Origin of the sequence: Bacillus cereus group sp. N11, from assembly GCF_016483605.1 — a bacterium.
Taxonomy (GTDB): Bacteria; Bacillota; Bacilli; order Bacillales; family Bacillaceae_G; genus Bacillus_A; species Bacillus_A toyonensis.
The window spans coordinates 518,433-576,103 of sequence record NZ_JAEHBN010000001.1; the positions used below are offsets into that span (position 1 = coordinate 518,433).

Genomic DNA, 57,671 nt, shown 5'->3' on the forward strand with positions numbered 1-57,671 from the left:
TGGGATTTAACATTAACTGCGACGAAGCGTGGTGTGTTTCAAATTGAACAGTTCGAATGTGTATTAAAAGATCCATTTCATCAATTGAATGTACATTTACCTGTTTTTGATAAATTAAAGACCGAAATTATTGTGTATCCTTCTCCTAAAGAAGTAGCAGGCTTGCAAGAACTTCAGCAACTATTAAATGGTTCATATCGAACAAATTTTTCTTTTTACAATGATGAAACATCTATTACCGGTGTGAAACGATATGAACGTGAATCATTCCGCTCTATTCATTGGAAAGCATCTGCTAAAATGCAGGAATTACAAGCAAAGCAATATGAACCAGTAAAAAATTATAGCTGGACGATTTGTCTATCTTTAGCTGCTAATCGCGGGTTTGGTTGGAGAGATGATGTAGAAGAACTTATTTCATATGCAACATATATTTGCCAGTACGCAACGAATCAGCAAATTCCGTTTGAATTGTTTATTAGTGTATTAGCAGAAGGTGGCCCTCTGCACTTACCATTAAACGAAGGACAAATGCATTATGGGAAGGCATTAGAGGAATTGGCACGTATTTCAGATGATAGTACACTTCTTCCGAAACAAGGATTTCTTCACTATGTAACGAGAAAAAGAGAACGCTCGTCTACGATGATTTACATCGGTATACAGAAGAATGAGCTCCCTCTTCTAACGCAACCTACATTTCTCATAAATAATGAAGGGATGGTGGACACAGTTGAAAACTTGGCTCTATCACGTTAATGACTTTATTCTGCTTCTCCTCCTTTCGTTATTAACAGAAAGAGATGAATTTGTTGCTATTGCTCTATTTTTAGCAACAGGCTATATTGGAGTACTTCTTATTCATAAATTCATGAAGAAACGAACGACAGGGTTTGTAATACTATTAATTATTCAAATCATCGGTTGCTCTTTCACTCTACCTTTTTCTCTTTTTGGCACAATTATGTTACCACTTTTCTTCTTTATCGTACATGCAATCGGACCTGGGTATCCGGTGCAAAAGTCGTTAGGCGGTATTTTATGGTTTGTCTTTACAGCTATATTTCATGCCCCTTTTCCACCGTTATGGAAATTATTATTATTAGTTTTACACATTATGATTACATTTTGGCAAACAGGTTCAAATCGTAATCAACAGCTATTACGTTTTACTTCTATTATTGCTATTGGAACAATTAGTGCTTTACTTATTCCGGTATTCCCTTATATTCGTCTTGTTTTTTCTTATATCGTTCAAGTTGTTGCGTTAGGATTCGGATACGCTATCAATCCGTTATTTTCGGCAGCTGCATTAAAAGAAACAGATGATTTTTGGTCGAATAAAGGGAATCTAAAAGATCCTACTATTAAAGATGACTTGGAGCCCCTTCCTTTTGATCCAACTCTTATAAATAGCATTACCATAATAGTCTGTACCGCCATCGCCATTTACATCGTTTGGAAAATAATAAAACATCGAAAACATTTAAGTTTACCAAATATACCTGTCTTTGAATCTACAATTATTACTGATAAAGAAGGAATAGGCCAAAAACGAATGAAGCGATACAAACCACCACATAATGAAATTCGAAAAGAAATTTTCAAGCTGGAAAGTAAATTATCCCCTCCTTTAAACCGGGAACGAGGAGAAACAGTTGAAGTATGGTTAGAAAGAATTCATGATGATGAAGGTATACATATTCAGAGGCATATTATTATAGATGCGTATAATGCAGTACGTTATTCAAATGGTGAAAACATTGTACTTCTGAATGAATTTAAAGAAGAGGTTCATAAGCTTTATGCGTATGAGAAGAGTTTGAAGAAAAAGAAAAAATGATGTATACAAAAAGACTCCTATTAAACTAGGAGTCTTTTTGTAAAAGTCCACGTTGCTTTTCACAAATTATGCTTTTTTTCCTGCTTCAATTTCTAAAGATTCTTCATGCCACCAAAGTGTTTCTTCCGGATCCTCTTTAGCGATTTGGCGTGCTTCTTTTTTCGATTCTACTGTAGGATATGAACCTTTTAGCGCACGTCCTGATGTTGTAACGAATAGTACACTAAATACGACTAATCCAATTATACTTACACCTGCTAAATAAAATGCTGGTGCGAGCGGATTACCGGTTGCATGAACTAAGTATGAACATACGAGCGGTGTTGTTCCACCGAATATAGATACAGAAATATTAAAGGAGATCGAGAGTGCTCGATAACGTACATCGGTGAAAAAGAGTGATGGTAATAACGAAGGTAGTGTTCCTTCATACACACTTAGGAAGAAACCTAATACGAAAATACCTGCAAATATAGCTGCAATATGTCCGTTACCTATTAGTAAAAATGCTGGAATTGCAAATACGCTTAAACCAAGTAAACCAATTTGCACGACGCGTTTATTACCAATTTTATCACTTAATTTACCGAAATAAAGTGCCAATGGAATCATAAGTGCCATCGTAATCGAAATAATTAATAAGCCAGTTGTTTCTTTGACTTTAAGTACTTGAGTTAAATAAGAAGGAATATACGAAAGAATCATATAATTCGTAATATTAAAGAAGGCGACAATTACTGTGCTTAATAAGAAGTCTTTTTTGTGATATTTAATAATATCCATAAATGAAAATTGTTCATTGTCTTCAGATTCTTCTTGTGCTTTTTCCATCTCTTCAAAGATGGGAGATTCATCTAAATGACGGCGTAAATATAAACCGACCAAGCCTATTGGTGCAGCTATTAAGAAAGGAATACGCCAGCCCCAGCTGAGCATTTGCTCATCTGTTAACAATAACGTTAAAATGGTAACAATTACCGAAGCAGCAATGTAACCTGAGAGTGTTCCAATTTCAAGACCACTACCGAGTATACCACGCTTTTTATCTGGAGAAGATTCTGCGATATAAACCATTGCTCCTGAATATTCGCCGCCTGTAGAGAAGCCTTGAATCATTCGGGCAACTAAAAGTAGTATTGGTGCCCATACACCAATTTGTTCATAGGTTGGTAGTAATGCGATGAATAATGTAGAAAGTGCCATTAAAATAATAGTAGTACTTAATACGATTTTTCGGCCATACTTATCTCCTATTCTACCAAAGAATACACCTCCGATTGGTCGAACGAGAAAGGCCGCTGCAAATGTACCAAATGTAAGTACAAGCTGCAAACCACTATTATTAACACCTGAGAAGAATAATTGACTTAAAATTACCGCTAAATACGCGTATAATCCGAAGTCAAACCACTCCATTGCATTCCCTATACCAGTAGCAACCACTGCTTTCCTGGCTTGTTTAGGATTGACAATATTAACGTCTTGAGGTTCAAAATTTAAATCAGTATTTTGTTGCATATAATAAAACAGCTCCTTGTTTAATTTAACTTCTTTAAGCACACCTTCTCTTATTGAATAAAATTAATTCGAAGCACTTAAGGAAAATTAATGTCTCCTTATCTGTTATTATTGTTTCACATAATTAATTATTTGTCCAATGAGATGCTCTCTATGTTAAGTAATTTACTATTTTAAAAAGCTGAAGAAGGCGCTAAAATAGCGCCTTCTTCAGCTTTTTATATTTTTTTATATTTTTTTAAATACTTGCTGTAGCTGCTATGCTATGAACACAGGAAATAAACTCATAAGTGAATGCGTCAATTTCCTCTTTCGTAATAATATACGGCGGAAGTAATCGAATAATATTCCCTTGTGTTACATCGACTAACATTCCTTTATTCATTAACTCAATCTGTAATTTCTTCACATTTTCATTCGTGTCATTCACACTTATCCCAAACATCATCCCCGCATGACGCACTTCCTGAATATAATAAGAATTTTCTTTCTGAATGTCTTGCAGTTTATCATTCAAATATAGTGACGTTTCATAAGCTTCTTGCATTAACCCATCATCAAGTAATGTATTTAATACCGTTAAACCTAAAGCTGTTCCCATTGATGAATGAGCAAATGTTGTGCCATGATCTCCTGGTGAAAATACATCGCATAGCTTTTCACCTACAATAATTCCCCCTAGCGGTATCCCTCCTCCTGCGCCTTTACCAATTTGAATAATATCCGGTGTAATATTAGAATTTTGATAAGCGAACAATTTCCCCGTTCTACCCATACCACTTTGTACTTCATCAACGATAAGCAGCACATTATACTTATCACAAAGATGTTGAATACCATATAAATATTCACTTGATAAAGGATATATCCCGCCACTTCCTAATACAGGCTCTAACATAATTGCAATAGGCTTTTTATTTAAAATTGTTTCTTCTAATTGCTCTATATTCTCACGCTCTACTTCGTATACAGGAATAGATGTTTTAGGGAAACTTTGATATACATTTTCTTGTCTCGTAAAATGAAGTGCCCCTAACGTTCGCCCGTGGAAACTACCTTTGAGCACAACGACACCTTCTCGCTCTTCATTCGTAATAAATCTATATTTATCAATTAATTTCAACGTTGTTTCTGTCGCTTCCGTACCAGAGTTTGTAAAAAATACTTTGCCGTTTTTTAAAGAGTACTCAACTAATTTCTTTGCATATTCAATCGCAACTGGGTTTAAAAAGTGAAATGGAAGATGCAACGATTTCGTAACTTGCTCCATTGTCGTTTGCACAATTTTAGGATGATTGTATCCTAATACGTTTACTCCTACGCCAGAAAACATATCTAAATACTCTTTTCCATTCACATCATACAGTTGACAACCTTCTCCTCTTTCTATTGCAACCTCCGTACGGCAATACGTAGGCATCATATATTCTTTATCTAATTGAAACCAATCCGACATGTTCATTTCCTCCTAGTTATTTTTACCATTTTTTTAATGACCATTATCTATAAAGTTATTTATCAATTAATTTTTAAGATTAAAATTTTAATAGTGTGTTTTCTCTTTCCGATATTCATTTTTCCATAATTTCTTCTATTTCAACAGGTCCACTCTATATGCGTTTTTTTCATCTAGCGGTATGTTACTACTTTGAACTTTGTATGTAATACATAATCAAGGCTATAGAATCATATTTAGTAACAATCGAAGAAAAAATTTGGAGGCTATATCGATGAATGAAAAATATAATAAAAAGAGGCAACCCTTATTAGGAGAAGACCTTAATCAAAATCGAGAACTTAATGAACAAGCTACACTTCACTCTCAAACAGTCGGTTCACGTGGACCTGTTCTCAAGCAAGATAGTGTACTGCATGAAACGTTACAAGAATTTATACATGAAAAAATTGTAGAAAGACCTGTTCATGTAAAAGGTTTTGGGGCATTCGGTTATTTTCAAACGATCTATCCGATGTTTGAACATACAAAGCTAAGTTTTTTACAACATTCTAATGAGAAAGTTCCTGTTATGGTACGGTTTTCGTTAGCTGTTAGTACGAAAGGAACACCAGATACTTCTAGAAATGTACGCGGCTTTTCCACAAAATTTTATACAAAAGAAGGCGTTTTCGATCTTTTATGTAATCACATTCCTGTCTTTTCCGTTCGTGATCCGATGCATTTCCCTGAAACGATTAAAGCGTTGTTGCCTTCACCTAAAAATAACTTAATAGATCCGGATAGATTTTGGAATTTTGTCGCTAAAGCACCCGAATCCATTCATTTTGTTGTCCGTTTATACTCTAATGTCGGTACGGTAAAAAGTCTTCGTCACATCCCAGGACATAGTGTAAATACATACGTTTGGAGAAATGCTGAAGGCAATCGAAAGTACGTAAAGTATCATTGGTATCCTTTTGAAGGTGTACAATTCATTACTAGTAAGGAAGCTACTAAACTAGCTGCTGAAAATCCAGATTATAGTGGGAAAGATTTATATGATGCAATTGAGGCTGGTAAATCAGTGGAGTATGGTTTATATGTCCAGCTCATGGATCCAAAAGATGAAGTACATCTTTCTTATGATCCGCTAGATGATACAAAAGTATGGGATGAAAAGATGTACCCTCTTATACCAGTCGGTAAAATGGTATTAAATAAAAACCCTGAAAATTATATGGAACAAGTAGAAAAAGTCGCCTTCTCCCCTTCTAATTTACTAGATGGTGCAGAACTATCTGATGATAAAATGTTGCAAGGGCGTGCTAACATTTATAGCGATTCTCAAAGAAGAAGAATTGGACCCGAATTTCGAAAATTAGCGATTAACCAACAGCAAAATTGGACACCTGCTAATCAAATAACAAGCGGTGATGGAAGGTATGTTGAAGGTAAACTTGAAAGAGCTCCTATAACGAAACAGGATGACTTTACGCAGGCTGGTGAATTTTATACGAAGTTACAGCCGATAGAAAAAGAATATCTTGCTGAAAACTTAGCTAATGATTTGAAAGGTATATCTGATGATATTAAAAAGTTGGTTATGGGATATTTCGATAAGGTATCAACTAATTTGAAAGCAAGCATTGAGGCTAAAATGAAAGAGCATTAAGAAGATGAATTCATACATGGTTTACGAGCAGAAATTCAAATTTATATGCATTGTTTTCTTTTCAAAACCAAGTGAAGTTATGAAAATTAAAAAAATCTAAAATACATATACCCCCGTTCTCAAATTAAAACGGGGTATATGTAAAGTAGTTTAATATTACATGCTTTACTTCGCTAAAAAATACAACTAGCAGTCTCTTAAACTAGCTATAGTAAACTATTTTACTTCCACTGTATAATTCCCTGTTCCCCCGCCATATTTATATACACTTAAATAATATTTTCCTGGCTTCGCATTATAATTTCCAAGCAATTTGTTTCCATCACGTTTTGTTGCGTAAGTTACGTAATTGTTTAGATCTGATTCAGAATATAATACCCAGTTTAGTCCAATGTTTTGTTCGTTCGTAACAGAAATCTGTAAATCTTTTTGATCCTTTACATCGATAACAAATTTATCCCCCTGATCTTGATCACTTAAGTTTCCTCTTAATAACGTATTTAAAGATAGTGGATTAGCTGTTTCAAATGAATTATTCGGCTCTTTTTCTACAGCCGTACCTTCTTCCGTATTTACTCCGCTAAACACAACATCATATTCAAATTGTCCAGCATGATTAACACGGTAATTTATAAAATAAGCAGTCAATGTTTTATATCCAGTCCACTCTTTTCCTGAAATACGTTTCAACATATCATTTGTTGCTTCATTCATTACTTTCCAATCCTCAATCTCTCCTTTTGCTGAACTTCCAGTATATGTCCCCTGTAGTGTAAATGTATTAAAGAATTGTGATTTATTCTTTGTTACTTTCACATCTTTTAATTTCGCTTCATTCGTAATATCTGAAGTAATGTCCGAAAGCGATTTTGGATCATGCTGCGCTAAGTACTCATCTGATACTTGTGGGATTGTATACTTATCGCGATTATCTATAAGCATTTGCATATAAGATTGATATTCTTCATTTAAGTTATTATCTTTGCTTAATGCAGAACGGTATGCGTCGTAACTTGAAACATCATTTGCACGAATTAAATCATGCACTTTATCGAACATTTCAGGACGTTTATTATACATATATGATTGCAATGCAAACGAATAGTTATAAAAATCCCACGTTCCATATTTTGCATTTAATGTTTGTGATGCTGTATAACGTTTTGCAGGATCATTAGATAACCCACCAATTATACTTTTTCGCGGTACTACACTATTTAATCGCGTTGAACCTGCAAAGAACTCTGCATTTCCTTCTTCAAACCATGTTAAACGTTCATTTTGATACATTTCCCCTTGGCCCCATAATCCCTGAACCTCGTACCTTCCTTGTAAGTAGTGTGTAAATTCATGGCGGAACAATTCTTCCAAACTATAAATACTTTGCTCTGGTGTACGTTCATATGTAAAGAAAGTTCCCGTTCCTTCAATGTACATTCCACCATTATTCGTTTCATATCCGTACAGTTGACGATTAAATTGATACTCATCTGGACTATTATAAATAACCATCGTTAGCACATCATCCGCATGTCCATTTTCAAGTGGTTTATCGCTACCAACTGTACGATAAAATTGAGAACGTACTTCTTTCGCTGCCCAGTATAGTCGCTTAATTTTCTCTTCACTAACCTTATCCCCAGCTTTAAAGACAATTGCTCCATCATCAAACGTATATGTTTTCGGTAAATATTTCTTTTTACCATCGTCTCGAATTTGATCTAAATTTATTGTTTTTCCGTTCGCATCTACTCCTCCGTAATTTGTAGTAATTTGTTCTGCCGCAACAAAGTATTGCTCTCCTAAATATGGATAAATTCGCATTGCGTCTGTAACAACTTGCTGTCCTTTTGTCGGCGTACTATGAAGCTTGCCCAATCGGCCAGTATAGTAAATTCCGTTATTAATTAACCATCCATTTTTATCTGTTACAGTACCAATTAGTGCGAAACGACTTACTTCATTAATAAAGTTATCGATATTTCGATACCACATCGTATCTTTCGGCTCTTTTCCAGTCGTGTACATATCCGTCTGAATATCAAAATCAATTCCCTTCATCAACTCATATATTGCGTCTCCTTTTGTTCGGTCTTCAATGAAAGTTGCAAGATTATCGTTATATTGTTTAAAAATTTCACCTGCATATAAAACCGTTTCAACATCAGCCGATGCATTTCCAATTAATTTTCCATATGATGAAATAACTTTATTTTGTTCCGATGTACCAAGTTTGAAATTTGGATTTTTTGCAATTGTTTTTAAAGCCGGTAAACATTTATCATGGTAGCTACGCTCATTTAGTTTGCTTAATTCATCATGGTAAAAACCTAAATAAAATGCTGCACGTAGAGCTTCTACTAATGTTTCAATCCCTTTTGAATCATCTTTCGTATAAGCTTGTCCTTGTTCTGCTAGTTTATTAATAATCGCTTGCATTCGACTATCATCTTGATAGAATTTAAGACTATCACTATTAAACTGAAATAATTCTGGAATTTGATACCATTTAATTGTCACAAGAAGATCAGTTAATTGTTTGTTATTTAATTGATTTAACTCAGCCATCGAATACTTTTTTTCTTCAGCTAACGGTTTAATATTATCGGTTGGTGCTAGTGGACGCTGCGATAAATCCGCTAATTTTAACCGTTTTGTAAAAGATGCATTTTCTTGTACTTTTGAAGGATGCGCCAATTCATCAACAGATTTCTGTATTCCTACCGGCTCCATTTGTAATACGTTCTTCACATTTTTCTCTTTTGTCTCTGCTTGAATTTGCAAACCATTACATGTTATTGTCACTAGTCCAACACCAAGAATCCACTTGGAAATTTTCGAATATTTAACCATACCATTGCCCCCTAATAATTTAAAAGAAAATTCTGAATTTTAAAATCAAAAAAACCACTTATTTGTATGTATTTACAGTTCCGCTATAAATACAACTATGATCAATAATGCAATAGTAGCTTGTTTTATACTATTACGAGTACAGATTCCTTACATACAATCTCCCTTCCTTACATGTAATACATGCAAAAACTGTGCCAATCATATTTCTTATGAATAGCCAACATTCTTTTATAAATACTGTAGAATAAAATATACATAGGTGGTTCGACAATGTATAAATCATTTGACACAAAATCTAATTTTTATGAAGAACAAGTTCATTGAATGTTATAAGTTCATTAGCAAGTACATAATTTTCAACTAACAATATCGCAAATTTTTAAATCTCTCAAAAAAGGTAAACAAACATATTCCATAAAGCTAATATGTTTGTTTACCTTTTCCGATTTCAAATCAACAGCAAGATATCGTTGAATAAAAGCAGCATTAATACGTATTTTGTTATTCATTTCTCTTTTTCATATAATCTTTTTCACATTGTAACGGTTTGAATTTCACTTTTTTCCCTTTCTTCTTTTTCGTTTTTATAACGAGCCATTCCCCTTTTTCAACGTCTAGTTTTAGGCGTTTCATTACATTGATATTATCGTTTTCTTTATAAAGTAAAAATGCCTCTTGCGCCCTTACAAATAAGCTCGGCTGCTCGCTAAATCCACCACTATCATAAATTTTAGTTAGCGAATTATAATAAGAATCATTTTCCTTTCCACCATACATCAAATGGGCAGCCTCCAAATCTCTTTTACTTACTTCCCAAAAACTATGTTCATCAATATTTAAATTAAATGTGGATTTAATGTCCTGTATTATATTCTTCACATACTTTTCATCTCGAATTTTCCTTTCTTCGAGACAATCCGAAGATAACCTTGGTGTATCTGATTGGGAATGTACAACGTGTTGTATCGATACACACAGAATAAATATGCTTAAAATGTAAAATATTTTTTTCATATTTACATATCACCTCAAATGATTTAGATACTATATTATTTGAGGCTTACAATATTCTTATGCTAATAATAAGAAAGATCCTATAAAATAAAATTTTTATAGGATCTTTCCTTTTAATATTGCTTTATCAAATTCACGGGCTGGGCAACTACCTTACTACTTTTCACATCATATAATCCTATAGGTGTTACTCGTATAAACGGCAAGTGCGTCGCAGAAAAGAACAAAATGGTAAATGCTGGATCATCATACACGTAGCCACGCTCTTGTAGTAATTTCACCATCTTTTTCTCTTCCTGTATTAATTCACTCATTTTTAAATCGGACATAATCCCGAGCAACGGTAATGCAATTTCGTGTAACACTTCATTGTTTTCTGCTATGACCATTCCACCACCGAGCTCTTTTACTCTACGAAAAGCTGTAAGCATATCTTCTTTCCTTTTTCCGATAAGAATAATGTCACCTGTACCAGAATAAGAACTTGCAAGACCTCCTAATTCATTTACAAAACCTTTCACAACTGTATTCACTCGCCAAGTACCATCGCGGGCAATCATCATTAGGAAACATTCATCATGTTCCATGGAAAGTTCATCACAGTCTAAGTCGATTTCGCTAACATATGGTTTTGTTATAACATTGTTTAACAAGTGTATACCCGTTTTATTAGAAAAAATCATATGTTCTTTTTCTATAGACCAGTCTAATGATAATGGGGTTACTTTAAATTCACTCCAGTTTATATGTAATGATTTATTTTTGTTTACTCCGTCACGCTTCACCCATTTTCCCTTTGCAATTACACTAATTGGCACCGGATTTTCTTTACTTTCCAAAATATTAATATTGGCGATTCTCCCTGTCGCAATGGAGCCATGTAAATGCTCCATATTATAATAACGAGCAATGTTATAACTTGCCATATGGTAAGCATCTATTGCCGGAATTCCTTGCTCAATCGCTATTTCTATCAATCTATTCGTCATTCCGTTTTCATAAAATGACGGATGTGAACCATCTGTTGTAAAAATGAATCTATCAAATTGCTTAACACCTAATTCTAGTAATTCTTTCAATAAAACTTTTAAATCTGGACGAATCGAAGAATTTCTAAGAGAAACAGTGTAGCCTTGCAAAAGGCGCGTGAAAGCTTCCTGTCCTGTCATCGCTTCATGATCACAATCTGTACCTAACAGTTTTAACTTCGCTAAAGTCGTTTCAGATGCCCCCGGAAAATGTCCTTCTACTTTTTTCTGTAACCGCTTCGTTTCCTGCACCCAATTTAACATTTCATCATCGCCATGTAATAGTTTCGGCCATGCTGTTAACTCGCCGCCTTGAAGAACTGCGTCATGCTTTAGCCACTCTATTATTTCTTCACTATTAAATAAAGATTCCCCATTTTGCAGCTCAGTTTGCCCATCAAAACGACACCACCAATACATACTTGCCGGAACCTTTTTAAATTCATCTAATAAACGAAATGCTTCTTCACGTTGTAATGTGAAAAATAAAGTTAAATTATCATTAATAAAAGTTGTCGTCCCAAATTGCATCGCATGATTCGCTAACGTCTCTGGATTATACAATTGATATGGATGCACATGCGGTTCGATGTAACTAGGAACTATATGCTTTCCATCGCAATCAATCACTTCACATTCACTTAGTTGCTCTGGCAATTTTTCTCCTACATATACAATGCGGTCATCATAGATCCAAATATTCGCTTTCATCCACTCACGCATATACGAATTTAAATATGTTGCATTCCTTAATAAAATGTGTGGACTTCTTTTACTATCTAATACTTCAACATGTTCTCGTAATTGCTTGTTAGTCCATTTAAAATGATTTTGTTCCATTGTATTCAACTCCAAATCAACTCATAATTATTTTGATTAAAACGAGAAATATTTAACTAACTAAAGTATTTTCTATGCATAACTCCCCTATTGATGCCCCTATACCCTTCATTATATGGAATGATTCCAAAAATAACAATTTTCAGAATCATACACATATCTCTTTTATCCAAAATAAAAAGAATGTCATGTAACTGACATCCTTTTTATTTTTATCGTAAGCTATACGATTGATTTTCACTTTGAAATACACTTGATGCCCTATCATAAATGCTACTACTGTCCATAGTTGCGCATTTTACAAAGTACCTCTTTTATATACAACTATAACAAAATTCCATTCATTTTCTTTTCATTTATTTATTAAATTCAATTTGCATCATTTTATTAAACTGCGAAACAATATCGACCTCATCTAAAGAGTTAATACTGACAGCCAATGTATGTTTACCACCAATTACTCCGCCAGCAAAAGTTGTAAATCCGGGAATTCCTCCTCCGTGACCCCAAACTGAAACACTGTTTGGAAGTTTAGTCTCATAGATTCCAAGACCATACCCATCACCAACCGCTTTTCCTTCTACAGGAACTGTAGTAAGCATTTCTTTTAGCTCTCGTTCCTTCAATAACTTACCACTGAGTAAAGATGAAAAGAATTTATTTAAATCATCCGCATTAGAAATCATATCTCCAGCTGAATTAGCTAAACTCGGATTATAATACGTAATGTCTTTCAACTCGCTCGTTCCTTCGGTTTTCACATACCCACGAGCATGATTCTTTCCTGGGATGACAGGTGAATTACCTGGTAAAAACGTATTTGACAAGTCCAAAGGTTCAATAATTCGCTTTTCGATTTCTTCCGCATAACTATTACCAGTTATTTTTTCAATAAGCATTCCTAGTATTACGTATCCTGTGTTTGAATACGACCAGCCTTTACCTGGCGAAAAATCCGGAGGCAGCGCAAGTCCTATTTTCACTATTTCTTCTGCTGTATACGTTTTTTTCGAATTCATTATGTCAGCATCTTTTGACTTCAAATATTCAGCTATACCACTTGTATGATTCAAAAGTTGGCGTATCGTAATTTGATTACCATCATACCCATTTCCTTGAATGAGGCCCGGTAGCCACTTTTCAATTGAATCGTCAAGTTGTACGCGATTTTCTCCAACTAATTGCAGAACAGTCGTGGCAGTAAAAGTTTTCGTCACACTACCAATCCGAAAGCGATAATCTGATTTCACCGGTTTCTTTGTACTTAGATCTGCTACGCCAGCAGTATAACTACTCGTTTTTCCGTTGTTAGACGCCTTAGCTAATATTCCTACAGCACCAAGCTGTACTGTTTCCTGCATTACTTGTTTCCAGCCATTACGATTCTTTTGATCATGTACTTGTGACGAACTAGAAATATTTTGAGTTGACTCTGCAGTCACAGTAAAACCAGGTGTGAATAGAGCAGTACCCGCTAATAAAACTGCAAAACTTGCTAACTTAATTGAATTACATTTTTTCATAAGGCTTTCTCTCCTCCATTAATATCGGATTGATTCAAGCTATACTTTCATCCTATATGATAAATCTCTCTTTTTTCTTATCCATTCCTTACGAAATACTTACGTTTAAATTTAAATACGGTAAACTGAGGAAGAGTTATGCATGCAAATAAAAAGAGAACATGTTTTCATTTTTTATGTAAACATGTTCTCTTAAACATTTAAAATTCTATATCAACTTTTCATCCTATTCTTTACACAACTAATTTATATTCTTTTTACCAGCCCGCACTAGCATTCATACCATTTCCAATAATAGAAAGTAATAGCGGCCATAATACTGGTCCCAATGTAAGAAATACATTTAGAAGTATGAGCATTCTATATCCACCGGTGAAATTATGATTTTTACGATTAACAAATACGAGACTAACTAATGATATTATGGTCGTTAAAAATAACACTAACATTACCAACCAATACCACACCATTAAACTGAGACTCCACGGTGTTAATAGCTCGTGTATGATACAAAACGAGATTCCTAATACAGAAAAACTAAAACTAGTCACCGCTGTTTTTATAAGCCATTTATTTATTTTTTTATCGTATGTATTTTTACAATATAAATCTATTAAAGTATATAAAGATAAATATGCCATTAATACACCTATCCAAGACAATAACCAGTCTCCGTCCCCTTTGAATAATACGTACAGTAACCAACACATACCTACTGCAGAAAAAACAAAGGAAATAAGTATGCTTTTTAATACCGATTTCATTACATTTTCACACCCTTAAAAAACTTAAAAATTAATTATAATTTATAAAAATTAAATATAGGTTAACATGTAATGAAGTATAAGTAAATAAAGTTAATTTTGTTTACCTATTTGAATACGGTTTCATATAAGAAAATAATTCATATTAATCAAATTTCCATATAAAAAAGAAAAGGTGGATATTTATGTATCCACCTTCCCATCTCCCTCTACCCACTTCATTATTTCTTCCACATCTAAATCCGTATAAGTCTTTTCACCATAACGAACAGACTCATATAACGAGATAATATCCCTTGTTCTACAAATTCTTTTTAACCATTGTTGCATCGTTTCATAGGACCTTCTCTGTTCATGAAATGGTAATGTTCTTTCCCATTCAACTAACGTTTTTCTTATCGTATCTGTCGGTAACGGCTGTTCTAACTGATGAATGACTTTTTCATTCTTTATGCTTCTTACCGCAGTTTGCTTTGTGATCGATTCTTTCTCCTGTACTATTTCTGTTTTCGTCAATTTTTTCCTAATATGCTTGTAGATGGCATATATAATTGATATTGCGATTATCACATAAAAAACTATAGTAATCCATACATTTGAAAGAACAGAAAGCACGTCACTCCATAGACCTTCTCTTTCGAAAGGTTGAAATTTTCTACCCGTTTTCGTTCTTATACCTGTATCTTCTACTTCTTCATATTCATCTTCATCTATTTCGGAATCATCAAAATTTTCACCTATACTAGTAAAGTCATAATTTCTTTCCGATATTGTCTTAGTCTTACTGAAAAAACGCTCTTTTACTATGTCTTGTACATACACAACACCTTGTGATAACGTTATCGCGCTAATCGCAAAGAAAAGTATGATTAAAGTTCTTACACTCCATAATTTCACTTTCATATGCCGCTTTTTATTCACCATGACATAAGCCCCTTCTTATTCTTTCATTACAATCCATTTATTCGTTCTACTGTATTTCTTTGGTGAAGTACCAATAATTAAAGGAACCGCATCCAGTTCCTTTCGACGAAAGCCTGCTGTGTAAAAATAAGAAGAAGATATAGGCGTATCTTGGTCTGATATCGAGGCAAGTACCCTTAATACATTTTGCAAGTGTTTCCGATTATCCCCATTTTTTATATGTAGCAAACCGTTATCTTTTACACTATTGATCCATACTTCAAACGAACAGTTTTGCATAAGAAGTTGTTTGCATATACCTGCCGTTAATTCAATTAGTTCCTCTATATCATTTCGCAAAGAAACACCACTTTTATTTTGCAAGTTGAGATAAATCGCGTATTTATCACATTGTGTTCGCTCATACTTTTTCGCAATTATCGTCCCTGCTTTCGCTGTTGCACTCCAGTGGATGGAACGAAAATCTTCATTTTCATAAGACTTTACTCCCATTACTTTCGTTTCATCATATAAGGGTGAAGACATCGCTTTTCGAAATCCTCGTGACCATTCTTGTAATTCCGGAACTTGTATTTTCGGAACGGCTGGTAAGACTAAATAAGAGGGCGTATCAACTTGTTTATATGTTATATGGTTCGTTATAAATCCAAAGAGATCAGTAATAACAATTTCAACTTCTTCCCATTTCGCGATGCCTCTTTTTAACGCTACAGCTTGTAAATCAAATGAAACTGACTCCCTTCCTTTTAAATTAAAATTCATATAATAATTTGAACCTGTACTATGATTTTTGTTTATTTCATCATGATTCCAAGTTAGCTTATTTTCACATTTAAATCGAAATACGATATTAAGAATAGGAAATATCGACTTGTTTGAAATTTTCATTTTGCACATATTCGTTTCACCTATAAAAACGTTCGAATTCCCTTGACTGTATTCCCATTCAACACGAGATACTTTACGTATATATACATGCATAGCACCTATTAAAATTACATATAAAAATACGAGAGATAAAAACAGTAGATTACTTGAAAATACACTTAAAATAACGGCTACAACTGACATAACCCCCATTACGAAAGGCTCCGCTAAAGGTGTATACACAAGCTGTTGATTCATCGTACATTCTCCACTGGCACACTAATCGTATGAAGAATTTCTTTCATAATTTGTTCTTTCGTAGTTTTCATCTCTCCCTCAATCGTTAACGTTAAACGATGAGCACAAACTGATGCAGCGAGCGTCTTAATATCATCTGGCGTACAGTAATCTCTTTCATTTAATATTGCCCGTGCTTGAATCGCCCTCATAAATGCCAACGTTCCCCGAGGGCTTACACCAATTTCAATTAACTCATGGTTACGAGTTGCTTCAATAATTTCAAGGAGATAATCTTGCACATCATTCCCTACTAACACTTCTCTTGCACGCTTTTGCATCGTAATAATTTCTTCACTTGAAATAATAGAATGTAACGTTTCTAACGGATCATTCATTTGAAACCGATTCATCATTTCCTTTTCTGCTTCTCTCGTAGGATAACCTTGACGAATCGTAAGTAAAAAACGATCTAGCTGAGCATCAGGTAAAGGAAATGTACCAGCCGATTCAAGAGGATTTTGCGTTGCAATTACTAAAAAAGGTTCTGGTAATGAATGTGTCTGCTTCGCAATTGTAACAGTACGCTCTTCCATAACTTCAAGTAACGAAGATTGTGTTCTCGGTACAGCCCGATTAATTTCATCCACTAATACGATATTTGCAAAAATAGGACCTAACCTCGTTTTAAATTCCGATTCCTTCACATCAAAATATTCAAGACCAATAACATCTCCAGGTAAAGTATCCGCTGTGAATTGAATTCTTTGGAACTTAGCGTCCACACTTTTAGCCAAACTTTTCGCTAATGTTGTTTTCCCCGTCCCAGGTACATCCTCTAATAAAATGTGCCCTCTTGCTATAAGAGCTATAGCTGCCAGTTCAATCGATTCATCTTTTCCTATAATAACTTTCGAAATATTGTTAGTAATTTTCTTTAATGTACTCATATAGTAATCTACCACCTTTTAATTATCTAAAAATTAAGAATATATTTTTTCCAAATTATAACATGTAATTCGAAGATGAAATAGGGTGAAAATGAATCTTTTATTTTTTCTTCATTGCACGCAAAAAAGCACCTATTGTCGTATATTGACAATAAGGTGCTTAACTCAATCCAACAGCCTTCTTTCCCTCTAATTTTTAGTAACAATACATCCTTTTTTCTCCCACGCATGCATTGTTTTCAATTAACTAGTAAAATGCATTCTAATATTACATATAATGAAAACCATTTCGATTTGTTCGTTATAGAACTTCCTCTACATCGATACTCTCTATCTTCACTTCATACATATTTGGGATACTTGCTTCTTTTGGTACCCATGCATAATAATTTTGATCATTTTCTAACATAAATTGAACTAACTTTGTTTCTGAAACATTCCAGAAATTTTTAAGATTATCAATGTAGTCCTCTAAATCTTCTTTATAGTCCAATTGTAATATATAATCTCTTACCGTCAGGGCAAACACAATTAAACTTCCTAATAGATTTTTTTGCTCATTTTCTTCTTCATACTCTTGTGGTAAGAACCACACTTGACCTATTCCTATCGTTTTTTTGTATTTTTCATAAAAACTACTATCATCCATATTCTCATAGTCATGGATCAATTCATTGACCAATGAATTCCATTTTGGAGGAATAATGTTTTCCAATGCAGGATTATGTTCAATTCCTTCTACTATATCCTCGATTTCTTCTGTCTCATCTTCATAGTGATATTCACTTAGGTCTATATGTTTAAATTTCATTTCATTTTTATAATGTGCCAAATCATATGGATAATGATTATTATCTTTTAAACTTATATCATCAAGTTCGAGTATCTTTACTATTGCAGCTGTCTCAAAGCTCCAGTACCCCACATATCCAGGTTCTTTGTGTGCATTTTTCCATTCATAATCATAATGGCCTTTAAACCATTCTTTCTCCATATACGTTTGTAATCTTTTAGACGCTTCTTTTTTATCTGTTTGTGCAAGTTCTATAATCTCTTTCGTTTTTGCATATGGATTTTCTTTAAAATAAACATTCGTCATTTTTGTGTATCCGATATCACTAGCGCATAAGAGGAAATCGATTACTGCATCATTCACATTTTTTTTATCAACTATCTTTTTTAATCTTTCTATATTCTTTTTATCCGTTTCTAACAAAATTCCTAAAGAAATTATCCAAAGCATATATATATAACCCACTTTGCTAGTCCCTGTATGCTCTAAATCATCTATCGCATTATAAAAAAATACTTCCATTTTACTAATGTCTTCTCCTAAAGAATACATTGCCCTAATGTCGTTCATCTCATGTATAAAATTCGACAAATAATTTTCTAATATAATACTTTTGTTATCATTAGGATATCTTTGAATACCATTTTTTTTATCTTCTTCTAAACTTTTAATCTCTTCTCTATTTTCTTCGATAAACTCTTTATGATATTCTATTCCCCTTTTACATTTTTCTTCTATACATAAATGATCTCTCATTCTTTTTAATTCCTCCTCGCTTCTAGATTATGGCCACTCTCCAACGATGTTACCCTTTGCATCTATCTTAAATGTTTTAACCTTTCCACTACTATCAACTTTTGATAATACTCTTTCAACTTTACCTTTTTGCAAGGCTTTCGTAATCTGTTCAGCTAATACTTCATCTCCCTCAACAGCTTTTAATATTCTACTTTTTCCAGTTTCAGAACCTTTCAACCAATCATTTGACATTTGTCGTCCATCTTTAGTTTTCCCCAATTGTGAACTACCAAACTTAGCTTCATCTATAACGTATTTGATCTTTGATTCTGCATTTGCATTTTCGTATAATCCATCAATTCCTTTTACTATTTTATCATTTATACCTGATGGTGCACTTTTTCCGACTGGCTTTAAATCAAATCCAGCTTCTTTTAAACTTTGATTATTCAATAAATTGTCACTAGATTTTATTTCACCATAATTCCCTTTTTGCTTATTTGTAGCTGTTTTTGCATCAAAATTATCTACATTTGTATTTTTGTTACTGCTAGGTTTACCGTTAGCCGCACCCCCACCAGAAGACTGGATTTTTTGAATAGTATCCTTAGCATTTTGAATCGATTTATTCCAAACAAATCCACCATGTACAAAAAGACTTGCCCCAGTAGCTGTTGCTGCTATATCTAATGGAATAACAATTGGTGATGCTAACCCACCAGTTCCTACTTCTGCCACGATAGTTAAGAAATTAGATCCGCCTATGAGCGAGATACCTTCAAACATTTCTACAATGGACCCGGCTATTTAATAATTTTGCCCTGTTTTTTGACATTGAAAAACATACTATATAGCATCAATTGAAGCCTATGTGCCTGTGAAATGCGAGGTACGAAAGTGCATTCGCTCAAATAATAATTTTCAATTGAAATCAACAAAAGAGACCTCAAATGTGAAGTCTCTCTTGTTGATTATTTTCCATAAGTAACTCGCCATTTATTTGTTTATTTTAAGACAGATAACGTGGTTCATTCAAATATATATCTTAAAGAAAAAATTTTTCCTGCCGTCATAATCTAGTAGAATAGATTCAATTAATTCTTATTAATTGCGATAAACTCACTAGGAATCTCATCTGCTAACCAAACTTTTTCATTTCCTAAATAAAATTTAACGCCTTCTTCTCTAGCTTTTTCAGTATTAACTTCTAAAATAATAGGATGCTTATCTTTTCTTTTCCCCACTAATTCAGCAGTTATAATATCTTCAGAAAGATGGACATATTGTCTCGACATAGGTGATAGACCATTTGATTCAATAGAATTTAAAAAGCGAGGAGATGTACCATGATAAAGAAATTTAGGTGGAACGCCTTCTTCCTTTACTATTTTCATGGGAATAGAATGTCCATACAACGCACGAATTTTATTTTCTTTTAGCTCATGCCTTTTTTTCTCAGATTTCTCAATCATTATTTTTAAATCTTCTATCTTCACATCTCTCCATTCAATGGATTGGTGAAGTGCTTGTAAAAGTTGCTCAACAGAAACCCACCCATTCTCATCTAACTCCAATTCGTATTCCCATGGAGCATGACGTAAAGCATAAGATACTTCTTTACTTAAATTTGTATAGAATTTTTGTTTATTCAATTTCTTCACTCCGATTGTAATCAATCATTTCTTTCATAGCAACTTCGACCCACTCCCAAAAATCATCAAACTCTTTTCTTTGTTCAAAGCCTTCAGAAGCAAAATCATGAATAAGTTGAACTTTACTTCCTTTGCCGATTTCAAAACATGCAGTATCATCATTATCAACTCTTTTAGCAAAAGGAATCAGCTTACGATTAGGATATCTTTTCTTCATACCAGAGTATATGTTAGTAGCCTGTTCTGATTCCTTTAAAAACCATATATCAAAATTAACTAAATCTAATTTGACTAATAAGGTAACAGTTTAAATGCCACCTATTATTTACACATTTTTCTTTCCCATACTCTTTTTCCGTCAGTTAAAAACACTGCACTTGGCGGATCATCATAGAGAGAAATTTCAACCAATGAACTTTTTTCTTGTTTTAACCAATTATATACAGTACCTTCGTTTGTATTAGGTCGAGATAAAATATTATTTACTCTAAATACAGCTGCATCATATTCTGTATAATTTATATCATCCTCATCTAGTCCATTGTCTGTTTCAAAAACTGTATCTAGTTCTCCAATAATCCTCAATCCACTTTTCCATTCTAGTATCATGTCACTATGTTCATAATTTATTAATGTTCCAATTAAAGAATCGTACCCCATTTGCATCCTCTTTTCTTATGATTTTTATGGTCTTGATGGTACTATATGAGCGCCATCTTTTCCATAATGAATCAACCCTTTAGTAGTCTCATGATATTCACCAGTATTGCGGTCATAATATTTTCCTATTGGCTCACCAAAGTCTACTCTTTCTCTACCGTTTTTTAATAGTTTACCTTTCCCGGCGAACTTATCAAGCAATTCTTGCGCTATTTTATTATCGCCATAGAAAATGCTCTTATTTTTTCCATTTGCTAATTCTTGTTTATAGTTCGGTGTATCAGGAATATGCTTTTCTTGAGCTCCTGCTTTCACTTTTATTGGATAACCATTTACTTCACGGTATAGACCTTTAGGTACAGAATCTTTTCCATAAGAAGGTATTCGATTACTCGCACCCTTACCTCCACCAGAAGACTGGATTTTTTAAAGAGTATCCTTAGTATTTTGAATCGATTTATTCCAAACAAATCCACCATGTACAAAAAGACTTGCCCCAGTAGCTGTTGCTGCTATATCTAATGGAATAACAATTGGTGACGCTAACCCGCCAGTTCCTACTTCTGCCACGATAGTTAAGAAATTAGATCCGCCTATGAGCGAAATACCTTCAAACATTTCTACAATGGACCCGGCTATTTAATAATTTTGCCCTGTTTTTTTTAATGTTTTTTGACATTGAAAAACATACTATATAGCATCAATTGAAGCCTATGTGCATATTCTGTTAGCTTTAATTCATAAAAATAATTTCGATAAATTTATAGCTTACCTTTCAATTAAAAAAGCACTTATTGTCTCAAATAGACAACCAAGTGCTTTAAGTTCATATGTTTTTAAGTAGCATAAATTTGTAAATTTTTGCCCATTCCAAGTCTTTAATATTCGTCGTACAGTAAAATGTCATCTCGCCTAAGCTCGTACCTCGTTTTCTATTCTATCATTGCACATAACACTCTATGATGGTACAACCATCATGATCTATGAATTTCAAGAAAGTATCATTATATCCCATGGTTCTATGCTTAAGCACACCAACTATTCCTTTAATTTAAGGATTTTCTATATAACTTTCTGCAATATCAATATCATTTGTCATTTCTAATTCTGGAAATTTTCCATCTAATTTTCTTAAGCAATTAATTAGTTCTTTACTTTGTATAATTTCTACTATATCTTCCAAAACTTCACTTATCCAATATAACTCTTCTTTACTACAGTTCTCTAAATATCTTATAGTATTTTCCTCATTTTCTGAGAGAACTTCTATTATTTCATTCCAACTTTTTTGTATCCCATAGTCATCATTCAAATTTAATTTTTTTCTTTCATTTAATATAACTTCCATTTTATTTGCTATATCCATATTAATCCTCCAAACTCTATCTACGGTTGTTTAGTAGCATCTGGAAAAATAGTCCCTACCTCTCCATTTGTTTTTATAACTCCAACCCTAACCCCTATCTACAGATTTCTCTTTCCCATACTCTTTTTCCGTCAGTTAAAAACACTGCACTTGGCGGATCATCATAGAGAGAAATTTCAACCAATGAACTTTTTTCTTGTTTCAACCAATTATATACAATACCTTCGTTAGTAGAAGGTTGAGATAAAATATGATTTACTTGAAATGCAGTTGCATAATATTCTGCGTATGCGGGGTCATCATCATCTAATCCATTGTCTGTCTCATAAAATGTGTCTGTTTTACCTACAATTCTCAACCCACTGTTCCACTCTAATATGATTTCTACACCTTCATGCTCTGTTAATGTTTTAAATAAAGAATCTGCTTCCATAGACATCCTCTTTCTTAATTTTATTCTGATGGTTTTACTGGTACTATATGGGCACCATCTTTTCCATAATGTATCATTCCTCTATTAGTCTCTATATATTGTCCGGTCACAGTGCCATAGTATTTACCTATTGGTTCACCAAAGTCCACTCTTTCTTTATTTTTGGTAACAGTGGTTCCTTTTCCTGCAAACTTATCAAGCAATTCTTGTGCTATTTTATTATCACCATAGAAAATGCTCTTATTTTTTCCATTTGCTAATTATTGTTTGTAATTTGGCTTATTAGGAATATGTTTCTCTTGAGCACACGGCTATACTTTAACTAGAAATCCATGTAATTCTTTGTAAGTTCCTATAGATACGGACTTCTTTTCATACGAAGGTAAGCCATTACCCGTACCTCGTAATCTTAAAATAAAAAGCACTTGTTTCCCATAGGCGACAAGTGCTTTAAGTTCATATGTTTTTAAGTAGCATAAATTTGTAAGTTTTGTAGTAACAGTATGACACCTTTTCTATGTCGTGCCAACTACTACGTTAAAACTTACAAGTTTGTACAAGTTCATTAGTTTAATATACATTCCATCTGTTTATATTCATCACCCATTAAAATATCATCTTGCCTAAGCTCGTACTTCTTTTTCTTTTCTATCATTGTACATAGTACTCCATGATGGTTCAGCCATCATGGAGTATGGACTTTCAAACACCCTTTCACTTTCTTATCCTACTTAAAGACTCGCTTTTTCACTCTTGATCATCATAAGCATCTCCAAGTGATTCAAATTCACTCTTTAGCCAATACCAATATTGTCCATTGTTCTTAATAAGTTTTTCAAGTAATTCAGTGAATGAAGTTGCGATAATTTGCGTCTCCCCAACTATTCCATGTCGATCAAAGAAACTATCATAACATCTACCTAATCTCTCTTCACTAAGATCTATTGTTAAATATTCACCCTTACCATCATTGCATATAATATACCAATTTGATGAAATATCTTCTTCACATAACTCTCCTACAATTACGGGATTAGCCAAAATAAACTCCTCTGGGGTAACAATATGAATAGAATATTCCTCATTTTCAAATAAAGTTAGACCACCACAAAGACTATAAAATTCTTTTAAATCACCTGGTAGCATATGCTTATTCTTATCAATTATCGGTAATTCTGTAGGCTCCTGAACTCGACAATTAGGTAATGATTTTACTTTTTTAATCAACTGATTAATATTTTCCATCTAAATTACTCCCTAAAATTATATTGATTAAAGGCCCTATATTACCCTTGTCTAGCTAAACGTGGTACATTCGCAGCACCAAACATTTTTCCCGTCAATTCTTGTATTTCTTTTGGTGAAACAGATTTCCAATCTACTTTACCTCCAACTTTTTTCCCTGTTTTTTCAAAGAGCCATTGTCTATAAACAGCTTTAGTAGCATTGTGTTGCTCTTTAGTTAAAGCTATAGTTGGAGTATTCGCCCCTCTACTAACATAATCAGGGACATTATGTTTAGCCCATACATCCATAACTCCATGATGATTTTCTAATGGTGAATTGCTTGGCCTATACGGTACTATATCGTATGGTTCTGAAGTCTTACCATCTTTAGACTCCGCAAACTTATAATAAGCTTCTATTAATTCGCCTTGAGGTATTTTGATTACAATAGTTCCACCAACACTAGAGAGTGCATAGGAAGCCTCTCTCTTAAATGATTGTAACATTTCAAGCGTAGGCTTCAATTCTTTTGCTAGTTTTACTGCATTAGCAAATGTACTTACTCCACTTGATGCTTTTGCTCCTTTTGTGATATGGCCTATTGAAGATTTAATTAAATTATTCAATTAATTTATATATACAGATATAAATAGAAGGTGATAACAATATGTTTATAAATTTACTAACATTCAATTAGATATTATGGATATTTAGATAAAAAAATCCAGTGATAATTCATAATTCGTCTGCGTTTCAACATCTCGTACATATTTCCTAATTAGCTCTTACATCTAGCTCACTGGATCCATTACCAACATTACCCTTATACCTACTTTAATACAAACTAAAAAATCCACAGTGTTAAAATTTATCACTGTGGATTCCAACATTTATTTTTCTTGGCAATGCACCATATCATAAGGGTAATATGAACTATCTTTCAAGGTTGAATCATCTAATTTTAAAATTTTAGCGATTGCTCCACTTTCAAAACTCCAGTAACCACTATAAATGTCATGTTTATTTTCATGTGCATCGTACCATGCTTCTTCTAAATGTCCCTTATACCAATACTCCTTTATATATTTCTCTAAATTTTTTATAGAATTCTCTTGTGAAATTTTATTACTCTCAATTACTTCTTTTAATTTGAAATATGGATATTTTACATAAAACTCACTTTGCTCATAAAAATCTGATGGCTCACTATTTCTAAAAGCAATAAAATAATTAATCAGATAATCATTTAATCCTTCTTTCCTTACCATTGCTATTAGTCTATTAAATTCTTTATCTTCAACATTTAGCATTACTGCTATAGATATCATCCATAACATACGTATATATCCACTTTCTTTATTCCACACTTTTTCCATTATATTTATTACTTCAGGTAAAAAATCACGAATAGTTTGGATAGAACAACCCGCAGAGTACATTGCCCTTAATTTATTAAAATGATACCCTTGTAACGCTATATATCCATTCTTTACACCTTTATCATCTTTGCCTCTTTCCTCAATAACCTTTTCAACCAATAATAAAAACTTTTCTATTCTCTTTTCCTCATAATTGATAAATTTGTTAAAATATATATCATTTTTGATTTTATCCCTTAGCATAATTTCTTTTCCACCTTTTATACTTCAAGAATTTTCTTCACAATCGTTCCGTCAGGCATAACTTGAATAACAATTCTTTGAACATTTTCTGGATTCAGCAACATCTCTTCCACAATTTCATCTGCTTTTTCTTTTGACAAAGTACTATCTAACCTTTCACTTCCAAGAATCCAATCTTCACTCATTTGCTTACCATCATTTGTTTTTCCTAATTTGGATGTGTTATACTTAGCCTCCGCTATCACATACTTAGGTGGCGGAGATGAATTTTCATATACAGCATCTATTCCCTTAACAATTTTTTGATCTAATGTTAATACACGATCATCACTAATTCTAGTATATGTTTGACTTTCAAAAAAGTCATCCATCTTCATTTCACCATAATTTCCTTTACGCTTCGTTGTTTTTAAAGCTACTTCGCCACTTTCTACTGATTCTATTACCGTACGTTGTTGTGCTCTAGCTGCTTCTAATGTTTGGGCTACTTTTCCAAATTCCTTAGCTATTTCACCAGTTTTACCCTTACTACCATCTTTAGACTTCGCAAACTTATAATAAGCTTCTATTAATTCGCCTTGAGGTATTTTGGTTACGATAGTTCCACCAATACTAGAGAATGCATAGGAAGCCTCTCTCTTAAATGATTGTAACATTTCAAGCGTAGGCTTCAATTCTTTTGCTAGTTTTACTGCATTAGCAAATGTACTTACTCCACTTGATGCTTTTGCTCCTTTTGTGATATGGCCTACTTTATTTAGTGCCCTATCGCCTAATATTGTGGTAGCTATTTGTGTTAATCCATAGGTAGTCAATTCTGTACGACTCTCTGCATCTCCCTCTATCATATCTCGTTTTATTTTATTTGAAAATGCATGCCACATATTTTTTGCAGTTTCATCCAAATGGAAAAGTGCATAGGTTACATTAATAAAAGTTCCTATGTCCATATTACTTAAAGCTATTGCGGACTCGATTTCATCACCAATAGCTTTCCCCGATCCTCTTTGAATAGCTTCCCACATCTTTTTCGCTGTTTCAAACGTGCCAACTATACTGTCTGTCGCATCGTCCCAAGCATTTCTAACCGGAGATCTCTTCTCAATTATGTTATTTGTTTCTATATCTTTAATTGACTGATCATTTTTTCGAGCTGTTTCTTCTATAATCCCCTGAATAGAACTCACCCAATCCATATTCAACCCTTGTGTACTAAACGTCCCACTCACAGGACTAAATCCTTTCCCACTTTGCACTTCAGCGAGTCCGGCTGTGATGCTAGCCGCTAATTGGAGAGCAGTGCTGTAGTTGTTGCTGGATGAATGTTCGAATTCTTGTAAACGCTCTAGTTTTTCTTCCAGTTTTTTTCTCATTGCACCTAATACCGTTACAATCGCACTTACTCCGGGCATTGGTGTAAGTACTTCTATTGCTTCTATACTTGTAATCGATTGATTAATTCCCCGTATTTGTTCTCTTATTTCTTGTTCAATCACATCTGTCGAAGCAACTTTCGCTTGGAACTCGTTTGGAAATGCTTCGTTTTGGCGAATTAATTCTTCACATAAGCATATGATTCCTTGCGCTAATGGCCGAAATGTTTGGACAAGGTAGGCTTTTGCACTACTGTATGTTTGTCCTTGTAGTACTGTATCTACCGCAAATGCATCAATAGATTGAATGGCTTGTTCCATACTTTCAATCGTAGCATTACATATAGCGTTCATACTTTGAGTTTGACTTTGTACTTCTCCCAAATACATGTTTAAACTCATGTATTGGCCTCCCTTTGTAGTTGCTGCTGTTCATAGGAAAGGTCGTTTTCTTTCTCACTGAGATGCCGTTTTTCTTTAAGCAACGTCTCTTTTTCAATTTCTAATTCGAATGTAAGTTTTCTTTCATACTGTCCGATTTCTTGCCGCATATTCGTAAAAAGGTGAAACACTTCTTTGTCGCCGTGCCAAGTTTCTAGTATTCGGTTAAATAAACGATTGCTTCTATTTTTCCATTCATGAAAACTAGCCTCGGCTCGTTCTTGATTTTGCAGCGCAATTCGGTTTTCATTTTGTTCTTCAAATATATTTCGTAATTTTTGATTACATTGACTGATTCTCTTTTCAATTTCTTGACTCATCTTTTCTCCCTACCTTTTCCCCTTTACGTAGGTTGTTACATTATTGAAAAGTCTTTTGAAGTCCTGTATCCATTTTCTCAAATTCATTTGCTACGGAATGGATATTATCAATTGTTTGTTGAAAAGCAGTACAAAATTGTTTCGTGATCTGTAAATTTTGTTGATTTGCTTCTTGTGCCTTGAAGTTCACAGATAGTGTAGTACGCGTTGCCTTATTTATAGAGCGACTAGTAGCACTTTGCATTCTATCTGAAGCATTTCTCATTTTCGTTGCAAGTTGCGTTGCCGTATGCAAATTACTTTGAAATTCTCCCATTACTTACTCCCCTCTACCTTTTATTTACAAGAAAATTATAACACGGAAAAATATCCCAATAAACCAAATGTTCGAATTTAACATACAATTCACCACAGTTACTGAGGATACGAGCAACACTTATCAATCAACATAACTGAGTCCAAAATGGATTCTACTTATACAAAAAAGATGACTTCAGCCATATGCTAAAGTCATCTTTTTCTACCTTATTATTTTACTAACTCTCCATTATAAGCTTTTATATCAAGAGGAGCAGTTAAAAATTGTGCTGCTTTACTAACGAAAGATGTGAAGTGTTCACTCGTATTATGGCTCGCAACTGCTGCTTCATCTTTCCATACTTCTACCATCGTATAAACACTTTCTTTTTCTGTATCTTTATATAAGTCATAAGATACATTTCCACTTTCTTCTCTTGAACCATGAATGAGTGGCTGAATTTCTTCTAAAAATGCTTGTTGTTTTGCTGGGTCTACTTGAAATATTGCGTGAATAATAATCATGGTGCTTCCCCTCTCATCTTTCACTTATTGAAGTTCTTTTATAAAATTATTTCCACTCTGCAACTTTTTCAATTGGAAGACGTACTGATTGGTAACCACTGTCTGCAGCTTTCCCGATTGAAATTAACATAACTGGTACGTAGCGTTCTTTATCTAGTCCAAATGCTTCTGCGATTTGGTCTTTTTCAAATCCACCAATTGGACAAGTGTCATAACCGTGCGCACGAGCTGCTAGCATAAATTGCATTGCTACAAGACCACCGTCAATTAATACCGTATCTTTCATTACTTCTGGTGTAACCATTGAGAAGTAAGCTGAAAGTTTTTTCATTTGGTCTTCTTTTACTTCTGCTGGCATTAAGCCACGCTCTACTGCTGTACCGTAAATTTCCTCTGCGTTATCAAAATTGTTTAAATCACCAAATAAAGCAATCATTGCTGAAGATGTTTCTACTTGAGATTGATTGAATTTCGCAAGTGGCGCAAGTGTTGCTTTCGCTTCGTCACTTTCAATCACTACGAATCTCCATGGTTGCATGTTTACTGAAGATGGTGCAAGTGTTGCTTCTGTAAGAATTTCTGTCATTTCTTCTTTGCTAATTTTCACTGAAGGGTCGTACTTACGAATTGAACGACGTCCTGTTAAAATTTCGTTAAAATCATTTGTTTTTACTGAGTTAGTCATAGTTGTATTCTCCCTTTTTTATAATTCTTTTATATTTTCTTGAATGTGATTTAACATATTTAAAAGATTATCGCGTTCTTCCTCACTTAATCCTTTAAATGCAGATGCTGCAAAACGTTCTTTTTCTTCTTGAAACGCCTGAATTTTATTTCGCCCCTCTTCAGTAAGAGAAACTAACGTAATTCTGTTATCATCTGGATTTTTACGTCTTACAATCATTTCATTGGCCTCAAGCTGCTTTAAATGCCTTGTTATCGCAGCATTATCAATATTCACTTCTTGCTGAAGTGCTTTTTGACTAATTTCACCTACTTCAAATAATTGAAGTATAAGCTCTAATCGAGACTGGCTCATACCCGTACACCCTTCAAATTTCGAACTTACTTCTTTATTTAGAAAGTGTAATTTATATAAAATAATCGCTTCTTTTGAGCATGAACTTGTCAAATTAACCCTCCTTTACAATCAAAATAAAAACATTTGATGTATCAATAGTTGATATGTCAATTAATATAATCTATATCGATTTAGAATGCAAGCATTTTGTTTTCATTTTATTTTTTCCAAATTAAGGCGCTTTGTAGCGTTACAAATAATGTTAATTGCACTATAATAGTAATAATTTAAATGACTGGAGAGTGATTGTAATGCGGCAATACACAAATAGAAATGAGGAAATGAAAATGGAAAATGAAATGAGGATATTCATAAATGACAACAATAAATATAGGGATTGTTGCGCACGTAGACGCTGGCAAGACGAGTTTGACTGAGCGTATTCTTTATGAAACGAATGTGATTAAAGAAATTGGCCGAGTAGATAGTGGTAATACACAAACTGACTCAATGGAATTAGAAAGACAACGCGGAATTACGATTAAAGCATCTGTCGTTTCTTTCTTTATTGATGATGTAAAAGTAAATGTCATTGATACACCTGGACACGCTGATTTTATCGCTGAAGTGGAGCGATCATTCCGCGTTCTAGACGGTGCGATTTTAGTTATCTCTGCCGTTGAAGGTGTGCAAGCACAAACAAAAATTTTAATGCGAACATTACAGAAACTAAACATACCGACAATTTTATTCGTTAATAAAATTGATCGTAGTGGAGCAAACACTGAAAAAGTTATGAAACAAATAAAAGAGGTTCTTTCAAATGAAGCATTCCCCTTCTATTCTGTTCTAAACGAAGGAACGAAAGAAGCCCGGATCATTGAATACAAATCATATGACGATTGTATGGAACTGTTAGCACCATTTAATGAATCATTACTTGAATCATATGTAAATAACGAAATAATACCGGACGCACTATTAAGAGAAAAACTAGAACAGCAAATACAGCAAGCAAATGTGTATCCAATCTTTTTCGGCTCAGCAATGACAGGTATAGGAGTAACTGAAATACTTGAAAAACTTCCTGCCCTAATGCCAGCTCTTACATCCGCACAAGAGGAACCATTATCCGGTGTTGTTTTTAAAATTGAACGTGAACCTTCTGGAGAAAAGGTTGCGTATATAAGAGTTTTTTCAGGTAGCTTACACGTTAGAAAATATGTTGATATACAGCGCGATGAGTCTCTACCACATAAAGAAAAGATTAAAAAAATGTGTATGTTTCATAGCGGAAATGCTGTTCAATCTACTATCGTTCCTAGCGGAGAATTTTGCAAAGTGTGGGGACTGAATGATATAAAAATTGGTGATATTATCGGTGAACGTACGGATTATATAAAAGATATTCACTTTGCCGAACCACAAATGGAAGCTTCCATTGACGCAGTACCAAAAGAACGAATTCATGATTTATACGCTGCACTTATGGAACTATGTGAAGAAGATCCACTTATTAAAGTGTGGAAAGATGATGTTCATAATGAACTATACATTCGCCTTTTCGGTGAGGTACAAAAAGAAGTAATTGAAACAACACTTTATGAGAAATATAATTTGCAGGTTACTTTTTCAAATACGCGAGTTGTATGTATCGAGAAACCAATTGGCGTAGGCAATTCTGTTGAAGTAATGGGTGAAAAAGAGAATCCATTTTACGCAACAATCGGTTTCAAAGTTGAACGTGGGAAGCATAACTCTGGCATAACGTACGACTTAGGTATTGAACTTGGATCACTACCTTTAGCATTTCATAAAGCGATTGAAGATACGGTATTTCAAACGTTAAAACAAGGTTTATACGGATGGGAAGTTACGGACATTATCGTCACGTTAACACATACTGGTTATGCAAGCCCTGTTACAACAGCGAGTGACTTTAGAAACTTAACACCGCTCGTTTTAATGGATGCTTTACAGCAAGCTGAAACATGTGTATTTGAGCCATTAAACGAATTTGAATTAACTGTACCGGAGCACGCAATTAGTACCGCGATGTATAAGCTCGCTGCCATTCCAGCGACTTTTGCAGAGCCTATATTGCATAATGATTCTTATCACTTAACTGGATCGTTACCTATTGCGAAAACAGAAAATTTTAAACGAATGCTCCATTCATTTACAGAAGGAGAAGGAATCTTTACAACGAAGCCAGCTGGTTTCACAATGCTTACGGCTCCCTTCCCTACTCGAAAACGCGTTGACTTTAATCCGCTGAATCGAAAGGATTATTTGCTTCATGTGTTGAAGGCTTATTAATCCAAACAAATAATAAGCGCCCTCTAGTATGATACTTTTCCTTACTAAAGGGCGCCTTTTTATATACAAACTTAAGGTAAAGCTGGTTCAAACTCTCCTGTAATTGTTTGAAATCCATTATTTCTCTCATATTCCTGTTTCCGCTCTAACCCGAATTTTTCTAAAATCGGGAGGTCATTTGTGGAAAATACATAACTAGTTTCAAACGCAACGTGTTCGTGCCATGCCCAGTTTGGTACAACAAAGAAGTCTCCTTTAGACCAATCGAAGCGAACACCATTAATAATTGTATATCCTGCCCCTTCATGCACATGGTAGATTGATGCATGTGTATGGCGATGTGCTTTTCCTCTGAATCCCTTCGGCAATTTTTGCATCCAAGCTGCAATCGTTGGACATGCTGTCTCACCGTTTGATGGATTTATATATTCAACAGCATAACCATCGTAAGCATCTGGCTCAAAACGACTTAATCCATTAAGCGCTGCTTCCGTTCCTGCCCATTTGTAGGAACTAAGAGGAGCTTTCTTTGTATATCGGTCCGAAACCGGTCGAACCATTCCACCCTCATAACGCTGAGCAGTATAATTATCTGGCACATTTGGCTGTTCAATTTTCTCTGGATACGGCTCAAAGAACGTACCACCGAGATAATAAATAGTCGGAATATCAAGGCAATCCATCCAAATCATCGGTTTGTCACCAGTGTGGCCATGTCCATGCCACAGTCCATTTGGAGTTGTTAAGAAGTCTCCTCGTTCCATGAAAATACGCTCTCCTTGCACAATTGAGTAAGCCCCTTCTCCTTCCATGACGAAACGTAACGCATTTTGAACGTGCCGATGTGACGGAGCAGTTTCTCCAGGTTGTATTAATTGAACCGCAGCATATAACGTTTGGGTAGTCGATGCCCATCCCCAAGGTTTTCTATAATTAAGTCCTGGATTTTGTAAATAGATGGCCCGGCGTTCTCCGCCACGATCTGGTGTAAATATTTGCGTCGCTTCTGTTAACTTTTTATGGAGTAATTCCGCTTTCCAAAGGTATGCTTGTGCATGAGGTTCTGGTGTATGCTTCATTAAATCTGGAATAGCGTTCCATAGCGGGCCTAGATGGTATTGTTCGATATCACGATTGAAATCTTGTACAAGATCACTTTCATAAAAAGTATTTTTTTCTGCCATTTTATTTTCCTCCTTTATCCTGGTTATACTTCGATACATTCCGCTCGATTTGTTTACAATGCTTTTCTGTATGTTCTACGATGAGGTGATTCACAATAAAGTTAATCGGTTTGTTTTCGAAACGAGGATTGCGACTTGGAGCTTGTATATGTAACTCTTCGTCAGTTAATGTATGAAGTACATTTTCAATCGTGATTGGTATAGAAGAAAGCTGCTCTATGACTTCTTCTACTGTTTTCCTATTTATATTCTCTTCTGAAACTGCTTGCAGGCGCACTTCATCTGTTAAGCCGCGGCCCCATAAGTTTTCATTACTTAATTTAATATTGCTTATTTCCTTTGCCCAATACGGAATTGCTTCTGCTACATGTGTAATAATTTGCATTACTGACCATTCATCTTTTGAAGGTTTCCAACGAATTATTTCCTCTGGTAACGACTTAACAATCGTTTTTATCTTATTGATTGAGTCGTAAATAGATTCGACCGCATAGATTTGCACGTTTTTCGTCATAGTACTGGCACCTCTACTGTTTGTCTTACTCTATTTTCAAGTACGCCTACTCGATCAATTTCAATTCGAACGATGTCTCCATCTTTAAGAAATACTTGCGGATTACGGGCAACACCTACCCCACCCGGTGTCCCAGTTAATATGACATCCCCTGGCTCTAATGTCATTAAACCGGATAAGAATGAAACGAGATATTGTACCGAAAATACTAGATTAGCAGTATTAGACTGTTGACGTTTTTCTCCATTCACTGTTAAGACAATGTTCAGTCCAGATGGATTCGTTAATTCATCTGAAGTAAGTAACCAAGGACCCATTGGAGCGCTACCTTCAACTGTTTTTCCTTGAAGCCATTGAATTGTACGACGCTGAATATCACGGTAAGTAATATCATTCACAATTGTGTAACCTGCTACATAATGAAGGGCGTCTTCTTCTGAAATATTCCGGGCACGCTTTCCGATTACGAAAGCAAATTCAGCTTCGTAATCTAGTTGTTCTGAAATGGGATAATACGGAATATCATCTTCTGGACCGACTACCGTATTCGCAAACTTCGCAAAGATGACCGGAAATGCAGGTAATTCGCGTTTCATTTCCAAAATATGTTCACGATAATTGTGACCTACACATATAATTTTTCCTGGCGCAGGTACTGGAGCTTCTATTTTTACTTCGCCTTCCTCAAATACCAACTTATCTTCATGTTTTTTCATAAGTGCATAAGCGATCGCATCTTTTGCTAGATTCATACTTTCTGTTCCGCCTTGTAAAAATCCATTCATATCCTTTGGTATATACGCCTCTGCAATTTGAGCAGCCCGAAGATTTCCTTCACTTATTAATTTCGCTTTAAAAGCAGCATGCAAATCAATCAATTTCCCATTTTCTAAAGCAGCAATTCTTGTATCTCCATTATGTGTAAAAGTAACAAGTTTCATATTACTCATCCTTTCCTATAAAACAAGTGAAATTCTACCTTCTCAAATAATCGAAAATGATAATAATGTATGACTTTCCGGCCCTACTCTTTGTTATAAAAGATAAAAAGTATTTCCTTCTGGTCCAAGTGGCACATGTCCCATTTCTATTAACTCTATAATTGGGAGACACACATTCTTTTCTTCAGCTAATTCAGCAGCACATGCAAGAACACTTACGTACATCGCATGCCCGACGAGAAATTTCACTGTTTTTTCCTCTCCAAAAATTTCGAACGCTTCTTTATAAACACCATGAAAGATTGCTTCTGGTACTTCATCTACTACATCTACAAGAAGTTTTTCGTTACCAGCGCGCTCAATTTTTTCTTTCAATTGATCAGGCACTGCTGCTAGTGCCCCCCATAAATCGTTATCTTCAAATGAAATCCGCTCAATTTTTTCAATTAATTGTTTTCTTGAAATCCATTTGATTTCATATTCACTAATGTTTAGAGAACTCATAAATTGATCAATTTTCTTCTCAGCCTCTACATTTTGCTGTCCAATGTTACAATACCAGTTCATCGTCATTAACCGTTCAATCATTCCATTTGTAGAACATGCATGTGAACCATACTTTTCTTCATTCATGAATTGAGACAAAGCCATTTCTTATCGCTCCTTTCATATTACCGATCTAACTTTTAATATTTCGTTGTCAGTTCAGGAGGTCCAAATTTCGGTCCGTACGGTCCCTCATCGAGCCACCTTCCAAGCCTTGGAACAATAGATACCATTGATGCTGCAATATCACGTTTCATGTTCATTCCAGGAGAGTTCCCCTGAAGGTGATGAAGTGCAGTAGTTGAAGCATCTCGGTTCCATTTAGCTGCAATTCGGCGTTCGTTTGCAGCTGCTTCAATCGCGTTTATCCGCTCTTCTTCAGAGTTAGATTGTAGTGCTTTCTCGATACCTCTCGCAGCAAGAACAGCATCTGGAATTCCAGAATTTAATCCACGTGCACCAAATGGGGCAAATAAATGCGCAGCTTCTCCAGCGAGAAGGATACGACGTTTTGCATCAGTAAATGAATTTGCCACTACTTGATGGAAACGATAAGAAGACACCCATGTAATCCTCTCCGCATATTTCGCATCCATTACTTTCGGCAACCATTTCTTAACACTTTCAATATTTGTATAATCATCTGGGTTATCTGACTCAAGCAATTGTAAATCCACACGCCATCCACCTTTAAACGGAACAAACATTACATTTCTTCCCTCCATAGCTGGATGTTGATAATAGAATATTCTTTCTAAAGGAAGTGGATTTGTTTCATCTTCTTTTACATCTACGACTATAAAAGTATCTGCTGTACGTGGACCTTCAAACGTTAATCCCGCTTGCTCTCTTACAATTGAACGTGCTCCATCACATCCAATTACATACTGCGCCTTTAAGATTTCGTCATTTGTGATTGTTACTTCTACTTCAGAGTCTGTAATGTGCAACTTCTTAACCGGGGCATCCCAAAGGAATTCCACGCCGGCTTTTATACATGCCTCATACATATGCTTTTCGATCTCATCTTGATGAAGAGCTGTGAAATGAGGCAAGCGGTTTGATTTAAGGTTTTCATCCTTACCATAATCTCGTACATATACTTCTTTTCCTTTATAAAACGTTCGTTTTACTGGCCAAATAATTCCGTTATGAGCAAGTGTAAAACCAAGACCTTCTGCAGTCTCCTCCAGTAATTTTAACGAAGCACTATGCAAATAAATTGCTCTACTTCCCGGACGTGGTCTTCCGAATGAATCTCCCTCTATTACTAATGTTGATATGCCCTTCTTTTGTAATGAAAGTCCTGCTACAAGCCCGACTGGTCCCGCCCCAACTACTATGGCATCATACTTTTTTTCTTTTCCCATCACTATCTCCCCCTTATTAACAATTACTTGTTACGGTATCCTTACTCGTACTTCTTAACTTTCTACAGTTTTTATCTCTGGCATCATCTTCTGCCGAATATATCCAGGTATCGGTTGCGCTTTCACTTTTTCTTTAAAAGAAGTCCATGCACGAGTTTCATAACCTTCTGCCACAACCTGTTCCCTTTTTACAAAAACATGCTGGATTGTAAAAACTTTATTATGCAATTCTTTTACAGTACTTTTCACAACTACTTGATCTTCAAAACGAAGAGGTGACTTAAATTGACATTTTGCTTCTAGTAATGGCAAACCAATTTGTTGTTCTTCGTAAAGTTCAACTGAAGGAAAGCCAATTTTTTTAAAATATTCATGAGTTGCTTCGTCCATCCATTTATAAAAGTTAGGATAGTACACAATGCCCGCAGCATCAGTATCTCCCCACCTTACTTGAAAAGCATACTCTTCCATTATGCCTTCGCCTCCTATCTATTAAACTGTTGGACTACTATTTGAAGATACTTGTTCTTTCAATTTCAATTTTTGAATTTTCCCACTTGCTGTGACAGGAAATTCCTCTGTAAAGATCACTTTCTCTGGTAGTTTATAAATTGCCATTTTCTCTTTAAGATAAAGTTTTATTTCTTCTTCGGAGCTTACTTCTCCATTTTTTAACCGTATGACCGCACATGCGACTTCTCCCAGTACTTTATCTGGAAGACCTACAACTGCTGCTTCTATTACTTTTGGATGTTTCATAATGACTGCTTCAATTTCTTGAGGATAAACGTTTAAGCCTCCTCTTATAATCATCTCTTTCTTTCGTCCTACGAACCTTAAATATCCTTGAGGATCGAGGGTACCTAAATCTCCTGAATAGTACCAACCTTCATTATCTAAAACTTGTTTTGTTTGTTCGGGCATATTGTAGTATCCTTTCATTACACCAAACCCTTTAACTGCTATCTCTCCCACTTCTCCAGGAGGAAGATCCACTCTATTTTCATCTACAATTTTCAATGTTACTCCTGGAATGGCCTTTCCAAGCGTTTCTGTTATATTCTGCTTTGTATCATCATACGAGGTCATCGTAATCGAAACCGTCTCAGTTATCCCAAATGATTGGCAAAGGTTAATGCCCATCCGTTCTCGAATCTCCGTCACTGTTTTTACTGATATAGGTGCTGCACCAACTAACCCGGCACGTAATGAAGATAAATCATATTTATCAAAGTCCTCTAACTCTAGTTCCTTTATAAACATAGTTGGTACACCTTTTTGGATAGTTACCTTTTCTTGTTCAATTAATTGTAAAGTTTCTCGCGGGTGGAATTTTTCTTGTAATATGATCCTTCCTCCCATCGCTACTGCGCAAAGCATATTAATTGCCATACCGAAAATATGAAATAGTGGTGCTGAAATAATGAATACATCCTTTTGTGTACAATACAGCTCTGTTCCTATCGTTCGTGCAGATTGTACAACGGCACGATGTGTAACCATTACACCTTTTGGAGTTCCCGTCGTCCCTGACGTATATAAAATACAAAACAAATCATCGTTCACATTTATATGAACTGGTTCAATATTCATTGTTTCCGTACGCATTAACTGCTCATATGAACAGTAATTTTCTTGCGAAAACCGTACTGTAATAACCTTTCGTGCCTTATTAAAAACTTTTTCAAATCCAAAATTCTTTTCAAATTCCCCTGAAGCTATTAATAGCTTTGGAGCTGAACTTTCCAATATATATTCAATTTCATATGATTTATATTTGGGATTAAATGGAACGATTATCGCTCCTAATTTCGCAGCTGCAAAATAGATAACTACTGTTTCGGACCAATTTGGTAGCGATACGGCGATACGGTCTGCTTTACCTACTCCTAGTCTCTTAAATGCCGTAGCTAAACAATCTACTTCCTGTTTCAATTGTTTGTATGTAATTCGCCTCGTTACGTCATATATTGCTTCTTTTTCACCGTAAGTTGCAGTAACCGTTTCTAACAGCTCATACACCGATAATAAGTTTTTATCCTTTTTCATTGTCTCACTCACTTTCTATCTTCTTACCAACTAGCCCGAATCTCTCATCACATACTGATAACATGAGAAACGATGTAGTTAAAACCAGGAAGGACTCTTCCTGGTTTTTTCTCTAGTACAACGCTTCCCAAATCGCTGCAATTCCTTGACCTCCGCCAATACAAACAGCCGATACTCCATATTTTTTATTTCTTCTTCTTAATTCATAAATTAAGGATAGAGAAATTCTCGTTCCACTCGCAGCAAGTGGATGGCCTATCGCAATTGCCCCACCATTTACATTTGCCTTATCAAGGTCGAATCCTAATTCTTTTTGACAAGCTAAGTACTGCGCAGAGAATGCTTCATTAATTTCAATCAAATCTAAGTCTTTTAAAGTTAAATTCGCTTTTTCTAATGCACTTTGAATTGCAGGAACCGGTCCGATTCCCATATACTTCGGTTCCACTCCAACAACAGCCCAAGAAACGAGCTTAGCAATCGGTTGTAATCCTCTATCCTTTGCAAAGTCACTAGATGCTAAAACAACTGCTGCTGCACCGTCCACCATGCCGCTTGCACTTCCAGGAGTCACTACACCATTCTCCACAAAGCGTGGCTTTAACTTTGCTAATTTTTCTAAACTCGTATGACGGATATGCTCATCTTCTTCAATTACCTGTTCTCCTTTTCTTCCTTTCACCGTTACAGGAACAATTTCTTCTTTTAAATACCCTTTCTCTCTTGCCAAAAGAGCGCGCTCATGACTAGAAAGTGCATGCTGATCTACTTCTTCTCTCGTTAAGTTATATTTTGCAGCCAAGTTTTCTGCTGTTTCTCCCATCGTACATTTTCCGTACGTATCATAAAGACCATCCCATAACCAATCTTCTATAGCTGGACCACCGAGTGGGCTTCCCCATCTCATTCCGGGTATTACGTGTGGCACTTGGCTCATATTCTCCGTTCCACCGGCAAGTACAACTTCTGCTTCTCCGCTTAATATATAACGAGCAGCCGTTAAAATAGATTCAACACCCGTTCCGCAAAGTCGATTGATCGTCAAAGCTGGGACATGAATAGGCGCTCCGGCTTTTAAACCAACATGCCTCGCCAATAAATGTGCGTCTTTACTAGATTGCTGAACGTTACCAAATACAACTTGATCAATATCTTCAACAGATATAGAAGCTTTTCGTATGGCTTCCTTAGCGGCAATTGCCCCTAATTCTGTTGCATTTACGCCTCGGAATGATCCCGAAATTTCAGTGAACGGAGTCCTCGCTCCCTCTAATAAAACAATTTCTTTCATATCCTTTTCACCTCATTATTTCCCTAAATAAACTGGTTTTCTTTTTTCAACGAATGCTTGTAATCCTTCTTTACGATCCTCTGTTGCGAAAGCATTTCCAAAACAAGTACTTTCAATGATTAAGCCTGTTTCAAGATCAGCATTACTTCCTACATTTACTGCCGTTTTTAACATTTGAAGTGCTACTGGTGGGGTTTTTGCCAATTTATATGCCCATTCCTTTGCAAACTCAAACAACTCTTCCGCAGGTACTACTTTGTTAACAATATGTAAATCGAAAGCACGCTCTGCATCAAACATATCTCCGAAGTAAAGTAATTCTTTCGCTATACCTTGGCCGACAATTTTTTGAAGACGCTGTGTACCCCCGCCTCCAGGAATAATTCCGAGCCCTACTTCTGGAAAGGAAAATTTTGCTTGATCCGTACAAATGCGTAAATCACATGCGAGTGCAAGTTCAAAACCACCACCAAGAGCTAATCCATTTATCGCAGCAATAACTGGTTTTGACATATTTTCAATTTTGCTAAATACTGTTCGTGAAGTTTTATTCATTTTGTTTACACCGACAAGATCAAGTGCTGCCATTTCATTAATATCAGCGCCAGCGACAAAAGCTTTCCTTCCGCTTCCTGTAAGAACAATTACTCGCACTTCTTCATTCGCCTCTAATTCGTCAAATAGACTGGAAAGTTCATGAAATACTTGTGTATTTAGTGGATTTACAGGTGGTCGATTAATCGTAACGATCGCAACTTTATTTTCAATTTCACAAATTAAAAACTCATAATTCATAACTTAATCCCCCATTCTTTATTCATAATCATAAAAACCTGCACCTGATTTTTTGCCGTGTCTACCTGCTCTAACTAGCTGTTTTAAAAGAAGCGGCGGAGCGTATTGATCATTATTTAGTTCTTCTTTGAAGTACTCCATCACGTGATACCCAATATCTACACCTGCAAAATCTTGTAGTGTAAATGGCCCCATCGGATAATTGAGGCCGAGTGTAACAGCCTTATCAATATCTTCTGCAGATGCAACCCCATCTTCAAGCAATTTAATTGCTTCAATAAATTGCGGAATCATAATTCGATTTACAATAAATCCAGGTGAATCTTTCTTTACCTCAACTGGTTCTTTCGAAAGTTTTTTAGATAACGCTTTCAATTCTTCGACTGTTTCATCACTCGTTTTATAGCCGCGAACAACTTCTACAAGTTTCATAAGTTGTGCAGGGTTAAAGAAATGCATACCTGCCACACGTTCTGGACGATTCGTTGCTGAAGCAATCTCTGTTATCGACATAGATGAAGTATTTGTTGCAAGTATAACCCCTTCAGGAACGATTCGATCAAGAGCTGCAAACACTTCCCTCTTCAAATCTAATTTTTCTAACACGGCTTCAATAACTACATCTGCATCCTTCATATCTTCTATAGTTGTAGTGAGCCGAATTCGGCCAAGCGCCTTTTCTTTATCTTCTTCCGTCATCTTTCCTCTCGTAACACTTTTAGTCATAAAACCATTCATACGTTGCATTGCATTATCTAAATAACGCTCTTCAATATCATGTAAAATAACTGTAAATCCATGTAATGCAGCTAAATTTGCAATGCCAGAACCCATAGATCCTGCACCGACAATGCCAATTGTTTGAATTGCCATTTTGCTACCTCCTCAAATAACTTTTTAAATGTTCTGTAAATAAATTATATCTATATCCAAAAAGTTTTTGTATATACACAGTGTAGGAAATACATATATTTCTTTCATACATTTTAATGGTATTCATTTCGGTTCAAACCGCTTCATTTTCCATTTAATGAGAAGTACAGTTATTTTTCATACAAAAAGTGCGCACTTCAAAAGAAATAATGTTTTCTTGAAGTACGCACTCTATGATGTGAATTTCGAAACTATATGTTATCGTTCTTTACCATTTGATGAAATAACTTCTTTATACCAATAGAAGCTCTGTTTCTTTATTCTTTTTAAATCTTTTAAATCGTCTTCATCACGATTTATATAAATAAAACCATATCTTTTTCTGAAACCTTGATGCGTAGAAATTAAATCGATTGCAGCCCAAGGACAATAACCAATTACATCTACTCCATCCGCAATTGCCAATTCCATCTGTTCAATATGTTTTTTCAAATAATCAATTCGGTAATGATCTTGTACGGATCCATCTTCATCTACTTTGTCGTAAGCACCTATCCCATTCTCTGTAATGATAATTGGTAAGTGATAACGATCATTCACTTCTCTTAATGTAACTCGGAAGCCGATTGGATCAATCTCCCAACCGAAATCGGTTAATTCTAGAAATTCATTATCGTCACCCATAAAGAATCCTTCTTCACCTACTTCAATTTGTTGATCACCAGCATCATCGATTACAAAGTTTTCATCATACTCACTAACAGTAATAGAAGAATAATAGTTAAAAGCTATATAATCTGGTTTTGAAGTAGCTAGAATCTCCATATCTCCCTCTAGAATGACTGGTTCGATATTTTTGCTTTTCATGAAATTCCACGCTATATTATTATATCGTCCATATACAGCCATATCTAGATATAACCAATTACGAATTGCGTTACAATTTTGAGCTGCAATTATATCATTCGGCTTACATGTTTTCGGATACACATAACTAATATTTGGTGCTGGACCAATTTTCGCATCAGGTATCATCTTATGACATAAGTTTGTTACCTTTGCCTCCGCTAACAACATATGATGATTTTGCTGATATAGCTCTTTTTGAGATAATATTGATGTCCCAATCGCCTGTCCATGTAGGATCATCATGTTCTGTTCATTAATCGTTAACCAATTCTTTACTCGATCTCCAAAACGTTCAAAAAGGATTTCACAATACTGAGCAAAAGCATCGATGGTATCACGATTACTCCAGCCACCCTTTTTCTCTAATTCATACGGTAAATCAAAATGATACATCGTTATTAACGGTACGATATCATGCTTCAGCAATTCATCAATAAGATTGCTATAGAATGTAATACCTTTTTCGTTCACTTCTCCCGTACCATTTGGAAGAATACGAGTCCAAGCTATAGAAAAACGATAAACGTTTAATCCTAATTCTGCAAAAAGCTTTACATCTTCTTTAAAATGATGATAATGATCACTACAAACTTTAAAATCTGATGTACCTTCAGGAATAACTTTCACATCTTGAACAGAAAGGCCTTTTCCATCTTCATTATAGGCACCTTCTACTTGATAGGCGCTTGTCGAAGCGCCCCATAAAAAGTCTTTTTTAAATGTAGTATTGAGCATATTTACCTTTCCTTTTCAAAAATAGTATTGTTATCGTTTATTTCTACTAGTTTTGTTTCACTAAAAATGTTTCATAAACACTTATAAGCTCTTCTGCAATGATTTTAAATCCTTCTGCACTCATTAATTGATCTTCTGCATGCGCCAACAATAAGCTTACTTCTATTTTTTCACCAGCTGCTTCTTTACTAATCAATCCAGCATGTGCTCTATGGCCTTCAATAAAAGTTTCACTGCCTTCATTCATCAATTGTCTTGCTTGTTCAAAGTTACCCATTTTTGCTTCTTGAATTGCTTCAATATACGAAGATCGTGCGCTACCTACAGCTGATATAATTTGAAATACTACTAATTCATTTTGTTCCATAACGATTCTCCTAACATTTTTTTATTTTTATAGTCTTATAAATCGATAATGCAATCAGTGAAGTCCATCCCCACTGATTACTATCCCGCCCAATCAAATTTGTGTGGAATAAATTATTATTGTTGTGATGCTGCTTGTTGTTCTGCCTCGTAAGCTTTCTTATCTCCCATTTTAAAGAACGGATAATATAATAGAATTTGAGAGACAATAATTAATACTGTCATGATGAATAGTAACCAACCACCAGAAATATAAGCTGCAAATGGTGCTGGTGTTACCCATGGTAATTCAATAAGTGGATTAAAGTTAGATAAAATCCCTGTAATGTTAAGGAATACGATACCAATTAATCCGCCTACTATTGAAGATGTTATTAATGGAATAAAGTAGATTGGATTTAGAACAAGCGGTAATCCAAAGACAATTGGCTCATTTATATTAAAGATATTTGGGACGATACCAATTTTTCCAAGTGATTTATATTGCTCTGATTTCGCAAATAATAGATTTATTGCTAATCCTAACGTATTTCCTGTTCCACCAATAACGACTGCAAAATGCATTAAAGTAAATGCTAAGTAAGGAATTTCTGAAAAAGGTGTTCCTGAAGCAAAAGCTGTAATAGCTGCCGTAAATAATGGAGCTGTCGCACTATACCATACATTTATGATTGGTGCTGGGTGTAAACCGAAGAACCAACATATATTCATGAATGTAAAGATAGCAATTACTGACCATACAGACGATCCAATGAATTTTACAGGTAACGCTATAACTTGACTTACAAAGTTAAAAATATTTTCATATGGCGTATAGCCAAATATTACTCTTATAAAGAAGATAAGTGTGAAAATGATGATTGAAATAAACACTGGATTAATTGCATCAGCTACCATAGGGGGTACTGATTCTGGCAATTTCACTCCAATATTTTTTCTTTTCAATGAACAATACAGTTTACTAGTGAAAACACCGACAAACATAGCAACGAATATGCCATCACTACCTAAGTACTGATTTAATATAGCAGGAATTTGTTCTTCTCCTACCTTAATAGACATTGGCATTAAGCATAAGAAACTGCCTAGCGCTATAACAGCAGCTGTCATTCCATTCATGCCTTCCTCTTTTGCATAGGAATAAGCGATAATGACAACCATATATACTGCTAACAAGCTTAATGTCGCACTAATCATGTCTTGCATATGCGTATATATACCAATTTGGATTAAAAATTCTTTCCACCCTTCAAATGGTAGATTACCTAAAATAGCAAATAATGTAACACCGATCGTAACAGGAATTGTCATCATCATCCCTGATGTAATCGCATTGACTACTTTGCTATTTCCGAGATAATTAGTTAGTGGTGTAATGATTCGTTCTAGTCCGTTTTTAGTCCCTTCTAACAGTTTCATAATTACCTCCAACATTTACATATTTTATTAAGTCTATTTTTTACCTTTTTCTACATAGCTCATATCATTTACAGATTGAACTTTATATTTCCCATCTTTATATACAACTTTTGAAACACTTGCATTTCCTAATCCTTCTTCAACCTCATTTAAAGATTCAGGAGATATTGAATATAATAGATCCATTAAAGATATACCATGTGATACAACAAGAACTTTACCGCCGCCATCTTCTGCTACTTCTTCTGCAATTTGATCAACTTCTTTTTTCATTCTCTTTGTAACTGTTTCAGTATCTTCAGCCTGTTTACTCGTATCAATCTTCGCTGTAGTTTTTTGCATAATATCAATGTCGAAATTATTCATAAATTCTTCATAGGTCATATTATTTGTTTGTGCAAGTTTTTCCCTGAACGTATGATTTAACTCCCCTTCAAACTCACCAAAACACACTTCACGTAACTTTTGACTTTGATTAATATTCATATCTTTATTTCCACTTTGATCTAACACAATTTTCGCTGTTTCTATTGCACGTCCACTATCGCTACTATATGCTTTATCAAACTTAGTCCCTTTCAAACCTTTTCCAAGGTATTCTGCTACTGCAACACCATCTTTCGTAAGTGGTGCATCCGCCCAACCTTGTACTCTATCCGTCGTATTTAACATCGTTTTTCCATGTCTTACTAAATAAAACTCAACTGGTTTTTCTTCTTTTTTCTCCTTACCTTGTTCTGTTTTATTAGGTGAACAACCAAATAGAGAAACGGTCAAAGAAGCTATCAGGCAGAACGACAACATTTTTTTATTCATTATGAACTCTCCTTAAGGGCTTATGGGCTTATAAAAATATGCATACACCACATGAGTAACATAATATTTTTATAATAAAGATATTTAAAAATTATTTTGACTGATTAAACAACCAATTTATCATCTCTTTATCTTGCAAAGCTGGTACCCAAGAAAAGTGTCCCATTGGTTTAACGATTCCAGTTGGATATTCTGTATATTTAACAAAAGAACCACCTAGTTCTTTAATAGCTTGTACAGCATCTCTGCTATATCTCACATCAACTAGCGGATCATCTTCTGCATGGAAAACCCAAATCGGCATATCTTTAATATCCTTGAATACGGAATTATCTTGCAGCGGTTCATATTCACCAACAAGCGTATTTCCTGGCAAATCTCCTATTCCACAAATCGGAACAGCAGCTGCGAAAAGATTCGGGTTCTTCTTAATAACATTCCAAGTCCCAATTCCACCATTGGACATACCAACAACATATATGCGATTTTTATCAATATCATATTTATCGATAGTTTCTTTGAGTAAATTCAACATAGTAGTATAGTTAGGTTCCTCGGTCCAATACGCTGTAAGAGTTTCAGCTGCTTCAACCTGAGGAGCTAACACATAGGCAGGATTTTTCTTTTGCTGTTCTGGATTCGCCCACGCTACAGCGCCCTCATTTCCTACGACTTGCATATAGTTGTCATTTCCTCGTTCACCTGATCCATGTAAAAATAAGACTAATGGATATTTTTTGTTAGATTCTTTTTTAGGCTCAAAAAGTCTGTATTGCATTTTGCTTCCAGATGCATCTTGATATACCCCTTTTTTAAAATCATCTACAACAGGAGTAACTACTTTTGCAATTTTATTTTTCTGTTCGGATGCTTTAAAAGTTGTACCTTCTTTTGTTTTAATTTCTTTCGTAAGAGATAACTTATAATCTAAGTTATCTCTTGTACTTAAAAATTTTTCTTCATTAAACGTTGAGGTAGATGCATGTTTATCGCTTTCATCTAATTCGATCACGACGTATTGTCCGTCTTTTGAAGTCTCTGATACTTCAGCTTTATTATTTGTATACACTTTAGTTATTTTTCTATTTTGAGGTTTCCCATTCACTTCCACCTCAACTTCAAAACTATCTTTTGTTAATTTTGAGCTATCTATTGTATCTCCAAAATCACAAACGACGGTAGTCCCTACTTCTCCATACGGAAGAACATTCGTAATAAGTGTTATATCTGAATCTTTTAAAGCCTTATCTTTGCTTTCTGATGTACATCCTGACAGTACCAAACCACCTACCAGGCTCCCTACTACCATACATAAAATTGGAAATTCCCTTATCTTTTTCAGACGATGACCTCCCTCAGAATATGTACTTTTCAAAACTGACATAAATCGTGTAAGGCTCGTAAATCGTTCCCCATGTATAAACTATTAATCACCTAAAACCTTTTTCACTTGTTCAATTACTTTTTTCCCATCTAACATGCCATAAGCTGCCATATCAATCACTTCAATATGCTTCTCTGGCAATTGACTTTTCACATTATTTAATGCATATCGAACTTGTGGTCCTAATAAAATGATGTCTGCCGCTTGCCCAACATTTTTCGCTTCAGTTAATGCATAAGCATTAATTTCACAGTTATAATTCGCTGATTCTGCATATCCTCTCATTTTGTTCATTAACATACTTGTAGACATACCTGCATTACATAAAAGTACAATGTTTCTCATAATAAAAACCTCCAATATTTATTTTAAGTGCTTTGCATACTCTCTATTTATGCAAGCGCTTTCTTTATAAGTTCAATATAAACTATGGTCTAAGACTAGGGTCAATAGCTTAATTTAATTAATCCATTTATTATGTATAATTTGTATAAAGCTCAACTTCAATCAACGGGATTTTGTTCATTCCCCACTGATTATCAGCCCCTACCAATCGGGCGTTTACAGCCCACAAATAGCTGGATAAACCTAGCTAAACACCGTGTGAAAACTCTTTTGTTTCAAAAAAAATGCATGTAACTGTAGACTGTGTCTAACAATTACATGCATTTTTTTCATGTCCTTCTCTACTTCAAGTCACTTTGTACCGTTTGATTTAATAATAGGAATCATAATAATATAATGTTCAACTGTTTTGTCTTGACTCTTTGTTTCACAAACATATCGACATAAAACATCTCCGTTAAGAGCGTATCCCTGTTCCTGCATAATATGGAATGGTTCATCTAATATCAAAGATGATAACGGTTCATCCACATTTTTTTCATATAAATAATGCAAGCACTCTCCCATAGGTATTTGAATAACCGAATCATCCATAGGTAATTGACATTCTTTCACCTTTGATTCAGAGATTGCCATTACCCAGTAACTATTCTCTATATTTTTCATTTTATATTCTTCAAGTGGAATACATAATGCCGTGGAAACTGTTGGCAAGAAATTTAACCATGTCTTTAATAGAGGATTTACACATAACGTTCCTTCATTTAGATGAACATGTTTGAGAAAATAATAAGTCTCAGCTTGTTTTATAACCCATCTCCTATCTTCCCGCTTATATTCTTGTAATAAGTTCATAAATTCATTTATTTGCTTTGTTTCTAACTCTAACTGTTTTATCGCTTCATTTTTTTCAGCTATTTTATCATTACATTTTTTCATTATGTCATCATATTCTAAACCGTTAAAAACCGATCCAATTTCCTTAACATGAAATCCCATTTGTCTAAAGCTTCTAATTGCTAAAAATACTCCAAAATCCTCATATGTATAAAATCTAAAACCGTTATCTTTGTCTTTTTGTGGTTTTAGGAATCCTTTCTTTTCATAAAACCGTAAAGCATCTATTGAAACTCCAAATTCCTTTCCTACTTCTCCTATTTTATATTTCTTCATACCTATCACCTTCAAATCTATAATTCCTTTACATACTGATATAGTGTAACAAGTTTTGAAAAACAATTGTATAAAAATAAAAAGAGATTTCGTACAAAAGCAAAATCTCCTTTTATCAAATAGAACATCACTGAAAATATAAACTTCTATTACCCTACTACTTCTCCATACATATCATAAAGTTTGAGCGCCATCATTAAATTAAATCTCACTTCTGCATCATTTAAATCGACTGAAATGAGCAATTCAATTTTTTCTAACCTGTACAAAAGAGAACTTCTATGAATAAAAAGTTCTTCTGCAGCACTTTTTACATTTCCATTGTTTTGTAAGAATACATGTAATGTGTTATATAAATCAATATTCTTTCCTTCTGAATATTGAATTAGTGGACCAATTTGTTTCTTTACAAAAAGATCTACAGCGGTTGAATGGTTTAAATGATGTAAAATAGCATACGATCCAAGCCCTTCAAATAATGCAAATCCTTGTTTACGAAAGCGACTATCTAAAATATTTAAAGTCTGTATAGCTTGCTGATAACTAGTATAATAATCTTCCAACTGTTTTGTAACACCGCCAATCCCTAATAAAACACGACAACCTATAGGTGATGAGCCAATCCATTTCTTTATGCTATAAAACATCGATTCCCAAAATGTATCCGTGCCCTTTTTCTGAGTTTCAATTGGAACAATTAACAGTTGTTCATCATTATGGGATACTGCTAAAATGCCTGTCCCTAGTTCTGGAAGACGCGTCTTAATCAAATCCCATATAAGTGACTTTTTCGCTTGTTGTTCGAGCAGGTTTCCTTTCTTTAATTCGTTCTCATCGAGTAAAATTGATAATACCGCCACTCGATGTTTTTTGAAAAGATTCCATTGATATAAGTTAGCATATTGCAAAATATTATCTCGGTCCTCAATTTTTTCAGTTAATAATTTACTAATAAAGCTGTCTTTCATCTGTTCTTTCGTATCTAGAACGAGTTTTTGTTTAATAAACTGGATGGAGCATATATTTCGGGCTAAATCGACCGTTAATTGATCAAATTCATCCATCCCCCCATTCGCTCTTCGTACTGCTAAATATCCTAAAAAGTTACCGCCCCCATTAATAATCCAAAATGAAAAACAATAATCACTATTATTCGGATCATGAATTTGGAACGTATCAGTAAATCTTTTCTTTTTACGTTCTTCTCTTGTTAATTCAGCTAATTGTTCCGCTAAGCGACTATCCTTTTCATCATGAAATGCTATTGGTTGCATAAATCTATCAAAAATAAACACTGTATCTTGAAATAAACTACCGAGCATTGTTGTAATACCTTCAAAATTATTATCATCGACCGTTTCTTTTAATAAAGCTTGCTGATAATCTAATAGAAAATGAAGACGTTGCTTATGTTCTTTCTCACCATTATATAACCTTGCATTATCTAGTATGGTTGCTAAATGATTTGCAATCATTTCAAGTGATTTTGAATCTGCCTCCGTAAAAAACCCTTCGCATTCCTTTTCAATATGTAATACTCCAATTGGTTTCATATCAATAATGATTGGAGCAGTATACTGTTCACCACCAATCGTTTCAAAAAATGGAAAGTGTTCTTTTAATACATATTTATCCTCAACCATAATTTTGTATGGCTTTCTCATTTCTCCATATGCAGGTGCTTGAAAAACAAAACAGTTTTCAGTCTCGTTATATAAATAAACACATGCAAAATTCGAATTTGTTTCATTTCCGGCTTTAGAAGTTACCTCATAAACATGCTTTTCTAACGGAACATCTAACGACAGGTTTTTACTAATCCATCCAAAACCTTCAATCTTTTTCAACTGCGATTCTTTTTGTCTAGCCACAGCAATCGCCACTGCTATATCTCTTCCAAACTCTTCAAATGATATTTCCATATCTAAAAGTGGAACGTAACTTGAAAATGCAACAACACAAAAACCAAAATGCTGGATATCATCTTTTAATGGGACAGTGAACCAAGTCTCTACCCCAGCACTTTTCAATGTTTCAGATAGAAGACACACTTCTGGTAAATCTGCCGTTTGATCTGTCATGCTTTGATATTGTAGTTTGGAGGAACATTCATCAGAATGAAGTGGAAACGCTGAAGCTAAAGAAGTTAAATTACCACTCCAAGCTTTTGGTAAAAACTGTCCACCTTCATTAAAAATTACAGCGACGAAATCACAATGTAATTCTGCACAAAAGGAATGAGTTAAATACTGAAGCGCCTCTTCTTCCGTATCGATTTTAATAAGCTGGCGTGATGTATTTCGCAAATGATATTCTATTCTTTTCATTAATCTCTCTCTCTTATTACTAGACACGCCCCATCCCCCTTTCACCTTTTCTCTCTATTGTATAAGAAACGTTATACAAAAGAAAAGTAAATATTCTAACTATTAACTAAACAAATACGAATCCCGAAGAAATATATCCCCGGGATTGATTATTCACTATTTGGCTGTCGTTACATTGTTATTTCCACTAGCGATTTCTTTTTTCTCTTTATAATAAATTCCATGTTCTTCTTTAACAAATATCAATGCTATGCCACCAATTACAGCAGCAGTCGCAATTGCTGCAAAATTATATTGAGGCAATAAATGCATGGAAAGAAGAATACCTACCAAAGTTGGAGCTACCACACCTCCAAGACGCCCAAAAGCCATTGTACTTCCTACCGCTGTTGAGCGCATATTACTAGGATAATATTGAGAAACAAATGCATTTGACATATTTTGTAGTCCGACAGAAGAAGCACCAATGACTGAAATTAACAAAAATCCAATAAACATATTATTTACAAATCCGATGAGTGATAACGCAATTGCTCCACAGAAAAATAATGGGACAAGTACTTTTTTAAATCCGATTTTATCTACTATTGGACCGAATATGAGTGTTCCAATAATAGCTCCAATTTGCATGACAGCTGTAAATGTGAGACTTGATTTGAGATCGTATCCTGACTGCATCATAAGCCTTGGTAACCATGTACTCATAGAATAAATGAGTACGAAAGCACTAAAACATGAAATCCAAAACATAATTGTACTTACGGCGCGCTTCTCCTCAAATAATTTAACTACAGGAGATCCAGCTTCTTTAGTTGGTGATTTTATAAATTCAATTGTCACATCTTTACTTAATTGTGGATTTATCTTCGCTATTACTTTTTTAGCTTCTTCTATTTTTCCTTTCATTAATAGGAAACTAACAGACTCAGGAATACTTTTCATTAAAAACGGGATAAATAACAATGGAATTCCCGCTAACCAAAAAACAGGCTCCCATCCTGCTGTAGTAAGAAGGGAACGACTTGTAAGCGCCGCTGCCATTGCTCCAATTGAATATCCGCAAAAAACAAAAGATACGATAGCAGTTCGAGCTCGTTTCGGTGAGAATTCTGTTGCTATAGCAATTACATTCGGCATAACTCCACCAAGCCCTATACCTGCGATAACACGGAAAATCGCAAACACTACAGGACCGTTCGCAAAACCAGCTAAACAGGTAAATAGACTAAATAAGATTGTAGTTACTATTATGATATTTTTACGACCTATTTTATCAGCTAATAAACCAAAAAAAGCAGCTCCAATTGCTGTTCCTATAGCTGCATAACTACCAATTGCCCCTGCTGTAACATCTGTTATTCCCCACTCCTTAATGAGCGAAGGTACTGTTGCCCCATAAATAACAGCATCATATCCATCAAATGCAATTACGATAAATAACCAAAATATTAACCAAATATGCATGGAATGAATACGACTCTCGTCTATCACATTCATCGGGTTAATCGATTTCATCTTAATAGCCTCCTTATATGGGAATTTTCCCTTTCTTGTATTTCAATATCGGTAAACGCTTTCAATTGCCTCCTCTTAAGTTCCTAAAAATATTTCTGAATTTTCCGTATTTAAATTGTAATAACTACTATTAAAAATTGTTATCCGTTTTTTATAGGAAATAGAAAAGTAATATTCCTCTTTAATGCGGGCGTTGCTTCATAGGAATTAAAGCTTGAACATAAAAAAAGAGGCGCAATAAGCACCTCTTTTTCATGTATATTACTCATTCAAACTGTAATTGTTTCTTCCAGTTTTCCTATTATTTTCGCTATCGCTGTAATTGTATTTTCTGTTTCAAATTCGCCAACATTTACAGAATGATTTGCATTTTTAACAATAGCAATCTTTAAATTCGTTTTTTGTAACTGATCAATTTGCTCCGCATTGTATTGGTGATCTTTATCCCCAATTACTAAAAGCCCTTCGTGACGACTATGTAAAATAGAATCAAAAACGAAATCAAAAGTTAGTAAAGGTGTAAGTAGTACCATTTTTGACTGTGAAAATTCTTCTCTCTTCATTAAATCATTTGCAATTGGAATTGTTCCGAGTGACTTTCCTAAAAACATTGAATTGCTATATTGCCCACTTCTTAACACTTCAATTATTACGGGATTTATATCATCCATCATTACTTTCGTTATTTCTTCCATTGGTTTTTCCAATAATTGTCCATCGTAGGAATAATGAATATGTACTACATCTATTTTATTTTCAAGCATAAGCATCGTTGCATAATAAAATAACGGCTTGTCATAATTGTAGCCTGAACCTGAGAACATAAAACAGATTGCATTAGAAGCTTTTTCGATATGTGTGTAACGAATAACTTTATCATCTATATGTATCTCTTTTTTAGTCCCCTTCACTCTTTTCCCCTCCGAATACATTTACTTTTGTAAAACGATATGTTCTGTATGAACTGATACATCCTTTACTTTATCTTTTATAAACGCTGGCTGTAAGTTATATGCATGTAACTCTTCTACCGGCACCCACTTAAACATATATGTTCTATCCTCTTCATTCAGAATATATTGATCTGCCCCATTTGCAGGTAATTCTTTCAGCTCTACTTCATAGTAAAAACTAATTTCATGGAGCTTTCGCTCAGAAAGTGTAAAGAAATTTTCTACTGACCATATTAATCTCTTTACTTCAATTGGAACAGCTAGTTCTTCAGCAAGCTCTCGTTTTAACGCATCTTCACTATTTTCTAGCATTTTCACGCGTCCACCCGGTACGTACCAAAAATCTTCACCGTCACCTTGCAGAATGAGTATTTTATTATCATGTTTACAAATTGCTCCAACTCGGTAATTAAAACATGTTTCCTCTACTTTAAACGTAAGGTCCATCCCGAATTCCCCCTATTTATTAAATATCGAATTATTGCAAAACAATTATGTAATTACTGTAAAGATAAGGTTACTAAATTTATCCACTTCATTCAATCATTTTCGAATTTTCCAAACGCTTATTTTTCATCATTACAAGTGTATATACATATGTTACAATCACATTGCATACTAGAAAAATATGATGGGGGTACGAATGGAAACGTTATTAATCCAGCAAACTGAGAAATCAAATAAGTTTTGGAAAATCGTTGTGAAAGAAAGCGACTACGTTGTGTTTTACGGGAAAATTGGCACAGCTGGTAGCGTGAAAGCGAAAGAGTTTGAAACAGAAGAAGAGTGCATAAAAGAAGCTAACAAACTAGTTGCTTCCAAACGTAAAAAAGGATATACAGACCCGTGCCCTGGGGAAGATTATATAAAAGAAAAAACGATAACAGAAGAAGAATTTTGGGGGCTACTCGCTCGCGCTAAAACGAAAGGTGAAGACCAGGAAGAACAAATAGAATGGCTTACTTCTCATCTCTCTAAGCGTACAGTACATGAAATTGTTGCTTTTGATACACATATGCATCATATATTAAAAGCTTCCTATACATCTCGCTTATGGGCAGCAGCCTATATTATTTTAGGCGGTTGTTCGGATGATTGTTTTGATTATTTCCGCGGGTGGTTATTATATCAAGGAAAAGAAACTTACGAAGCGTGTATTGAAGATCCAGAACGGTTAATACATGTATTAGAAAATTTGAGTGAGTATGACGTACCAAACATTGAAGAACTTTCTCTATATTTCGGTTTCACTGTATATGCAGAAAAAACTGGAGATGAAGAAGATACTTACTTTACACTTTACCATGTACTAACTGATGAAAGAGCTCATAATGACGACATTGAATTCGACTGGGATCAAGATGACGAAGAAAGTCTGAAAAAGATGTTTCCTAAGCTGTGGGAACTGTACGGAGAAGAACCGATTGAGTGGTAGATTTACATACGAAAAACGCCTTGTTTTTTTAGTAACAAGGCGTTTTTTATTGATACTATGTTTAAATTGTTATCTTCCCACTCTCCCACCACTCCATAAAAGGCTTTAAAGAAGGAGCAATCCACGTTCTACTATCATTTTCATGATTCCACACATATATATCATCTCTTTGTACCATTCCATTCAAAATAGAATAGCCAAACAAATCACCATTTCCGCCATCAGCAAAAAATAATAAACAGTCAAAAGGCATATATAAATCTTTAAAATCCACTATATTTCTCATATTCATATTTTCAGTTTTAATTTTTGAAGCAGACCATATAAAGTCCCCGTACTCACCTTCTATACCGTTTGTTTCCTGTAATAATTGATATAACTCATTAGGTAACTCCACGTGTAACCATTTTTGTATATCAGCAAGTTCATCCTTCGTTGCTGGGTTTTTCATACTTAAGTTTAAAGAAATACTTCGAATGATATTTTTCCACATAACCTTTTATCCTTCCTATAGTCCTTCATGTTCAATCAAGTTTATACCAATAATCAAATTGGGTATGTACTTGGATTATATATGTTATTATCTCTGGATCACTAGGTTGTTTTTCCTTCTTTTTATCTCTAATATCATATTCATTTACATAACGAGTATCTCCTATCTTATCTCGGTAATAATTCCCCTTTTCGGTTTCTACTACTGTACTATCATCTAAAAAATAGAGCTGAATTTCTACACCAGCCTCGTTAGAATTTGGATACTTTAACTTCCCTTTTTTTTGATAGAATGAGATTACTTCTGCCTTCGATTGCTTCGTTTCTATAACACGATTCGCTACTACTTCCCAATATCCGCCATTTGCTAATTCAATCCAATTCTTCTCATCTGCTTCATAATCTTTAATTAGCTTACTATCCAAAGGCATCGGCAATTGAAAAAATTCAGAAGAAAAGGAATGAGAGATATACCACGTACTATTTCTTACGAGAATGACCGTTAGCAAGAGCATTATAACTGTTGAAATTATTGTCCTTTTTCTAACCTTTTTTAATTGACGTATCATATTTCTCTCCATTCCTATTATCTATAAAAACTATCCATTCCACTTTTCTAATAATTCTTTCTCCCTTTCAACTGAAATACCTGCCTTTAATCCCCTCTCTTTCATTTCATTCACCCAGTCATACACATCTGTAACAGTATCTTCTAATCTTCTAAAAGTAAGCCCTGCTTTAACAGCATTCTCAATACTAATAGAAAATCCACCTTTCCACGGCTTCGTTTCCCCTTCTAATGGAAAAGTTTCCGGAAGCCATAAAGGCATCTCTGTCCAAGGCTGTGCTTTATGTTCCTTCATAAATGATTCATCGACCCAAACGAATTCAGCATCACTATTCGTAACCCTTTTACACGTATTTAATAGCTCTTCCATCGTCAATTCATCATTTGGACCTGTTATATTGAATGTACCGGCTTTATTATTTTCTGCCATGTTTAGTCCAAAGCTTGCGACGTCTTTTATATCAACTAATTGCACTGGACGATCTTTTCTTCCTGGTACTAACACTTTCCCGCCCTTTGCTACACGCTGAACCCAGTATGGAAGGCGATCTGTATAATCAAACGTTCCCGAAAGAAGTCCTGCTCTTACATGTAAAACACGCCCCGGCCAATACTTCTCTGCTTCTTTTTCACATAATACCTTTAGCGCACCATAATGCTCATAAGGCGATATTTCACCATTCTCTACAGCTTTTATCCGATCACTTGTTGGTTCAGGTTGTAATATATAGTCTTCTTTTATATGATGGGGAATCCAATCTTTATATACGGAAAGGCTTGAGATGAATATATATTGCTTTACATTATCTTGTAATACTTCGCCAACATTCCGAATATGGTGCGGAGAAAATCCACATGTATCTATGACAACGTCCCATTTTCGATTTTCTAAACTTGATACATCGTTATTTCTGTCACCGATTAACTTTTTCACTTCAGGAAATAGTTCTTTATTTGATCCGCGATTAAATAATGTAACTTCATGCCCTCTTTTCAACGCCTCTTCTACAAATGCTCTTCCTAAAAATCGTGTACCGCCTAGTATTAGAATTTTCATGGTTCTCCCCCATTCATGATTAAAAATCTATTCTTTTGTTTAACGATTTTTTGTTGTGAAAAGTTACGGGGGATAGTTTAATTGTTTTCTACAAGTTCAATATATGTAATTTCGACACTTTTCCTATTTTTAAAAGCAATAATATGAAAATATTAATTCTGTCGATTTCCATTTCATATATAATTAAAATATCGGATATTCGATTAACCACTTATACATACTTAGGCAGGTGAAAAATATTAATAAACACATAGTTTATCATTCAACATTATGTATTTATTTTCTCACATCACTTGTATATATCATCTTGCTGAACATAGAAAATGGTCGTAATTATTTGGGGTTTACAATGG

At 34.6% G+C, this 57,671-nt stretch carries 54 protein-coding genes and 5 pseudogenes (2 of these 59 cut by a window edge); 6 read left to right on the top strand and 53 right to left on the bottom strand.

What is annotated here, in order from left to right; genetic code table 11:
- Window positions 1-759, top strand: the 3' portion of a protein-coding gene (locus JDS98_RS02730) for a DUF58 domain-containing protein (protein WP_199633526.1). 405 nt of this gene lie to the left of the window's left edge; only the last 759 of its 1,164 coding nucleotides appear in the window; the start codon falls outside the window, past its left edge; the stop codon is at window positions 757-759.
- Window positions 734-1,843 (top strand): DUF4018 domain-containing protein, encoded by a 1,110-nt coding sequence (locus JDS98_RS02735; RefSeq protein ID WP_098711502.1) that lies wholly within the window; start codon window positions 734-736, stop codon window positions 1,841-1,843. The genes JDS98_RS02730 and JDS98_RS02735 overlap by 26 nt, the downstream gene beginning before the upstream one ends.
- A 66-nt stretch (window positions 1,844-1,909) precedes the next feature.
- Here JDS98_RS02735 and JDS98_RS02740 read toward each other — a convergent pair whose 3' ends face one another.
- Entirely contained in the window at window positions 1,910-3,361 is a 1,452-nt protein-coding gene (locus tag JDS98_RS02740) for an MFS transporter (protein ID WP_097959906.1), read from the bottom strand.
- 238 nt (window positions 3,362-3,599) lie between these two features.
- Entirely contained in the window at window positions 3,600-4,817 is a 1,218-nt protein-coding gene (locus JDS98_RS02745) for an aspartate aminotransferase family protein (RefSeq protein WP_098711501.1), read from the bottom strand.
- Between the two features lie 274 nt (window positions 4,818-5,091).
- On the opposite strand from JDS98_RS02745, the gene JDS98_RS02750 reads away from it, so the two are divergent.
- Window positions 5,092-6,471, top strand: coding sequence for a catalase (locus JDS98_RS02750; protein WP_097959904.1), 1,380 nt, complete (start codon window positions 5,092-5,094; stop codon window positions 6,469-6,471).
- Between the two features lie 216 nt (window positions 6,472-6,687).
- Here the strand turns inward: JDS98_RS02750 and colA are convergent, their stop codons facing one another.
- From colA to JDS98_RS02880, 27 genes and pseudogenes are all read right to left on the bottom strand, one after another.
- Window positions 6,688-9,324, bottom strand: coding sequence for a collagenase ColA (gene colA, locus JDS98_RS02755; protein WP_199633527.1), 2,637 nt, complete (start codon window positions 9,322-9,324; stop codon window positions 6,688-6,690).
- Between the two features lie 504 nt (window positions 9,325-9,828).
- Complete coding sequence (locus JDS98_RS02760) at window positions 9,829-10,341, bottom strand: hypothetical protein (RefSeq protein ID WP_098711499.1); 513 nt, start codon at window positions 10,339-10,341, stop codon at window positions 9,829-9,831.
- Between the two features lie 113 nt (window positions 10,342-10,454).
- Window positions 10,455-12,209, bottom strand: coding sequence for an adenine deaminase C-terminal domain-containing protein (locus JDS98_RS02765; RefSeq protein WP_098711498.1), 1,755 nt, complete (start codon window positions 12,207-12,209; stop codon window positions 10,455-10,457).
- A 356-nt stretch (window positions 12,210-12,565) separates the two neighbouring features.
- The gene (locus JDS98_RS02770) at window positions 12,566-13,732 is read right to left on the bottom strand and encodes a serine hydrolase domain-containing protein (protein WP_199631312.1); all 1,167 of its coding nucleotides are present in this window, start codon (window positions 13,730-13,732) and stop codon (window positions 12,566-12,568) included.
- A 257-nt stretch (window positions 13,733-13,989) separates the two neighbouring features.
- Window positions 13,990-14,496, bottom strand: coding sequence for a DUF3902 family protein (locus tag JDS98_RS02775; protein WP_097959900.1), 507 nt, complete (start codon window positions 14,494-14,496; stop codon window positions 13,990-13,992).
- Between the two features lie 183 nt (window positions 14,497-14,679).
- A complete protein-coding gene (locus JDS98_RS02780) occupies window positions 14,680-15,420 on the bottom strand; it encodes a signal peptidase II (protein ID WP_141556006.1) in 741 nt (246 codons plus the stop codon).
- 15 nt (window positions 15,421-15,435) lie between these two features.
- On the bottom strand, window positions 15,436-16,545 hold the full coding sequence (locus JDS98_RS02785) for a DUF58 domain-containing protein (protein ID WP_097959899.1): 1,110 nt from the start codon (window positions 16,543-16,545) through the stop codon (window positions 15,436-15,438).
- The gene (locus tag JDS98_RS02790; protein ID WP_199633528.1) at window positions 16,542-17,474 is read right to left on the bottom strand and encodes an AAA family ATPase; all 933 of its coding nucleotides are present in this window, start codon (window positions 17,472-17,474) and stop codon (window positions 16,542-16,544) included. Before JDS98_RS02790 ends, JDS98_RS02785 begins: the two co-directional genes overlap by 4 nt.
- A gap of 301 nt (window positions 17,475-17,775) precedes the next feature.
- The gene (locus JDS98_RS02795) at window positions 17,776-19,023 is read right to left on the bottom strand and encodes a PoNi-like cognate immunity protein (RefSeq protein WP_199633529.1); all 1,248 of its coding nucleotides are present in this window, start codon (window positions 19,021-19,023) and stop codon (window positions 17,776-17,778) included.
- Window positions 19,024-19,050: 27 nt separating this feature from the next.
- Window positions 19,051-19,812: pseudogene (locus JDS98_RS02800) on the bottom strand (hypothetical protein); the annotation flags it as partial.
- 287 nt (window positions 19,813-20,099) lie between these two features.
- Window positions 20,100-20,657 carry an RNA 2'-phosphotransferase gene (locus JDS98_RS02805; RefSeq protein WP_199633531.1) on the bottom strand — a complete coding sequence of 186 codons (558 nt, stop codon included), beginning with the start codon at window positions 20,655-20,657 and terminating at the stop codon, window positions 20,100-20,102.
- Window positions 20,650-20,952, bottom strand: a pseudogene (locus tag JDS98_RS02810) (hypothetical protein); the annotation flags it as partial. The pseudogene JDS98_RS02810 and the gene JDS98_RS02805, both read right to left, overlap by 8 nt.
- A 26-nt stretch (window positions 20,953-20,978) precedes the next feature.
- Window positions 20,979-21,317, bottom strand: coding sequence for a hypothetical protein (locus tag JDS98_RS02815; RefSeq protein WP_000540189.1), 339 nt, complete (start codon window positions 21,315-21,317; stop codon window positions 20,979-20,981).
- Between the two features lie 24 nt (window positions 21,318-21,341).
- A pseudogene (locus JDS98_RS02820) lies at window positions 21,342-21,956 on the bottom strand (polymorphic toxin type 50 domain-containing protein); the annotation flags it as partial.
- A 412-nt stretch (window positions 21,957-22,368) separates the two neighbouring features.
- Window positions 22,369-22,683, bottom strand: a complete 315-nt coding sequence (locus JDS98_RS02825; RefSeq protein WP_000350220.1) for a hypothetical protein — start codon at window positions 22,681-22,683, stop codon at window positions 22,369-22,371.
- A gap of 20 nt (window positions 22,684-22,703) precedes the next feature.
- Window positions 22,704-22,778 (bottom strand): annotated as a pseudogene (locus JDS98_RS30670) (EndoU domain-containing protein); the annotation flags it as partial.
- Complete coding sequence (locus tag JDS98_RS02830; protein ID WP_149237249.1) at window positions 22,778-23,116, bottom strand: hypothetical protein; 339 nt, start codon at window positions 23,114-23,116, stop codon at window positions 22,778-22,780. The gene JDS98_RS02830 and the pseudogene JDS98_RS30670, both read right to left, overlap by 1 nt.
- A gap of 20 nt (window positions 23,117-23,136) precedes the next feature.
- A complete protein-coding gene (locus JDS98_RS30070; protein WP_307838280.1) occupies window positions 23,137-23,352 on the bottom strand; it encodes a polymorphic toxin type 50 domain-containing protein in 216 nt (71 codons plus the stop codon).
- Window positions 23,353-23,863: 511 nt separating this feature from the next.
- Window positions 23,864-24,361 (bottom strand): SMI1/KNR4 family protein, encoded by a 498-nt coding sequence (locus tag JDS98_RS02840; RefSeq protein WP_199633532.1) that lies wholly within the window; start codon window positions 24,359-24,361, stop codon window positions 23,864-23,866.
- 41 nt (window positions 24,362-24,402) lie between these two features.
- Window positions 24,403-24,711: pseudogene (locus tag JDS98_RS02845) on the bottom strand (sugar-binding protein); the annotation flags it as partial.
- A gap of 522 nt (window positions 24,712-25,233) precedes the next feature.
- A complete protein-coding gene (locus tag JDS98_RS02850) occupies window positions 25,234-25,965 on the bottom strand; it encodes a PoNe immunity protein domain-containing protein (protein WP_079245693.1) in 732 nt (243 codons plus the stop codon).
- A 17-nt stretch (window positions 25,966-25,982) separates the two neighbouring features.
- Complete coding sequence (locus tag JDS98_RS02855) at window positions 25,983-27,740, bottom strand: T7SS effector LXG polymorphic toxin (protein WP_199633533.1); 1,758 nt, start codon at window positions 27,738-27,740, stop codon at window positions 25,983-25,985.
- Window positions 27,737-28,099, bottom strand: coding sequence for a DUF3958 family protein (locus JDS98_RS02860; protein WP_000076582.1), 363 nt, complete (start codon window positions 28,097-28,099; stop codon window positions 27,737-27,739). Before JDS98_RS02860 ends, JDS98_RS02855 begins: the two co-directional genes overlap by 4 nt.
- 40 nt (window positions 28,100-28,139) lie before the next feature.
- Entirely contained in the window at window positions 28,140-28,415 is a 276-nt protein-coding gene (locus JDS98_RS02865; RefSeq protein WP_000503639.1) for a TIGR04197 family type VII secretion effector, read from the bottom strand.
- 212 nt (window positions 28,416-28,627) lie between these two features.
- Complete coding sequence (locus JDS98_RS02870; RefSeq protein ID WP_000583804.1) at window positions 28,628-28,921, bottom strand: putative quinol monooxygenase; 294 nt, start codon at window positions 28,919-28,921, stop codon at window positions 28,628-28,630.
- Window positions 28,922-28,967: 46 nt separating this feature from the next.
- Window positions 28,968-29,606, bottom strand: a complete 639-nt coding sequence (locus tag JDS98_RS02875) for a nitroreductase family protein (protein ID WP_000185391.1) — start codon at window positions 29,604-29,606, stop codon at window positions 28,968-28,970.
- A gap of 18 nt (window positions 29,607-29,624) precedes the next feature.
- A complete protein-coding gene (locus tag JDS98_RS02880) occupies window positions 29,625-30,053 on the bottom strand; it encodes a MarR family winged helix-turn-helix transcriptional regulator (protein ID WP_000204162.1) in 429 nt (142 codons plus the stop codon).
- A 264-nt stretch (window positions 30,054-30,317) separates the two neighbouring features.
- On the opposite strand from JDS98_RS02880, the gene JDS98_RS02885 reads away from it, so the two are divergent.
- On the top strand, window positions 30,318-32,261 hold the full coding sequence (locus tag JDS98_RS02885) for an elongation factor G (RefSeq protein WP_199631318.1): 1,944 nt from the start codon (window positions 30,318-30,320) through the stop codon (window positions 32,259-32,261).
- Window positions 32,262-32,332: 71 nt separating this feature from the next.
- On the opposite strand, the gene JDS98_RS02890 is transcribed toward JDS98_RS02885, so the two are convergent.
- From JDS98_RS02890 to JDS98_RS02990, 21 genes are all read right to left on the bottom strand, one after another.
- The gene (locus JDS98_RS02890) at window positions 32,333-33,445 is read right to left on the bottom strand and encodes a cupin domain-containing protein (protein ID WP_199631319.1); all 1,113 of its coding nucleotides are present in this window, start codon (window positions 33,443-33,445) and stop codon (window positions 32,333-32,335) included.
- A gap of 1 nt (window position 33,446) precedes the next feature.
- Window positions 33,447-33,959: a DinB family protein gene (locus tag JDS98_RS02895; protein ID WP_098711492.1), complete on the bottom strand. Its 513-nt coding sequence runs from the start codon at window positions 33,957-33,959 to the stop codon at window positions 33,447-33,449.
- The gene (locus JDS98_RS02900) at window positions 33,956-34,900 is read right to left on the bottom strand and encodes a fumarylacetoacetate hydrolase family protein (protein WP_087970856.1); all 945 of its coding nucleotides are present in this window, start codon (window positions 34,898-34,900) and stop codon (window positions 33,956-33,958) included. Before JDS98_RS02900 ends, JDS98_RS02895 begins: the two co-directional genes overlap by 4 nt.
- 93 nt (window positions 34,901-34,993) lie before the next feature.
- The gene (locus JDS98_RS02905; RefSeq protein ID WP_199633534.1) at window positions 34,994-35,551 is read right to left on the bottom strand and encodes a hypothetical protein; all 558 of its coding nucleotides are present in this window, start codon (window positions 35,549-35,551) and stop codon (window positions 34,994-34,996) included.
- 35 nt (window positions 35,552-35,586) lie between these two features.
- Entirely contained in the window at window positions 35,587-36,816 is a 1,230-nt protein-coding gene (locus JDS98_RS02910; protein ID WP_199631321.1) for an FAD-dependent oxidoreductase, read from the bottom strand.
- A gap of 54 nt (window positions 36,817-36,870) precedes the next feature.
- Window positions 36,871-37,287, bottom strand: coding sequence for an acyl-CoA thioesterase (locus JDS98_RS02915; protein ID WP_098711489.1), 417 nt, complete (start codon window positions 37,285-37,287; stop codon window positions 36,871-36,873).
- Window positions 37,288-37,308: 21 nt separating this feature from the next.
- A complete protein-coding gene (locus JDS98_RS02920; RefSeq protein ID WP_098711488.1) occupies window positions 37,309-38,865 on the bottom strand; it encodes a class I adenylate-forming enzyme family protein in 1,557 nt (518 codons plus the stop codon).
- Window positions 38,866-38,977: 112 nt separating this feature from the next.
- Complete coding sequence (locus JDS98_RS02925; protein ID WP_098911282.1) at window positions 38,978-40,156, bottom strand: acetyl-CoA C-acetyltransferase; 1,179 nt, start codon at window positions 40,154-40,156, stop codon at window positions 38,978-38,980.
- 15 nt (window positions 40,157-40,171) lie between these two features.
- A complete protein-coding gene (locus JDS98_RS02930; protein ID WP_199633535.1) occupies window positions 40,172-40,951 on the bottom strand; it encodes an enoyl-CoA hydratase/isomerase family protein in 780 nt (259 codons plus the stop codon).
- 18 nt (window positions 40,952-40,969) lie between these two features.
- A complete protein-coding gene (locus JDS98_RS02935; RefSeq protein WP_098711485.1) occupies window positions 40,970-41,824 on the bottom strand; it encodes a 3-hydroxyacyl-CoA dehydrogenase family protein in 855 nt (284 codons plus the stop codon).
- Between the two features lie 258 nt (window positions 41,825-42,082).
- On the bottom strand, window positions 42,083-43,468 hold the full coding sequence (locus tag JDS98_RS02940) for a glycoside hydrolase family 1 protein (protein WP_199633536.1): 1,386 nt from the start codon (window positions 43,466-43,468) through the stop codon (window positions 42,083-42,085).
- Window positions 43,469-43,514: 46 nt separating this feature from the next.
- Window positions 43,515-43,835 (bottom strand): PTS sugar transporter subunit IIA, encoded by a 321-nt coding sequence (locus JDS98_RS02945; protein WP_199631323.1) that lies wholly within the window; start codon window positions 43,833-43,835, stop codon window positions 43,515-43,517.
- A 116-nt stretch (window positions 43,836-43,951) separates the two neighbouring features.
- Window positions 43,952-45,253, bottom strand: a complete 1,302-nt coding sequence (locus JDS98_RS02950) for a PTS sugar transporter subunit IIC (RefSeq protein WP_016091166.1) — start codon at window positions 45,251-45,253, stop codon at window positions 43,952-43,954.
- A gap of 33 nt (window positions 45,254-45,286) precedes the next feature.
- Window positions 45,287-46,069, bottom strand: a complete 783-nt coding sequence (locus JDS98_RS02955; protein ID WP_199631324.1) for a histidine phosphatase family protein — start codon at window positions 46,067-46,069, stop codon at window positions 45,287-45,289.
- 91 nt (window positions 46,070-46,160) lie between these two features.
- On the bottom strand, window positions 46,161-47,453 hold the full coding sequence (locus JDS98_RS02960) for a prolyl oligopeptidase family serine peptidase (RefSeq protein WP_199633537.1): 1,293 nt from the start codon (window positions 47,451-47,453) through the stop codon (window positions 46,161-46,163).
- A 42-nt stretch (window positions 47,454-47,495) separates the two neighbouring features.
- Window positions 47,496-47,798, bottom strand: coding sequence for a PTS sugar transporter subunit IIB (locus tag JDS98_RS02965; RefSeq protein WP_001244593.1), 303 nt, complete (start codon window positions 47,796-47,798; stop codon window positions 47,496-47,498).
- 351 nt (window positions 47,799-48,149) lie between these two features.
- Window positions 48,150-48,971 carry a MerR family transcriptional regulator gene (locus tag JDS98_RS02970; protein WP_098137961.1) on the bottom strand — a complete coding sequence of 274 codons (822 nt, stop codon included), beginning with the start codon at window positions 48,969-48,971 and terminating at the stop codon, window positions 48,150-48,152.
- Between the two features lie 149 nt (window positions 48,972-49,120).
- A complete protein-coding gene (locus JDS98_RS02975) occupies window positions 49,121-51,325 on the bottom strand; it encodes a helix-turn-helix domain-containing protein (RefSeq protein ID WP_199633538.1) in 2,205 nt (734 codons plus the stop codon).
- A 129-nt stretch (window positions 51,326-51,454) separates the two neighbouring features.
- A complete protein-coding gene (locus JDS98_RS02980; protein WP_199633539.1) occupies window positions 51,455-52,813 on the bottom strand; it encodes an MFS transporter in 1,359 nt (452 codons plus the stop codon).
- Between the two features lie 269 nt (window positions 52,814-53,082).
- Window positions 53,083-53,724: a hypothetical protein gene (locus JDS98_RS02985; RefSeq protein WP_016091171.1), complete on the bottom strand. Its 642-nt coding sequence runs from the start codon at window positions 53,722-53,724 to the stop codon at window positions 53,083-53,085.
- A 21-nt stretch (window positions 53,725-53,745) separates the two neighbouring features.
- Window positions 53,746-54,213 carry an NUDIX hydrolase gene (locus JDS98_RS02990; protein ID WP_199631328.1) on the bottom strand — a complete coding sequence of 156 codons (468 nt, stop codon included), beginning with the start codon at window positions 54,211-54,213 and terminating at the stop codon, window positions 53,746-53,748.
- Window positions 54,214-54,409: 196 nt separating this feature from the next.
- On the opposite strand from JDS98_RS02990, the gene JDS98_RS02995 reads away from it, so the two are divergent.
- Window positions 54,410-55,201 (top strand): DUF4240 domain-containing protein, encoded by a 792-nt coding sequence (locus JDS98_RS02995; protein ID WP_000449135.1) that lies wholly within the window; start codon window positions 54,410-54,412, stop codon window positions 55,199-55,201.
- Window positions 55,202-55,262: 61 nt separating this feature from the next.
- Here the strand turns inward: JDS98_RS02995 and JDS98_RS03000 are convergent, their stop codons facing one another.
- From JDS98_RS03000 to JDS98_RS03010, 3 genes are read right to left on the bottom strand one after another with little or no spacing between them, the layout of a single operon-like run.
- The gene (locus tag JDS98_RS03000) at window positions 55,263-55,694 is read right to left on the bottom strand and encodes an SMI1/KNR4 family protein (protein ID WP_000265757.1); all 432 of its coding nucleotides are present in this window, start codon (window positions 55,692-55,694) and stop codon (window positions 55,263-55,265) included.
- 31 nt (window positions 55,695-55,725) lie between these two features.
- Window positions 55,726-56,262 carry a hypothetical protein gene (locus JDS98_RS03005; RefSeq protein WP_098711474.1) on the bottom strand — a complete coding sequence of 179 codons (537 nt, stop codon included), beginning with the start codon at window positions 56,260-56,262 and terminating at the stop codon, window positions 55,726-55,728.
- A gap of 30 nt (window positions 56,263-56,292) precedes the next feature.
- Window positions 56,293-57,318 (bottom strand): SDR family oxidoreductase, encoded by a 1,026-nt coding sequence (locus JDS98_RS03010; protein WP_087970872.1) that lies wholly within the window; start codon window positions 57,316-57,318, stop codon window positions 56,293-56,295.
- 229 nt (window positions 57,319-57,547) lie between these two features.
- Here JDS98_RS03010 and JDS98_RS03015 point away from each other — a divergent pair, with 229 nt between their 5' ends.
- Window positions 57,548-57,671 carry the 5' end (the start) of a CPBP family intramembrane glutamic endopeptidase gene (locus JDS98_RS03015; RefSeq protein WP_085450339.1) on the top strand. Its footprint extends 632 nt past the window's final position, so the window shows 124 of its 756 coding nt (coding positions 1-124); the start codon lies at window positions 57,548-57,550; the stop codon falls past the right edge of the window.

Bases quoted from the DNA above. Each gene is read 5' to 3' on its own strand.
- JDS98_RS02750 (WP_097959904.1), top strand. From the start codon at position 5,092: ATGAATGAAAAATATAATAAAAAGAGGCAACCCTTATTAGGAGAAGAC.
- JDS98_RS02860 (WP_000076582.1), bottom strand. From the start codon at position 28,099: ATGAGTCAAGAAATTGAAAAGAGAATCAGTCAATGTAATCAAAAATTA.
- JDS98_RS02830 (WP_149237249.1), bottom strand. From the start codon at position 23,116: ATGGAAGCAGATTCTTTATTTAAAACATTAACAGAGCATGAAGGTGTA.
- JDS98_RS02795 (WP_199633529.1), bottom strand. From the start codon at position 19,023: ATGAGAGATCATTTATGTATAGAAGAAAAATGTAAAAGGGGAATAGAA.
- JDS98_RS02770 (WP_199631312.1), bottom strand. From the start codon at position 13,732: ATGAAAAAATGTAATTCAATTAAGTTAGCAAGTTTTGCAGTTTTATTA.
- JDS98_RS02740 (WP_097959906.1), bottom strand. From the start codon at position 3,361: ATGCAACAAAATACTGATTTAAATTTTGAACCTCAAGACGTTAATATT.
- JDS98_RS02885 (WP_199631318.1), top strand. From the start codon at position 30,318: ATGACAACAATAAATATAGGGATTGTTGCGCACGTAGACGCTGGCAAG.
- JDS98_RS02915 (WP_098711489.1), bottom strand. From the start codon at position 37,287: ATGGAAGAGTATGCTTTTCAAGTAAGGTGGGGAGATACTGATGCTGCG.
- JDS98_RS02780 (WP_141556006.1), bottom strand. From the start codon at position 15,420: ATGGTGAATAAAAAGCGGCATATGAAAGTGAAATTATGGAGTGTAAGA.
- JDS98_RS02945 (WP_199631323.1), bottom strand. From the start codon at position 43,835: ATGGAACAAAATGAATTAGTAGTATTTCAAATTATATCAGCTGTAGGT.
- JDS98_RS02775 (WP_097959900.1), bottom strand. From the start codon at position 14,496: ATGAAATCGGTATTAAAAAGCATACTTATTTCCTTTGTTTTTTCTGCA.
- JDS98_RS02930 (WP_199633535.1), bottom strand. From the start codon at position 40,951: ATGAATTATGAGTTTTTAATTTGTGAAATTGAAAATAAAGTTGCGATC.
- JDS98_RS02790 (WP_199633528.1), bottom strand. From the start codon at position 17,474: ATGAGTACATTAAAGAAAATTACTAACAATATTTCGAAAGTTATTATA.
- JDS98_RS03000 (WP_000265757.1), bottom strand. From the start codon at position 55,694: ATGTGGAAAAATATCATTCGAAGTATTTCTTTAAACTTAAGTATGAAA.
- JDS98_RS02905 (WP_199633534.1), bottom strand. From the start codon at position 35,551: ATGGCTTTGTCTCAATTCATGAATGAAGAAAAGTATGGTTCACATGCA.
- JDS98_RS02765 (WP_098711498.1), bottom strand. From the start codon at position 12,209: ATGGAACAAAATCATTTTAAATGGACTAACAAGCAATTACGAGAACAT.
- JDS98_RS02890 (WP_199631319.1), bottom strand. From the start codon at position 33,445: ATGGCAGAAAAAAATACTTTTTATGAAAGTGATCTTGTACAAGATTTC.
- JDS98_RS02910 (WP_199631321.1), bottom strand. From the start codon at position 36,816: ATGGGAAAAGAAAAAAAGTATGATGCCATAGTAGTTGGGGCGGGACCA.
- JDS98_RS02970 (WP_098137961.1), bottom strand. From the start codon at position 48,971: ATGAAGAAATATAAAATAGGAGAAGTAGGAAAGGAATTTGGAGTTTCA.
- JDS98_RS02865 (WP_000503639.1), bottom strand. From the start codon at position 28,415: ATGGGAGAATTTCAAAGTAATTTGCATACGGCAACGCAACTTGCAACG.
- JDS98_RS02950 (WP_016091166.1), bottom strand. From the start codon at position 45,253: ATGAAACTGTTAGAAGGGACTAAAAACGGACTAGAACGAATCATTACA.
- colA (WP_199633527.1), bottom strand. From the start codon at position 9,324: ATGGTTAAATATTCGAAAATTTCCAAGTGGATTCTTGGTGTTGGACTA.
- JDS98_RS03010 (WP_087970872.1), bottom strand. From the start codon at position 57,318: ATGAAAATTCTAATACTAGGCGGTACACGATTTTTAGGAAGAGCATTT.
- JDS98_RS02840 (WP_199633532.1), bottom strand. From the start codon at position 24,361: ATGGAAAATATTAATCAGTTGATTAAAAAAGTAAAATCATTACCTAAT.
- JDS98_RS02940 (WP_199633536.1), bottom strand. From the start codon at position 43,468: ATGCTCAATACTACATTTAAAAAAGACTTTTTATGGGGCGCTTCGACA.
- JDS98_RS02760 (WP_098711499.1), bottom strand. From the start codon at position 10,341: ATGAAAAAAATATTTTACATTTTAAGCATATTTATTCTGTGTGTATCG.
- JDS98_RS02815 (WP_000540189.1), bottom strand. From the start codon at position 21,317: ATGGGGTACGATTCTTTAATTGGAACATTAATAAATTATGAACATAGT.
- JDS98_RS02850 (WP_079245693.1), bottom strand. From the start codon at position 25,965: ATGCTAAGGGATAAAATCAAAAATGATATATATTTTAACAAATTTATC.
- JDS98_RS02875 (WP_000185391.1), bottom strand. From the start codon at position 29,606: ATGACTAACTCAGTAAAAACAAATGATTTTAACGAAATTTTAACAGGA.
- JDS98_RS02935 (WP_098711485.1), bottom strand. From the start codon at position 41,824: ATGGCAATTCAAACAATTGGCATTGTCGGTGCAGGATCTATGGGTTCT.
- JDS98_RS02745 (WP_098711501.1), bottom strand. From the start codon at position 4,817: ATGTCGGATTGGTTTCAATTAGATAAAGAATATATGATGCCTACGTAT.
- JDS98_RS02960 (WP_199633537.1), bottom strand. From the start codon at position 47,453: ATGTCAGTTTTGAAAAGTACATATTCTGAGGGAGGTCATCGTCTGAAA.
- JDS98_RS02785 (WP_097959899.1), bottom strand. From the start codon at position 16,545: ATGAATCAACAGCTTGTGTATACACCTTTAGCGGAGCCTTTCGTAATG.
- JDS98_RS02920 (WP_098711488.1), bottom strand. From the start codon at position 38,865: ATGAAAAAGGATAAAAACTTATTATCGGTGTATGAGCTGTTAGAAACG.
- JDS98_RS02965 (WP_001244593.1), bottom strand. From the start codon at position 47,798: ATGAGAAACATTGTACTTTTATGTAATGCAGGTATGTCTACAAGTATG.
- JDS98_RS02980 (WP_199633539.1), bottom strand. From the start codon at position 52,813: ATGAAATCGATTAACCCGATGAATGTGATAGACGAGAGTCGTATTCAT.
- JDS98_RS02870 (WP_000583804.1), bottom strand. From the start codon at position 28,921: ATGATTATTATTCACGCAATATTTCAAGTAGACCCAGCAAAACAACAA.
- JDS98_RS03005 (WP_098711474.1), bottom strand. From the start codon at position 56,262: ATGATACGTCAATTAAAAAAGGTTAGAAAAAGGACAATAATTTCAACA.
- JDS98_RS02925 (WP_098911282.1), bottom strand. From the start codon at position 40,156: ATGAAAGAAATTGTTTTATTAGAGGGAGCGAGGACTCCGTTCACTGAA.
- JDS98_RS02895 (WP_098711492.1), bottom strand. From the start codon at position 33,959: ATGACGAAAAACGTGCAAATCTATGCGGTCGAATCTATTTACGACTCA.
- JDS98_RS02990 (WP_199631328.1), bottom strand. From the start codon at position 54,213: ATGGACCTTACGTTTAAAGTAGAGGAAACATGTTTTAATTACCGAGTT.
- JDS98_RS02995 (WP_000449135.1), top strand. From the start codon at position 54,410: ATGGAAACGTTATTAATCCAGCAAACTGAGAAATCAAATAAGTTTTGG.
- JDS98_RS02955 (WP_199631324.1), bottom strand. From the start codon at position 46,069: ATGAATAAAAAAATGTTGTCGTTCTGCCTGATAGCTTCTTTGACCGTT.
- JDS98_RS02900 (WP_087970856.1), bottom strand. From the start codon at position 34,900: ATGAAACTTGTTACTTTTACACATAATGGAGATACAAGAATTGCTGCT.
- JDS98_RS02855 (WP_199633533.1), bottom strand. From the start codon at position 27,740: ATGAGTTTAAACATGTATTTGGGAGAAGTACAAAGTCAAACTCAAAGT.
- JDS98_RS02825 (WP_000350220.1), bottom strand. From the start codon at position 22,683: ATGGATATAGCAAATAAAATGGAAGTTATATTAAATGAAAGAAAAAAA.